Source organism: Sphingomonas trueperi (assembly GCF_040545965.1).
Lineage (GTDB): Bacteria > Pseudomonadota > Alphaproteobacteria > Sphingomonadales > Sphingomonadaceae > Sphingomonas > Sphingomonas trueperi_C.
The window spans coordinates 169,199-226,090 of sequence record NZ_JBEPMV010000006.1; the positions used below are offsets into that span (position 1 = coordinate 169,199).

At 68.8% G+C, this 56,892-nt stretch carries 48 protein-coding genes, 1 tRNA gene and 1 pseudogene (2 of these 50 only partly in view); 25 read left to right on the plus strand and 25 right to left on the minus strand.

The genetic code is table 11. The annotated features are described in order from the left end of the window. The 3 genes from addB to trxA all read left to right on the plus strand — a co-directional run. A protein-coding gene (gene addB / locus ABIC35_RS17410) for a double-strand break repair protein AddB (protein WP_121076642.1) crosses the window boundary here: on the plus strand, positions 1–704 show its end. It extends 2,236 nt beyond the left edge of the window; only the last 704 of its 2,940 coding nucleotides appear in the window; its start codon lies beyond the left edge, outside the window; its stop codon occupies positions 702–704. Positions 705–806: 102 nt separating this feature from the next. After that, positions 807–4,211 carry a double-strand break repair helicase AddA gene (gene addA / locus ABIC35_RS17415; RefSeq protein ID WP_121076644.1) on the plus strand — a complete coding sequence of 1,135 codons (3,405 nt, stop codon included), beginning with the start codon at positions 807–809 and terminating at the stop codon, positions 4,209–4,211. Positions 4,212–4,295: 84 nt separating this feature from the next. Continuing rightward, on the plus strand, positions 4,296–4,616 hold the full coding sequence (trxA, locus tag ABIC35_RS17420; protein WP_121076646.1) for a thioredoxin TrxA: 321 nt from the start codon (positions 4,296–4,298) through the stop codon (positions 4,614–4,616). Positions 4,617–4,664: 48 nt separating this feature from the next. Here trxA and ABIC35_RS17425 read toward each other — a convergent pair whose 3' ends face one another. Together ABIC35_RS17425 and argJ are read right to left on the minus strand one after the other, a co-directional pair. Then, entirely contained in the window at positions 4,665–5,459 is a 795-nt protein-coding gene (locus ABIC35_RS17425) for an inositol monophosphatase family protein (RefSeq protein WP_121076648.1), read from the minus strand. 5 nt (positions 5,460–5,464) lie between these two features. Next, positions 5,465–6,691, minus strand: coding sequence for a bifunctional glutamate N-acetyltransferase/amino-acid acetyltransferase ArgJ (argJ, locus tag ABIC35_RS17430; RefSeq protein ID WP_121076650.1), 1,227 nt, complete (start codon positions 6,689–6,691; stop codon positions 5,465–5,467). Between the two features lie 56 nt (positions 6,692–6,747). Between argJ and ABIC35_RS17435 the strand changes: the two genes are divergently transcribed. The 3 genes from ABIC35_RS17435 to secA all read left to right on the plus strand — a co-directional run bounded on the left by ABIC35_RS17435 (position 6,748) and on the right by secA (position 10,634). Next, a complete protein-coding gene (locus ABIC35_RS17435; protein ID WP_183049369.1) occupies positions 6,748–7,410 on the plus strand; it encodes a TonB family protein in 663 nt (220 codons plus the stop codon). A 93-nt stretch (positions 7,411–7,503) separates the two neighbouring features. Beyond that, positions 7,504–7,764: a hypothetical protein gene (locus ABIC35_RS17440; RefSeq protein ID WP_121076654.1), complete on the plus strand. Its 261-nt coding sequence runs from the start codon at positions 7,504–7,506 to the stop codon at positions 7,762–7,764. Positions 7,765–7,889: 125 nt separating this feature from the next. Then, a complete protein-coding gene (gene secA / locus ABIC35_RS17445; RefSeq protein WP_121076656.1) occupies positions 7,890–10,634 on the plus strand; it encodes a preprotein translocase subunit SecA in 2,745 nt (914 codons plus the stop codon). A 99-nt stretch (positions 10,635–10,733) separates the two neighbouring features. On the opposite strand, the gene ABIC35_RS17450 is transcribed toward secA, so the two are convergent. The 3 genes from ABIC35_RS17450 to ABIC35_RS17460 form a co-directional block, all read right to left on the minus strand. Beyond that, the gene (locus ABIC35_RS17450) at positions 10,734–11,333 is read right to left on the minus strand and encodes a CC0125/CC1285 family lipoprotein (RefSeq protein ID WP_121076658.1); all 600 of its coding nucleotides are present in this window, start codon (positions 11,331–11,333) and stop codon (positions 10,734–10,736) included. Between the two features lie 132 nt (positions 11,334–11,465). Then, positions 11,466–11,981, minus strand: a complete 516-nt coding sequence (locus ABIC35_RS17455; protein WP_121076660.1) for a phosphoribosyltransferase — start codon at positions 11,979–11,981, stop codon at positions 11,466–11,468. Beyond that, a complete protein-coding gene (locus tag ABIC35_RS17460) occupies positions 11,981–12,997 on the minus strand; it encodes an adenosine deaminase (RefSeq protein WP_121076662.1) in 1,017 nt (338 codons plus the stop codon). Before ABIC35_RS17460 ends, ABIC35_RS17455 begins: the two co-directional genes overlap by 1 nt. Before the next feature lie 92 nt (positions 12,998–13,089). Here ABIC35_RS17460 and ABIC35_RS17465 point away from each other — a divergent pair, with 92 nt between their 5' ends. Then, positions 13,090–13,362, plus strand: coding sequence for a hypothetical protein (locus ABIC35_RS17465; protein ID WP_121076664.1), 273 nt, complete (start codon positions 13,090–13,092; stop codon positions 13,360–13,362). Between the two features lie 55 nt (positions 13,363–13,417). Here the strand turns inward: ABIC35_RS17465 and ABIC35_RS17470 are convergent. The 3 genes from ABIC35_RS17470 to moaA form a co-directional block, all read right to left on the minus strand. Continuing rightward, positions 13,418–13,492: transfer RNA gene (locus ABIC35_RS17470), tRNA-Asn, on the minus strand. A gap of 84 nt (positions 13,493–13,576) precedes the next feature. Continuing rightward, the gene (locus tag ABIC35_RS17475; protein WP_121076666.1) at positions 13,577–14,353 is read right to left on the minus strand and encodes an NAD kinase; all 777 of its coding nucleotides are present in this window, start codon (positions 14,351–14,353) and stop codon (positions 13,577–13,579) included. Then, entirely contained in the window at positions 14,350–15,366 is a 1,017-nt protein-coding gene (gene moaA, locus ABIC35_RS17480; protein WP_121076668.1) for a GTP 3',8-cyclase MoaA, read from the minus strand. Before moaA ends, ABIC35_RS17475 begins: the two co-directional genes overlap by 4 nt. A gap of 81 nt (positions 15,367–15,447) precedes the next feature. On the opposite strand from moaA, the gene ABIC35_RS17485 reads away from it, so the two are divergent. Continuing rightward, complete coding sequence (locus tag ABIC35_RS17485; protein ID WP_121076670.1) at positions 15,448–17,433, plus strand: putative bifunctional diguanylate cyclase/phosphodiesterase; 1,986 nt, start codon at positions 15,448–15,450, stop codon at positions 17,431–17,433. Positions 17,434–17,448: 15 nt separating this feature from the next. Here the strand turns inward: ABIC35_RS17485 and ABIC35_RS17490 are convergent, their stop codons facing one another. Beyond that, positions 17,449–18,915 (minus strand): methyl-accepting chemotaxis protein, encoded by a 1,467-nt coding sequence (locus ABIC35_RS17490; protein ID WP_121076672.1) that lies wholly within the window; start codon positions 18,913–18,915, stop codon positions 17,449–17,451. A 268-nt stretch (positions 18,916–19,183) separates the two neighbouring features. Between ABIC35_RS17490 and ABIC35_RS17495 the strand changes: the two genes are divergently transcribed. Continuing rightward, complete coding sequence (locus ABIC35_RS17495) at positions 19,184–19,588, plus strand: YybH family protein (RefSeq protein WP_354278534.1); 405 nt, start codon at positions 19,184–19,186, stop codon at positions 19,586–19,588. 6 nt (positions 19,589–19,594) lie between these two features. Here the strand turns inward: ABIC35_RS17495 and mfd are convergent, their stop codons facing one another. Then, positions 19,595–23,068, minus strand: a complete 3,474-nt coding sequence (gene mfd / locus ABIC35_RS17500) for a transcription-repair coupling factor (protein WP_121076674.1) — start codon at positions 23,066–23,068, stop codon at positions 19,595–19,597. Positions 23,069–23,247: 179 nt separating this feature from the next. Then, positions 23,248–23,514, minus strand: a complete 267-nt coding sequence (locus tag ABIC35_RS17505; RefSeq protein WP_121079333.1) for a succinate dehydrogenase assembly factor 2 — start codon at positions 23,512–23,514, stop codon at positions 23,248–23,250. Between the two features lie 191 nt (positions 23,515–23,705). Between ABIC35_RS17505 and ABIC35_RS17510 the strand changes: the two genes are divergently transcribed. Together ABIC35_RS17510 and recG are read left to right on the plus strand one after the other, a co-directional pair. Next, entirely contained in the window at positions 23,706–23,948 is a 243-nt protein-coding gene (locus ABIC35_RS17510) for a hypothetical protein (protein ID WP_121076676.1), read from the plus strand. A gap of 71 nt (positions 23,949–24,019) precedes the next feature. Next, positions 24,020–26,083: an ATP-dependent DNA helicase RecG gene (gene recG / locus ABIC35_RS17515; RefSeq protein WP_121076678.1), complete on the plus strand. Its 2,064-nt coding sequence runs from the start codon at positions 24,020–24,022 to the stop codon at positions 26,081–26,083. Here the strand turns inward: recG and ABIC35_RS17520 are convergent, their stop codons facing one another. From ABIC35_RS17520 to ABIC35_RS17530, 3 genes are all read right to left on the minus strand, one after another. Continuing rightward, entirely contained in the window at positions 26,084–26,404 is a 321-nt protein-coding gene (locus tag ABIC35_RS17520) for a PilZ domain-containing protein (RefSeq protein WP_121076680.1), read from the minus strand. Between the two features lie 85 nt (positions 26,405–26,489). After that, entirely contained in the window at positions 26,490–27,719 is a 1,230-nt protein-coding gene (tyrS, locus tag ABIC35_RS17525; RefSeq protein WP_121079335.1) for a tyrosine--tRNA ligase, read from the minus strand. A gap of 49 nt (positions 27,720–27,768) precedes the next feature. Next, positions 27,769–28,530 (minus strand): MgtC/SapB family protein, encoded by a 762-nt coding sequence (locus ABIC35_RS17530; protein WP_354278535.1) that lies wholly within the window; start codon positions 28,528–28,530, stop codon positions 27,769–27,771. Positions 28,531–28,601: 71 nt separating this feature from the next. On the opposite strand from ABIC35_RS17530, the gene ABIC35_RS17535 reads away from it, so the two are divergent. Genes ABIC35_RS17535 through ABIC35_RS17560 form a run of 6 tightly spaced genes read left to right on the plus strand, consistent with a single transcriptional unit; the run spans position 28,602 to position 34,871 of the window. Next, on the plus strand, positions 28,602–29,378 hold the full coding sequence (locus ABIC35_RS17535) for a hypothetical protein (protein ID WP_121076682.1): 777 nt from the start codon (positions 28,602–28,604) through the stop codon (positions 29,376–29,378). Between the two features lie 43 nt (positions 29,379–29,421). Beyond that, positions 29,422–29,946 carry a DOMON-like domain-containing protein gene (locus tag ABIC35_RS17540; protein ID WP_121076684.1) on the plus strand — a complete coding sequence of 175 codons (525 nt, stop codon included), beginning with the start codon at positions 29,422–29,424 and terminating at the stop codon, positions 29,944–29,946. Between the two features lies 1 nt (position 29,947). Continuing rightward, positions 29,948–31,144, plus strand: coding sequence for an exo-beta-N-acetylmuramidase NamZ family protein (locus tag ABIC35_RS17545; protein ID WP_121076686.1), 1,197 nt, complete (start codon positions 29,948–29,950; stop codon positions 31,142–31,144). 11 nt (positions 31,145–31,155) lie between these two features. Next, the gene (locus ABIC35_RS17550; protein WP_121079339.1) at positions 31,156–32,349 is read left to right on the plus strand and encodes a hypothetical protein; all 1,194 of its coding nucleotides are present in this window, start codon (positions 31,156–31,158) and stop codon (positions 32,347–32,349) included. 36 nt (positions 32,350–32,385) lie between these two features. Further along, a complete protein-coding gene (locus ABIC35_RS17555) occupies positions 32,386–33,450 on the plus strand; it encodes a DUF2336 domain-containing protein (RefSeq protein WP_121076688.1) in 1,065 nt (354 codons plus the stop codon). Beyond that, entirely contained in the window at positions 33,447–34,871 is a 1,425-nt protein-coding gene (locus ABIC35_RS17560) for a PAS domain-containing sensor histidine kinase (RefSeq protein ID WP_121079341.1), read from the plus strand. The genes ABIC35_RS17555 and ABIC35_RS17560 overlap by 4 nt, the downstream gene beginning before the upstream one ends. Before the next feature lie 4 nt (positions 34,872–34,875). Here ABIC35_RS17560 and ABIC35_RS17565 read toward each other — a convergent pair whose 3' ends face one another. Next, a complete protein-coding gene (locus ABIC35_RS17565; protein ID WP_121076690.1) occupies positions 34,876–35,169 on the minus strand; it encodes a hypothetical protein in 294 nt (97 codons plus the stop codon). A 420-nt stretch (positions 35,170–35,589) separates the two neighbouring features. On the opposite strand from ABIC35_RS17565, the gene ABIC35_RS17570 reads away from it, so the two are divergent. Further along, complete coding sequence (locus ABIC35_RS17570; RefSeq protein ID WP_121076691.1) at positions 35,590–35,964, plus strand: hypothetical protein; 375 nt, start codon at positions 35,590–35,592, stop codon at positions 35,962–35,964. Positions 35,965–35,988: 24 nt separating this feature from the next. Here the strand turns inward: ABIC35_RS17570 and ABIC35_RS17575 are convergent, their stop codons facing one another. Continuing rightward, positions 35,989–36,315 carry a hypothetical protein gene (locus tag ABIC35_RS17575; protein WP_121076693.1) on the minus strand — a complete coding sequence of 109 codons (327 nt, stop codon included), beginning with the start codon at positions 36,313–36,315 and terminating at the stop codon, positions 35,989–35,991. Positions 36,316–36,338: 23 nt separating this feature from the next. Then, a complete protein-coding gene (locus tag ABIC35_RS17580; protein ID WP_436286788.1) occupies positions 36,339–37,928 on the minus strand; it encodes a L,D-transpeptidase family protein in 1,590 nt (529 codons plus the stop codon). On the opposite strand from ABIC35_RS17580, the pseudogene ABIC35_RS17585 reads away from it, so the two are divergent. The 5 genes and pseudogenes from ABIC35_RS17585 to ABIC35_RS17605 all read left to right on the plus strand — a co-directional run. Next, positions 37,927–38,610 (plus strand): annotated as a pseudogene (locus ABIC35_RS17585) (hypothetical protein); the annotation flags it as partial. The gene ABIC35_RS17580 and the pseudogene ABIC35_RS17585 overlap by 2 nt on opposite strands. 73 nt (positions 38,611–38,683) lie before the next feature. Beyond that, positions 38,684–39,511, plus strand: a complete 828-nt coding sequence (locus ABIC35_RS17590; RefSeq protein ID WP_354278536.1) for a hypothetical protein — start codon at positions 38,684–38,686, stop codon at positions 39,509–39,511. 85 nt (positions 39,512–39,596) lie between these two features. Next, on the plus strand, positions 39,597–40,322 hold the full coding sequence (locus ABIC35_RS17595; RefSeq protein WP_121076695.1) for a GDSL-type esterase/lipase family protein: 726 nt from the start codon (positions 39,597–39,599) through the stop codon (positions 40,320–40,322). Then, positions 40,319–42,271, plus strand: a complete 1,953-nt coding sequence (locus ABIC35_RS17600) for a glycoside hydrolase family 97 protein (RefSeq protein WP_121076698.1) — start codon at positions 40,319–40,321, stop codon at positions 42,269–42,271. The genes ABIC35_RS17595 and ABIC35_RS17600 overlap by 4 nt, the downstream gene beginning before the upstream one ends. Before the next feature lie 160 nt (positions 42,272–42,431). Continuing rightward, a complete protein-coding gene (locus tag ABIC35_RS17605) occupies positions 42,432–44,285 on the plus strand; it encodes an ABC transporter ATP-binding protein (RefSeq protein ID WP_121079345.1) in 1,854 nt (617 codons plus the stop codon). A 26-nt stretch (positions 44,286–44,311) separates the two neighbouring features. Here the strand turns inward: ABIC35_RS17605 and ABIC35_RS17610 are convergent, their stop codons facing one another. Then, a complete protein-coding gene (locus tag ABIC35_RS17610) occupies positions 44,312–45,271 on the minus strand; it encodes a hypothetical protein (RefSeq protein ID WP_147425869.1) in 960 nt (319 codons plus the stop codon). 157 nt (positions 45,272–45,428) lie between these two features. Further along, positions 45,429–46,712: a citrate synthase gene (locus tag ABIC35_RS17615; protein ID WP_093295578.1), complete on the minus strand. Its 1,284-nt coding sequence runs from the start codon at positions 46,710–46,712 to the stop codon at positions 45,429–45,431. Positions 46,713–47,345: 633 nt separating this feature from the next. Here ABIC35_RS17615 and ABIC35_RS17620 point away from each other — a divergent pair. Further along, positions 47,346–49,523, plus strand: coding sequence for a ComEC/Rec2 family competence protein (locus ABIC35_RS17620; protein ID WP_121076702.1), 2,178 nt, complete (start codon positions 47,346–47,348; stop codon positions 49,521–49,523). Then, complete coding sequence (gene bla / locus ABIC35_RS17625) at positions 49,520–50,380, plus strand: subclass B3 metallo-beta-lactamase (RefSeq protein ID WP_121076704.1); 861 nt, start codon at positions 49,520–49,522, stop codon at positions 50,378–50,380. The genes ABIC35_RS17620 and bla overlap by 4 nt, the downstream gene beginning before the upstream one ends. 488 nt (positions 50,381–50,868) lie before the next feature. Here bla and ABIC35_RS17630 read toward each other — a convergent pair whose 3' ends face one another. The 6 genes from ABIC35_RS17630 to ABIC35_RS17655 form a co-directional block, all read right to left on the minus strand. Next, a complete protein-coding gene (locus tag ABIC35_RS17630) occupies positions 50,869–51,837 on the minus strand; it encodes a hypothetical protein (RefSeq protein WP_147425870.1) in 969 nt (322 codons plus the stop codon). A 157-nt stretch (positions 51,838–51,994) separates the two neighbouring features. Further along, positions 51,995–52,672, minus strand: coding sequence for a transcriptional repressor LexA (lexA, locus tag ABIC35_RS17635; protein WP_093295572.1), 678 nt, complete (start codon positions 52,670–52,672; stop codon positions 51,995–51,997). A 58-nt stretch (positions 52,673–52,730) separates the two neighbouring features. Then, positions 52,731–53,912: a molybdopterin molybdotransferase MoeA gene (locus ABIC35_RS17640; protein WP_121076708.1), complete on the minus strand. Its 1,182-nt coding sequence runs from the start codon at positions 53,910–53,912 to the stop codon at positions 52,731–52,733. Positions 53,913–53,953: 41 nt separating this feature from the next. Continuing rightward, the gene (locus tag ABIC35_RS17645; RefSeq protein WP_354278537.1) at positions 53,954–54,895 is read right to left on the minus strand and encodes a PilZ domain-containing protein; all 942 of its coding nucleotides are present in this window, start codon (positions 54,893–54,895) and stop codon (positions 53,954–53,956) included. Between the two features lie 91 nt (positions 54,896–54,986). After that, positions 54,987–56,402, minus strand: coding sequence for a succinylglutamate-semialdehyde dehydrogenase (gene astD, locus ABIC35_RS17650; protein ID WP_121076712.1), 1,416 nt, complete (start codon positions 56,400–56,402; stop codon positions 54,987–54,989). Between the two features lie 61 nt (positions 56,403–56,463). Continuing rightward, positions 56,464–56,892 carry the final stretch of a protein adenylyltransferase SelO family protein gene (locus ABIC35_RS17655; protein WP_121076714.1) on the minus strand. 921 nt of this gene lie beyond the right edge of the window, so only the last 429 of its 1,350 coding nucleotides appear in the window; its start codon lies beyond the right edge, outside the window; it ends in the stop codon at positions 56,464–56,466.

Sequence of the window (56,892 nt, forward strand, 5' to 3'; positions counted from 1 at the left end):
CGAGCGCCGCGTGGCGGGGGACGGCGGTGCACGACGTGCTGCAGCGCTGGTTCGAGGAGGATGACTGCCGACCGGACCTGCTCCGCGCCCGCGCCGAGGCGATGCTGGCGGACACGCGTACGCACCCGCTGATCCGCGCGCTGTGGCAGCCGCGTCTGATCGAGGCGATCGACTGGATCGCCGGCGAGCTGGTCGAGCAGGGGCTGAAGGGCCGCACGGTGCTGGCGGTGGAGCGGGACGGGTCGATCGACTTTGCGGGCGTGACGCTGCGCGGCAAGTTCGACCGGGTCGACCGGCTGGAGGGCGGCGCGCTGGCGATCGTCGACTACAAGACCGGCCAGCCGCCGAGCACGCGGGCCGTGAAGGCCGGATTCAGCCTGCAGCTCGGGCTGCTGGGGCTGATCGCCGAGCGGGGCGGGTTCGAGGGTATCGAGGGCGCCGCGCGGGCGTTCGAATATTGGTCGCTGGCGCGCAATCCGAGGAGCGGCGGCTTCGGCTATGTCGACTCGCCGGTCGATCCGAAGAAGCGCGAGCCGGTGCCGGCGGAGGATTTCGTCAGTATCGCCGCCGAGCATTTCGCCGCGGCGGCGGGTGAGTGGCTGACCGGCGAGCGCCCGTTCACCGCCAAGCTGGTGCCGGAATATGCCCCCTATGCGGAATATGACCAGCTTATGCGCCGGGATGAATGGTATGGGCGTGAGTAAGTTTCGTGCTCCTGCGAACGCAGGAGCCCAGGGCCACAGGGGATTCCCTCGCGACTCCTGGGCCCCTGCTTTCGCAGGGGCACGGCCAGGAAGGATGCGCCCATGAGCCGCAGCCCCGCCAAGCTCCACCCGCTCAAGGGCAACCAGAAGCGGGCCAGCGATCCGACGCGGCATATCTGGCTGTCGGCCTCGGCAGGGACCGGCAAGACGCAGGTGCTCGCCGCGCGGGTGTGGCGGCTGCTGCTCGCGGGCACGGATCCCTCGGCGATCCTGTGCCTCACCTTCACCAAGGCCGGCGCGGCCGAGATGTCCGAGCGGATTACCGGGCGGCTGGCCCATTGGGTGCGCGCGAAGGACGAGGAACTCGCCGCCGATCTCGCCGCGCTGGGCGAGAGCATCGGTCCCGACAGCCGGGCCGTCGCGCGGACGCTGTTCGCCAAGGTACTCGATGCGCCGGGCGGGGGCATCCGCATCCAGACGATCCACAGCTTCTGCCAGTCGCTGCTTTCCGCCTTCCCGATCGAGGCGGGGCTAGTGCCCGGCTTCCGACCGCTGGAGGCGCGCGAGGAGGCGGTGCTGGCGCGCGAGACGCTCGCCGAAATGCTCGTCGAGGCGCGGCGCGAAGGCCGCGAGGGCGTGATCGACGCGATCGGCGCGCTGTCCTTGCGGCTCGGCGAGGGCGGGGCGGAAGGGTTCCTGCAGGAATGCGCGCGCGCCGGCGAGGCGCTGGAGGGGCTGCCTATCGGCATCCAGCCCTGGCTGCGCCGTGCGTTCGACCTGCCCGCGGGCGACATCGCCGAATCGCTCGCAACAAGCTGCAGCGACGATGGCTTTGACCTGCAAACGCTACGCAATATCGCATCGGCTAATGCTGCCTGGGGCACCGCCCGCGGCCTGGAACGGGCGGACGTGATCGCCGCCTGGCTGGCGCGCTCGCCGGAACAACGCGCCGAGACGCTCGACCAGCTCCACCTCGTCTGGGCCACCGCCAAGGGCGATCCGCGCAGCTTCGCGAAGGCGCAGGCGCCGCAGGACCCCGACTATGCCGAAGCGGCGATGCGGCTGCACGGGCGCTGCGGCGAACTGCTCGCGATGCGGGTGCGTGCCGCCTATGTCGACCTGCTTGCGCGCGGGTTGGAAGCCGGCCGCGAATACGCCCGCGCCTATACCGCCGCCAAGCGCCGGCTGGGCGCGGTCGACTTCGACGATCTGATCGGCCGCACCATCGCGCTGCTTCGCCAGGAGGGCATGGGCGCATGGGTGCGCTTCAAGCTCGACCAGGTGACCGAGCATGTGCTGATCGACGAGGCGCAGGACACCAATCCCCGACAATGGGCGATCGTCTCGGCGATGGCCGACGAGTTCTTCGCCGGCGAAGGCGCGCGCGGCGACCGGCTGCGCACGCTGTTCACCGTGGGCGACTACAAGCAGGCGATCTTCGGCTTCCAGGGCACCGACCCGATCTTCTTCCAGGCGGCTTTCGAACGGTTCAAGCAGCTGGCGAACTTCCGCGCGGACTATGAGGTCGAGGTGCGGGAGCTGGAATCGCTCTCGCTCACCCACAGCTTCCGCTCCACCCGCCCGGTGCTGGAGTTCGTCGACACCGCGCTGGGCCTGCTGCCCGAACCCGGCATGGGCCCGATGAGCGACAGCGAGCCGCACGCCAGCGAAGTGCCGGGTCCCGGCACGGTGACTTTGTGGCCGCCGGTGATCGAGGGCGGCAGCGAGGCCGACGAGGAAGAGTGGATCGGCGACGCCACTCGCGCGCTCGCCGCCCGCATCGCCCGCCAGATCAAGGGCTGGGTGGGCAGCCTGCCGCTGGCGAGCAAGGGGCGGATGCTTGCTCCCGGCGACGTGATGGTGCTGGTGAAGCGGCGCGGCGAGCTCGCCTCGCTGATCGTCGCGCGGCTCTATGCCGAGGGGGTGCCGGTTGCGGGCGTCGACCGGCTGCGCTTGAACGCGCCGCTGGCGGTGCAGGATCTGCTCGCCGCGATCCGCTTCGCGCTCCAGCCGGAGGATGATCTGTCGCTGGCATCGCTGCTGGTCTCGCCGCTGATCGGCTGGAGCCAGGAGGAACTGATGGCGGCGGCGGTGCGCGAGCGCGGCGGGCTGTGGCGGCACCTGCGCGAACGCCAGCCGGCGGAGAAGCTGGCGCCGCTCTACGATTTGCTGCGCCGCGCCGACCTCGCCACGCCCTATCGCTTCCTCGAGGAGATCCTGTCCGGGCCGATGCAGGGGCGGCGCAAGCTGCTGTTGCGGCTGGGCGAGGAGGCGCGCGATCCGATCGAGGAACTGCTCAACGCCGCGCTGACCTTCGAGACGCGGGCGACGCCGTCGCTCCAGCGCTTCCTCGACTGGTTCGATCGCGGCGATGTCGAGATCGTCCGCGATGCCGCCCAGCCCCAGCCCGCGGTGCGGGTGATGACGGCGCATGGATCGAAGGGCCTGCAGGCGCCGCTGGTGATCCTGGCGGATGCGACGGTGGATCCCACGCGCAGTCCGCGCAGTACCCTCAAATGGACGCCCGACCAGGAGCAGGAGAAATTCCCGATCTTCCGCCCGCGCAGCGCCGAGCGCGACGGGGCGCTGGCCGAAGCGCTGGCCGAGGCGGATGCGCGCGAACTGCAGGAGCATTGGCGGCTGTTCTACGTCGCCGCCACCCGCGCCGAGGAGCGGCTGGTGATCGCCGGCGCGCTCGGTTCCCAGGCCAAGGGCGAGCCGCCCAAGGCGAGCTGGTATGCCGCCAGCGCCGCCGCGCTCGATGCGTTGGGCGTGCCGCTGGACGAGGCCGGGGTGCGGGAGTTCCACGGCGTCGTCCCGCAGGCGCCGGTGCGTCCCGTCGCTCCACCGGTGGTCGTGGAAGCCGCGCCCGCGCCGGTGCTGCCCGACTGGCTCCACGCCCCCGCGCCGCAGGAAGCGCGCCCGCCGCGCCCGCTCGCGCCCTCGTCGCTGGGCGACGACCGCGTGTCGGATCCGCCGCCGGGCCCCGCGATGCGCGCCGCCGCCGAGCGCGGCCGCTTGCTCCACGCGCTGTTTGAGCGGTTGCCCGGCGTCGCTCCGGAGGCGCGGCGGTCTGCCGCGGATCGATGGCTGGCGGGGGCAGGGGGGCTCGCCGATGCGGCCGAGCGCACGGCACTGATCGATGCGGCCCTCGCAGTTACCGAAGACCCGCGCTTCGCCGAGCTGTTCGGGCCCGATGCGCTGGGCGAGGCGCCGATCGCCGCGGTGGTGGCGGACGGGGTGGTCGTCTCGGGCACGGTCGACCGGCTGGTGGTGACGCCCGAGCGGGTACGGGTGGTCGACTTCAAGACCGGCCGCCGCGCGCCGGCGTCGCTCGCCGACGTGCCGCCCTACCATCTCCGCCAGATGGCCGCTTATGTCGCCGCCCTACGGGTGATCTTTCCCGATCGCGCGGTGGAGGCCGCCCTCCTGTATTCCGCCGGTCCGGTGCTCTACGCATTGCCCGAGGCCCTTCTCGCCGAGCACAAGCCGGGCTACGCGGGGTAGGAGCAAAGCTTGGGCTCCTCCGCTTGAGCAACGCCCCCGGCGATCATAGATAGCCGACCAACACGAAGTTCAGGAGATACCGACATGGCCACTGTGGCGACCACCGACGCCAATTTCGAAACCGACGTGCTGCAGGCAGACAAGCCCGTCCTCGTCGATTTCTGGGCAGAATGGTGCGGCCCGTGCCGCATGATCGCCCCGGCGCTCGAAGAGCTCGCCGAGGAGCTGGCGGACAAGGTGCAGATCGTGAAGATCAACATCGACGACAATCCCGATGCCCCGACCAAGTATGGCGTGCGCGGCATTCCGACGATGATCCTGTTCAAGAATGGCCAGCAGGCCGCTACCCAGGTCGGCGCGCTCCCCAAGAGCGGCATCAAGCAGTGGATCGAACGCGAGATCTGATCGCGTATCGCCAGGCTCCCCGTCCGATCGCGGGTGGGGAGCGCTGGTTTAGTCGAACAGCAATTCCGTCGCGCGCTTGCCAAGGTCCGGCGTCGATGCCGCGACGATGCCGATGCCCTCGTCGCCGATCCGATAGGGGCTGCCGTCCCAGCGGCCGACATAGCCGCCGGCTTCGGTGAGAAACAGCACGCCCGGCGCGTGATCCCACACCAGCGTCCGCCGAAAGATGGCGATGTTGTTCTGTCCCAGCACCAGTCGGGGATAATTTTCGGCGGCACAGCGGGGCAGCGGCACCAGCTCGAATGCCGATCCGAAACGCGCGGCGCGGGCGGCGTGTTCTTCCTCGGACTGCCCAACCTTTGAGACCGCCGCCAGTGGACTGGCTGCCCCGCTTGCGCGGGCACGGACCGGTGCATCGCCGATGAACGCGCCGCCGCCCAGCGCGGCATGGCACATGCGATCGGCAACCGGATCGTAGAGCCAGCCCGCCTGCGTCACGCCGTTTTCGACCAGCGCGATCATTATCCCGAAGGGCGCTTGCCCAGCGGCGAAGTTGGCGGTGCCATCGATCGGATCGATGATCCAGGCACGCGCGGCGGTCGCCTGGTCCATCAGCGCCGGATCGGCCGCGCACGCTTCCTCGCCGACGATCACCGCATCGCCATCGATCGCCGCCAGCCCCTCGGTAAGTCGTTCCTCGGCCTCGCGATCGGCGATGGTGACCAATTCCCCGGGGGTCTTCTCCAGCACCTCCTCGGCTGCGAGATTACGGAAGCGGGGCATCACCACCGCCTCGGCCACGGTGCGCATCAGCGCGGAGACGGCGGCATGGTGGCGATGCATGCGCGTCAGCTCCGGTAGTCGGCGTTGATCGAGATATAGCCGTGGGTGAGGTCGCAGGTCCAAACCGTCGCGCGACCCTCGCCGAGGCCGAGATCGACGCCGATCTCGATTTCCTGGCCCTTGAGATGCGCGGCGACCGGCGCCTCGTCATAGCCTTCCACCGCAAGGCCGTCGCGCGCGACCTGGGTGGTGCCGAAGCGGATGGACAGCTTGTCGCGCTCGGCGGGCTCGCCGGCCTTGCCGACCGCCATCACCACCCGGCCCCAATTGGCGTCTTCACCAGCAATTGCGGTCTTCACGAGCGGCGAGTTGGCGATCGACATGGCGATGCGGTGCGCGCTGCGGTCGCTCTCGGCGCCCTCGACGGTAATTTCGATCAGCTTCTGCGCACCTTCGCCGTCGCGGACGACGAGTAGGGCGAGCTGGCGGCAGAGATCGGCAAGTGCGGCACGGAAGGCGTCGGCGCCGGCTTCCTCGTCACTGGTCAGCGGCGCATTGCCCGCCTTGCCCGTGGCGAAGGCGAGAACGGTGTCGCTGGTCGAGGTGTCGCCATCCACCGTGATGCACGAGAAGCTGGCGCCGTTAGCATCGCTCAACGCGTGCTGGAGGAACGCCGGGTCCACCGCCGCATCGGTGAAGATGAAGCCGAGCATCGTCGCCATGTCCGGCGCGATCATGCCCGATCCCTTGATGATGCCGGCCAGCGTCACCGTCCGGCCGTCGACCACCGCCGTCGTCACCGCGCCCTTGGCGAAGGTGTCGGTGGTCATGATTGTCGCGGCGGCGTCTTCCCAGCGGCAGACTTCGGCGGTGTAGGCGGCGTCGAGCCCGGCCTCGGCCTTGTCGATCGGTAGCGGCACGCCAATCACGCCGGTGGAGGCGACGAACACGTCGGAGGGATCGCAGCCGAGATGCTGCGCGGTGCGGGCAGCAATCGCCTCTACCGCGGCGCGGCCGCGATTGCCGGTGAAAGCGTTCGAGTTACCGGCATTCACCACCAGCGCCCGTGCCTTGCCGAGCACCAGCGCCTTGCGGCACCATTCCACCTCGGGCGAGGGGCATTTGCTGCTGGTCAGCACGCCCGCGACGCTGGTGCCTTCATCGAGCGTGACGAAGGTGAGGTCGCAGCGATCCCAGTTCTTGTACCGGGCGCGGGCGACGCGCGGCGTCACGCCGGGGATCGCGGGCAAAGCGGGGAAGGGCAGCGCGAGCGGGGAGGTGCTGGTGGACATGGAACCGCCTGTGATTAGGATGCGCGCGTGCTTCGTGCATGGGGGGAGAAAGATCAATGTTTTTGGTGATGGCGCTGCTGGCGGCGCAGGTGCAGGTTGGCGGGAAGGGCCCGAAGGCGCCGACACCGTTGATGAACCCCAGCAGTTGGATAACCGACGATGATTATCCACCGTCTGCTAAACGGCAGCGCCATGAAGGCACCGTTGAGTTCCGGCTTAAGGTCGGTCCGGACGGCGTCCCCGTCGATTGCACCGTTACCCAATCTTCGAGTTTTGATGAATTGGACGAGCGGGCATGTAGCCTGCTCGTTCGCCGCGCGCGATTCTGGCCCGCACGCGATGCTGCAGGCAATGCGATGGCCTTCACTTACACGAACCGCTTCACGTGGCGCTTGGGCAACGCGCCACCCCATCGCAACGGGGTTAATGGCGGCGTAGGCGCGGGAGCAACGGTTCCGCCCGGTGCATTACAGCTGACCGTTGCGAGGCTGCCATCGGACTATCGGCAGCCGTTGAGAGCGGCGGTATCGTTCGGGGTCGACCAACGCGTGATCGATTGCCGCATTCTGGAATCGAGCGGGAACAGCGCAATCGATCGTGCGGCCTGCGGGCAATTGCGGACGCTCGCCACCGCGCCGTCGCCGAACGCCGGAGCAGCGGCCGCCACGACTGCGGAGTACATCGTCTCATTCCGCACCGATGCGCCCGCCAAGCCCTAGCTTTTGATTAGACGAACCGTGCGTCGATCCCTATGTGTCGTGCGTTGCCGCCCTTCGGTTGCGACATCATCACCGTGTACCACAGGGTTTCGCTTGGAACTGCTGCTGCTTCTCACTGCGCTTTTCGCGAGCCTGACCGGCGTGTCGGGCGAGCGTGGGCTGCGCCCGATCCAGGGCGTGGCCGTGGTGCGCGTGGCGGAAGCGGCGCAGGCGGCGGTCGCCCCGTCGCGCCATATCGTTGCGGCTGCGGCGGCGCTTCCTGCGCTGGTGCGGCTCGTCACGATCCCGGTGTTCCACGTCGCCGCCGCCCCGCGGCCGACGCTTCGCCTCGCCTTCGAGCAGCGGCGCGAATAGCCTTTCCGGCCCGCGCGTTCGGGCCCTTCTTCCTTTCGTCGCCGCGCGCTTGCGCGGTGCGCCCGTGATGGCTCCGCCGTGTCGGCAGTCGTCGCGCATCCCATTCAAACAGGTCAGGAATTCGCATGTTCGGCGGTATTGCCAAGTCGCTTTTCGGTTCGTCCAACGATCGCTACGTCAAGTCGCTCAACCCGATCCTCCAGAAGATCGCCAGCTTCGAGCCGGCGCTCCAGGCGATGAGCGACGACACGCTGGCCGCGCAGACCATCAAGTTCCGCGAGCAGCTGGCCAATGGCGCCAAGCTCGACGACCTGCTGCCCGAGGCCTTCGCCACGGTGCGCGAGGCGGCTCGCCGGGTGATCGGCCAGCGCCATTATGACGTGCAGATGATCGGCGGTATCGTGCTCCACCGCGGCGAGATCGCCGAGATGCGCACCGGCGAGGGCAAGACGCTGGTGGCGACGCTCGCCACCTACCTCAACGCGCTGCCGGGCGACGGCGTCCACGTCATCACCGTCAACGACTACCTCGCCCGCCGCGACGCCGAATGGATGGCGCAGGTCTATGGCTTCCTCGGCCTCACCACCGGCGTGATCGTGCCGAACCTCTCCGACCAGCAGCGCCGCGACGCGTACGCCTCGGACATCACCTACGGCACGAACAACGAGTTCGGCTTCGACTATCTGCGCGACAACATGAAGTACGATCGCGCAAGCATGGTGCAGCGGCCCTTCGCCTACGCGATCGTCGACGAGGTCGACTCGATCCTGATCGACGAGGCGCGTACCCCGCTGATCATCTCGGGCCCGACCGACGACCGCTCCGAGCTCTACATGAAGGTCGATGCGGTGGTGAAGCAGCTCGATGCTTCGACCTACGAGAAGGACGAGAAGCAGCGCACGATCGTGCTGACCGAGGAAGGCACCGAGACGGTCGAGCGGCTGCTCGAGGAGGCCGGCGTGCTGGTCGGCGCCAATCTCTACGATTTCGAGAACACCCAGGTGGTGCACCACCTGAACCAGGCGCTCCGTGCGAACGTGATGTTCAAGCGCGACACCGATTACATCGTCAAGGATGGCAAGATCGTCATCATCGACGAGTTCACCGGGCGCATGATGGACGGCCGCCGCTGGTCGGACGGCCTGCACCAGGCGGTGGAAGCCAAGGAAGGCGTCAACATCGAGCCGGAGAACCAGACGCTCGCCTCGATCACCTTCCAGAACTACTTCCGCATGTACCCGAAGCTCGGCGGTATGACCGGCACCGCTTCGACCGAGGCGGCCGAGTTCTACGACATCTACAAGATGAACGTCGTCACCATCCCGACCAACCTGCCGGTGCAGCGCGTCGACGAGGAAGACACCTTCTACAAGTCGACCGAGGACAAGTTCGCCGGCATCGCCAAGACGATCAAGGCGCATGCCGAGCGCGGCCAGCCGGTGCTGGTCGGCACCGTCTCGATCGAGAAGTCGGAACTGCTCTCCGAGTTTCTCCACCGCGAGGGCGTGAAGCACGAGGTGCTCAACGCGCGCTTCCACGAGAGCGAAGCGCATATCGTGGCGCAGGCGGGCCGCCTGGGCATGGTCACCGTGTCGACCAACATGGCCGGCCGCGGTACCGACATCCAGCTCGGCGGTAACGTCGAGTTCCGCGTCGCCGACGAGCTGCGCGACATGCCCGACGGCCCCGAGCGCGACGCCGCGATCGAGCGGATCAAGGCCGAGGTCGCCGAGGAGAAGGAAAAGGTGAAGGCCGCGGGCGGGCTGTTCGTGCTCGGCACCGAGCGCCATGAAAGCCGCCGCATCGACAACCAGCTGCGCGGCCGCTCGGGCCGTCAGGGCGACCCGGGCCTCAGCCGTTTCTACCTCAGCCTCGACGACGATCTGCTGCGCATCTTCGGCTCGAACACGCTGTTCTCGCGGATGATGCGCTCCAGCCTGGAGGACGGCGAGGCGATGCCGCCGTCGCGCTGGCTGAGCAAGGCGATCGAAACCGCGCAGCGCAAGGTCGAGGCACGCAACTATGACGTGCGCAAGCAGGTCGTCGAGTACGACGACGTGATGAACGACCAGCGCAAGGTCATCTACGAGCAGCGCGCCGACATCATGGATGCCGACACGGTCGGCCATGTCGTCGAGGACATGCGCCACGAGACGGTGAATGCGATCGTCGGCGAGGCCTGCCCGCCGAACAGCTACCCCGAGCAGTGGAATGTCGAGGGGCTCAAGGAGCGCCTTGCCGACACGCTCAACCTCGATCTGCCGGTCGACCAGTGGGTCAAGGACGAGGAAGCGATCGATCCGGAGATGCTGGAAGAGCGCATCCGCGAAGCCGCCGACGCCGCGATCGCTGAGAAGGCCGCGGACTTGGAGCCGGAGACCTGGACCTCGATCGAGAAGTCGATCCTGCTCCAGAACCTGGACCATCACTGGAAGGAGCATCTCGCGATGCTCGACGCCCTGCGCCAGGTCGTCCACCTGCGCGCCTATGCGCAGAAGACGCCGATTAACGAATACAAGCACGAGGCGTTTTCGATGTTCCAACGGATGCTCGACACGATCCGCGAGGACGTGACGCGCACCATGGCCTTCGCCCAGTTCCGCATGGCGCCGCCGCCGGAACTGCCCGAGCTGCCGGCGTTCCTGACCACGCACATCGACCCGCTGACCGGCATGGACAACACCAATGATTGGAACGGCGGCTCGGCCGGGCTGGTCACCACCCGCCTGCCACCGCTCGGCATCCCGCAGCCGGCGGGTGACGATTATGGCACCGATCCGTCGCAATGGGAGGGCGTGGTCAGCCGCAACGCGCCGTGCCCGTGCGGTTCGGGGCTGAAGTACAAGCACTGCCACGGCCAAGTGGCGTAAGCACCTGCGTTCCCCTCCCGCACGCGGGAGGGGAACACAAAGAAAAGGGCGGCGCCGGTGGTCCCGGCGCCGCCCTTTCTGTTTCTGCGCTGTCCGCGATCAGCGGGTCTGCGGCATCTGGATCTTCGGGCCCAGCCGTTCCTTCACCTCGCGCGCATCGAAGGCGCGGATGTTGTCGGCGGGCTTGGGGCCCTTGCCCATCACGATCTCGGCCATCGCCTCGTAGCGATCGACGGTGCGGATATCGACATTGCGGTCGAAGAAGGGGTCGCCCCAGAAGGGGTCCCAGCTGCGCCAGCCCCAGCGCGGGCTGTAATAGCGCCAGTACGGGCTCCAATAGCCCCAGGGACCGCCAAAGCCGGCGCCGCCGACGCCCGGCGTCGCATAGGTCTGGGTCTTCTTTTCCGTGTCGCGATTGGCGAGCAGGAAATAGTCATAGCCGCTCTGCAGCGTCAGCTCGGCCGCGCGATAGAGCAGGTAGCGCTCGACGGTCTCGCGCGAGGTCAGGCTGTTGCCCGAAAAGCTCACCCGGAAGCGATTATCCTCGATCTGCTCGTCCGAATAGCCGTTGCGCACCGAGCCGTTCGCCGAAGCGGGCTGGTACGGCGTGGCGGTCATGCACGATGCGAGCGAGAGGCTGCCCGCGACCATCAGGCCGAGTGCTGCCAGCCGCCGGCCCTTCTGTGATGAAATTGGCATTGGTCCTCCGACACTTCCAAACAGTAAACGTCGCCGTATGCCCCTCGAACGCGCGAGCCGGCGAAACTCTCCCGCGCGTTCACGCGGTGAGACGTGGCACAGCTGCGATTGACGGTTGCTGAACGGCGGATGTCAAGCCAGCCGATCGGGTACCTCGCGCGCATCGGCATCGATGCTGGTCTGCGGCGCCATCGCTTCCCAGGGGAAGACGAACCAGTCCTTCTGCACCGCACGGTCGATCGTCTCGGCGCGATACTCCACCCGTTGCGACGAGCGGACATTGTCGAGCAGCACGGCGAAGCGCACCTGCTCGGCAACTGCCCCCTCGGCGGCCAGTGCGGCGCGGAGTTCGCCGATCGTCTTGCCGCTGTCGTTGATGTCCTCGACGAAGAGCAGCCGCTCACCGTCGCGGCTGCGCTTGGCGAGCACCGCGACCAGTTCCTCGGCGAACTGGGCGATATGGGTCGAATAGTCGATCGAGACGAGCGGCAGCCCGATCCGGTGCGAGAGATACACTGCAGGCGTCAGCCCGCCGCGCCCGACGCCGACGAGCAGGGTGGGGGACCAGTCCGTCACGGCGCCTGCAATCGCATGGACGCCGGCGACGAGCTGGTCATGGGTGAAGTGGGTGAAGACGATGTTGCCCATCACGCCGCCTCCGCCATCCAGGCGTCGATCGCCGCCAGGTGCGTCGCCACCGCTTCGTCGGGCAGGAACGAGCCGAGGAAGCTGTTGCGGGCGAGGGTGGCGAGCTGCTGCTTGGTGAGACCTCGACCCCGGGCGACGGCGCGGTAGTTCTCGCCGACATAGCCGCCGAAATAGGCGGGGTCGTCCGAGTTCACCGTGGCGCGCAGGCCGAGTTCGAGCATCCGGTCGATCGGATGCGCCTCGATCGTCTCGACGTTGCACAGCTTGACGTTGGACAGCGGACAGACGGTGAGCGTCATGCCCGACCGCGCCAGCCGGGCGACCAGCGCGGGGTCGTCGAGGCTGCGATTGCCATGGTCGAGCCGGTCGACCTGGAGCAGGTCCAGCGCCTCATGGACATAGGCGGCCGGGCCTTCCTCGCCGGCATGGGCGACGCGCTTCAGGCCCTTCTCGGCGGCGGCGGCGAACACGCGGGCGAACTTGGACGGCGGATGGCCGAGCTCGGACGAGTCCAGCCCCACGCCGGCGATGCGGTCGAGCCACGGTTCGGCCTCAGCCAGCGTCTTGAAGGCATCTTCCTCGTCGAGATGGCGCAGGAAGCAGAGGATCAGCTGCGAGGTGATGCCGAAGCGCGCCTCGGCCTCCGCCATGCCGGCGAGCAGCCCCTCGACCACGGTACGCATCGCGATGCCGCGATGCGTATGGGTCTGCGGGTCGAAGAAGATCTCGGCATGGCGGACGCCGTCGGCAGCGGAGCGCTCGAAATAGGCCAGCGCGAGGTCGCGGAAATCGGCCTCGGTGCGCAGCACGTCGGCGCCGGCATAATAGATGTCGAGAAAATCCTGCAGGTTCGAGAACTGATAGGCGGCGCGCACCGCCTCGACGCTGTCATAGGGAATCGCCACGCCGTTGCGCCGGGCGAATTCGAACATCTGCTCGGGCTCGAGGCTGCCTTCGATGTGGAGATGGAGTTCGGCCTTGGGCAGACCGGCGATGAAAGCGTCCAAATTTTCCATCGCCTCACCATCGCAGTCGCCTTGGTGAGTCGCAAGCGCAACGCCCGGCGCGTAAGATGCGTTCGGTGCATCTGTCGGGAGGAAGATCGGCCATGATCACTGCGGCGGAGGCAATGGATGCGGCACTTCGGTTCGCGCAGCCGCCGTACGACGAAGCCAATGTGGTGCAGGTCGACGTCGTGCCGGTGAGAATTGGCGATGTCGCGGTGTGGAAGGTGACGGTTGAAGAAGTGCCGGTCGGGCCCGACGCCTGGATGGAGATCCATTGGCCGCCGGTTTCCTATTTTGTCGATGTGGCGAACGGCCACGTCATCGGCTTCGCGACGGAGCGGGCACGATGCTGCGCTAAGGCGGCGTACGCTTAAGGAATTTGCTCTGGAGATGTGGGGACCGGTCGTAACCGGTCCCGACAAGAGCAGATGGCTCCCCGAGTAGGATTCGAACCTACGACCATTCGATTAACAGTCGAATGCTCTACCGCTGAGCTATCGGGGACCACTCTGGTCAACCCCTCGGCGGTGGGTCACCGCGTCGGGAGGCGCGCCTTTAGCACCGGGTTTTCGGAACGCGCAAGGGGTTTTATGCAATAAATTGTTCCATCGTTATTCGATCGTCCAATGCGTGCTCCGGATCGAACAGCAGCGTGAGGTCGCGCATGCGGTCGATCTCGACATGGACGCTGCAAACTTCCCGAATCTCCCGCTGATCGGCCACCGCGCTCACCGGGCGCTTGTCGGCCTCCAGCACGCGGATATCGATGCGGGTCTTCTCGGGCAGGATCGCGCCGCGCCAGCGGCGAGGGCGGAAGGGGCTGATCGGGGTGAGCGCGAGCAGCGCCGAGCCGAGCGGCAGAATCGGGCCCTGGGCCGAAAAGTTGTACGCCGTCGATCCCGCGGGCGTCGCGACGAGGATGCCGTCGCAGACCAGCTCGGGGATGACGATTCGGCCGTTGATGGTGACTTCCAGTTTGGCGGTCTGCCGCGTCTCGCGCAGCAGCGAGGCTTCGTTGATCGCGGGAAGCACGCAGGTCTCGCCCTCTACCGTCGTCGCGGTCATCGCCAGCGGGGCGACGCGAAAGGGGCGGGCGCGCTCGAGCCGCTCGGTGAGCCCGTTCAGCCCCCAGTCGTTCATCAGGAAGCCCACCGTGCCCAGGTTCATCCCGAACACCGGCAGCAGCCGCCGCCGCTCCAGCATCGCGTGGAGCGTCTGCAGCATGAAGCCGTCGCCGCCGAGTGCGACCACTTCCTCTGCCTCGTCGACGGGCACCCAGTCATAGGCCTGGCGGAGCTCCTCCGCTGCGGTCTGGGCCGGAGCGGTGGGCGAGGCGAGCAATGCGCGCGGCTTCCCCACGCTCATCCGCCGGTGACGCTCATGTGGCGCGAGACCGCCGGCGCGGCGCCGGCTTCGATGCGGAAATCATGCCGTTCGGGCTTGGCGGCGAGCGCACGGTCAATCGCCGCATCCACCGCCTCCAGCCCGCCCGCGCGAATCGCTGCCTTCAGGTCCACCGAATCCTCATGCCCCAGGCACATGTGCAACCGACCGTCGGTCGAGAGCCGAACGCGGTTGCAGCTTGCGCAGAAATTGTTGGTGAGCGGCGAGATCAGCCCCAGCCGGCTGTCCGTACCCCCCACGCGCCAGTAGCGCGCCGGGCCGCCGCTGTCGTATGAATCGGCGACGAGGTCGAACTGCGTCTTCAGCCGCGCCAGCACCTCGGGCAGCGGCAGGAAGCGATCGGCGCGATCCTCGTCGATCACGCCCATCGGCATCGTCTCGATCAGCGATAGGTCCATGCCATTCGCCGCGACCCAGGCGAGCATCGGCGCGATCTCGTCCTCGTTGAGGCCGCGCAGCGCGACCATGTTGATCTTCACCCGCAGCCCAGCGTCTCGCGCCGCCGCGATGCCGCCCAGCACCTGGTCCACGTCGCCATGGCGGGTGATGTAGTGGAAGGTCTCGGGATCGCGGCTGTCGAGGCTGACGTTGAGGCGGCGGACGCCCGCGGCGGCGAGTTGCGGCGCATATTGCGCCAGCCGCGTCGCGTTGGTGGTGAGCGTGAGCTCCTTGAGCCCGTCGCCGATCCGCGCGCCGAGTTGCTCCACCAACGTCATCATGTTGCGCCGGACCAGCGGCTCGCCGCCGGTCAGCCGGATCTTGGTGACGCCGCGATCGACGAAACGCCCGGCGATCGCCGCCAGCTCCTCCAGGCTCAGCACCGCCTCGCGCGGCAGGAAGGTCATATGCTCCGCCATGCAATAGCGGCAGCGCAGATCGCAGCGATCGGTGACGGAAATACGCAGATAGCGGATCGCACGGTTGTGGCGATCGACCAGCGTGGGCGGCGTCGCGAGGGCGGGTGCGCTGGCCATAGACGCCGGAAGTAAGGCGTTGAACCGCGCCGTACAAGGCTTGGATAGCCGAGCGCGCAACGAGCCGCTATCGAGGTCGGCATGGAAGAAGGGTTCACGATCGTCCAGGGCACCGCGCCTGCCCCCGAGGTGCCGGTATTCGTACTCTCGTTCCGCCAGCGCGACGAAGTCGCCGCCGCTGCCGCGGGCGGGGGCTGGCGGGTCGTTGCGGCGCGGCGCAGCGAAGGGCTGGAAACGCGCTTCCTGGCGAGCGGCGCCTCGGTCGCGGTGATCGATGCGCGTGGGGCGATGACCGAGGGGCTCGATGCCGCGCGCCTGCTCGGGCCGACGATCAAGGCGTACGGCGCGGCGCTGCTCATCCTCGTCTCGCAGAGCGATACCGTGCACATGGGCCGTTTCTACGATGCCGGCGCGACGCATTTCCTCGGCAGCCCGATGTCCTCCGCCGCGATCGCCCACGCCATCCGGTTCGCGGAGCGCTATGTCGAGCGGCTTTCGGGCTGGGCAGGGCAGGGGACGAGCACGTCCAACCCGCTCGGCTGGCGATTCGACCCGACGGCCGGCTCGATCGAACTGACCCCGGCGCTTGCCCAATTGCTCGACCTGCCCGAAGCGCCGGGGCCGCGCGCGCTGTTCGGCCGGCTGGCACTGTCCGACCGGCGGCTCGCCTGGGCGGCGCTGCGGCGGCTGCGCGAGGCAGGCTCGACCGCCTTTGCGCACGACCTGCCCGGCAAGGGCCGGGTGGTGCAGCATCTCCAGTACGACGCGGAGACCGGCCAGATCGATGCGCTGGTCGAGCCGCTGGGGCTGACCCCCGATGCCGGCGCGGCGGTGCGCGACGTGCTGACCGGTGCCCGGGATGCACCCAGCGCGCGGCGCTGGATCGATCGCGCGATGGAGAAGGGCGATCGAGTCGGCCTGGTGCTGGTCGGCCTCACCCGCTTCGACACGATCAACACCGCCTATGGCCGCCCGGCCGGGGACGAACTACTGCGGAGCGTGTCGCGACGCGTCGCCGAGGCGGCGCGCGAGACGCTGGGCGCCGACGTGGTGGTCGCGCGGATCGGCGGATCGGATTTCCTCGCGGCGGCGGTTGACCCGGGCACGCCGGCGCTTCGCACCGCGGCGCGGAAGATCGAGGAGGCGCTGGCGCGGCCCTTCGTGGCGGCGGGCGAGCTGGTCCATCTCGGCGCCAAGGTGGTGGTGACCGAAAGCGTTGCGGGCGACGGTGCCGCCAGCCTGTTGCGGCGGGCGAGCGAGACGCTGCTTGGCGAAGGCGCGGCGCGGCCGGGCAGCGGCCCGTCGATCGAGTCGCTGATTGGTGACCTTCGTCGCGGGATCGAGCGCGGCGAGATCGGTGTGCTGTTCCAGCCGCAGGTCGCGGTCGCCACCGGGCAGATCACCGGCGTCGAGGCGCTCGCGCGCTGGCAGCATCCGCAGCACGGCGAGATCGGCGCCGAGCCGCTGTTCGCCGCGGCCGAGCGCGCCGGGCTGTGCAGCGTGCTCAGCGAGCATGTCCAGCGCCGGGCGCTGACCATCGCTGCGCACTGGCCGCGCTCGCTGAGCAATCTGCGGCTGTCGATCAACGTCACGGCGGGCGATGTCGGGCGGCCCGGCTTCGGCGAGAGCCTGCTGCGTTGGGTGGATGCCACTGGCTTCCCGCGTCAGCGGCTGACGCTGGAGATCACCGAAAGCGGCATCATGGCGGATCTGAGCGAGGCGGCTGCGCTGCTCTCGGGCCTGCGCACGGCGGGGTGCCGGGTGGCGATCGACGATTTCGGCACCGGCTATTCGAGCCTCGCCTATCTGAAGGCGCTGCCGCTCGACTATCTCAAGATCGACAAGAAGCTGTCCAACGAGATCACTGGATCGCCGCGCGACCGGATCGTGGTGCGCGGGGTGATCGACATGGCGCGGTCGCTGGGGCTGGCCGTGGTGGCCGAGGGCGTCGAAACCGAGGCGGCGCTCGACCTGCTCGCCAAGGAAGGCTGCCAGTATTTCCAGGGCTTCCTGTGCTCGCCGCCGATCGACGTGCCGGCGCTCGCCGCGCTGGTGCGCGACTGGTGAGCGCCGGCGCGGCCGTCAGAGGTCGGGGCGGGTAAGCGCAGGCACGGCCGCAGGTGGCAGCGGACGATAGCCACCGAAGCGCGATCCGGCCTTTTCGGTGCGGAACTGGGAGGCGAGGTTGGCGAGATCGCTGACTTCGTTCGCCAGATTCTGCGCGGCGGCCGAAGTCTGCTCTACCATCGCCGCATTCTGTTGGGTGGCGCGGTCCATCGCCCCGACGGCGTTGGAGATTTCGCTGATCGCGGTCGACTGGGCGCCGTTGTCGGTGGCCATGCTGCCGAGCAGGTCGTGAACCTGGCTGACATCGCCCGAGATGTTGGCAAGCGCGCCGTCGACCTTCTGCACCGCGTCCACCGCGGTGACGATCTCGGCCTGGGTCATGGTGAGCTGCTCGCGGGCACGGCCGGCCTCTTCCTCGGCGCGCATGGCCAGCGCGGAGACGAGATCGGCGACGACCGCGAAGCCGCGGCCTGCCTCGCCCGCACGGCCGGCTTCCACCGCCGCGTTCATGGCAAGGACTCGCGTCTGGAAGGCGATCTTGTCGAGGCCTTCGATGACGCTGTCGGTACCCTTGGCGGCTTCGGACACGCGGCCCATCGCCTGCGAGGCTTCGTCCGCGATCGAACGGCCCTGGCCTACGGTGGAGAGTGCCTGGTCGGCACGCGCAACGGTGTGGCGCGCCGCCTCGGCGGTGGAGCGGAAGCGCGCGTCCATCTGCGAGACGGCGGCGGTGGTCTCCTCCAGGCTCGCGGCATTGCCCTGGGTGCGGCGCGACAGGTCCTCGGCCGCCTGCGAAATCTCGTTGATGCCCGAGCGGATGCGCATCGTGCCGTCGCTGACCGAAGCGATCATCTCGCGGATGCGATCGAGCGTCTTGTTGTAGCTCTTCTCGAGCGCGGCGAAGCTCGACGGCAGGCCGCTGAGCTCGTTGGTGAGGTCGCCCTCCGCCAGTGCGGTCAGCGCGTTCTCGAAGGCGGTGACTGCCGCCTCGCGCTCGGCCTGGGCTTCCTCGAAATAGATCGACAGCGACACTTCCATGTCCAGCAGCGCGGCTTTGACGAGCGCGATCGTCGCCTTTTCGGTGCTGGGGCCGCGGAACAGGCGCAGCAGGCGCTTGAACGGATTGTTGAAGCGGTGGACGCCGGCGATCAGGCCCTGCAGCACGATCGCATAGCTGCCGACATACCAGCGCGGCTCCAGGCCGATGCGGGCATGGGTGGCGCCGATGCGGCGGGCGCTGGCGTGATAGTCCGCGTTGAACTCGCCGGCGGCGATCCGTGCCCAGTGCTTTTGCTGCGCCGCCTTGGCGCGGTCCATATGCGCTCGGTCGCGGAAGAAGCGCGACGTTTCCGGCGTGGCGGCGGCGCGGGCGTAGAAGCGGTCGAGCGCGTCGCCCAGCGTCGCCTCGACCCATGGCTGGGTGGCGCGCAGCGTGTTGCGCTGGGCCTCGTCCATTTCCATGAAGCTGAGCCGCGACGTCATCTGCTCGGGCACGGTTGCATCCTTTCCTGACCTGCCAAGGTGGCTGCCGGGCATGCGGCAAGCCAATCTTAAGCATCATAGTATGTACCAAGGGACAGGTGGCGCGGCTAAGTAGAATACCGGTGGGTACTCGCGTTCGGGGTGGTCAGGAACAGATGTTTTTGGTCGCGACCGCGCCTGCTTAGGATGGTGGAAGTGGTCACGGCATACGTGCGATGACGACGACTCTCTGCACGACAGCAAGTTTCATGAATGAAAGGGGGCAACGGTGCTGCTGGCATTTCTACTGATCGGTGCCGAGCCGGAAACAAGTGCGGTCGATCGCGCAATGGCGCAGAGCGTCGCCGGCTGGAACGCGGGCGATATTGATCGCTTCATGGCAGTCTATTCGGACGATCCGACGACCAGTTTTGTCGCCGGCGAGGGGCTGGTGCGGGGCAAGGCGGCGATGAAGATCCGCTACCAGGCCAAGTACGACTTCGCCGATCCCGCCAAGCGCGGCACGCTCACGATCGAGCGGCTCGACTATCGCCCGCTCGGCCGCGACTATGCGCTGTACATCGGCCGCTATACCTTACGCTATCCGGACGGCCACAGCGCTTCCGGCCCCACCAGCGTCGTGCTGCACCACGAGGCCGGCGGGTGGAAGATCGTCGCCGATCACAGCAGCTGAGCCGGCTCAGCCCGCGGCGCGTGCCAGCCCGCGCGAGAGCTGCAGCGCGCCGTGCAGCCGCGCCGCCGGGTTCGCCCAGGCGCGGTTGATCACCAGCTTCATGTCCGGCCGCAGCCGCGCGGTCTCGCCCAGCTTCTCGACATAGGCGATCAGCGCCGCCGGGTTCGGGAAATGGTCGTTATGGAACGACACAAGCGCACCCTTGGGCCCGAGGTCCAGCTTGGCGATGCACGCCTTCTTGGCGTTGAGCTTGGTCTCGATCAGCCGCAGCAGATTGTCGGTCGGCTCGGGCAGCTTGCCGAAGCGATCGATCAGCTCGGCGGCGAAGCTCTCGATGCCGTCGGTATCCTCGATCTCGTTGAGGCGGCGGTAGAGCCCCATGCGCAGGTCGAGATCGGGGACATAGTCCTCGGGGATCATGATCGGCGCGTCGACGGTGATCTGCGGCGACAGGTCCTTGGGGCGGCTGTCGTCGCGGATGCCGCCGGCCTTGGCGTCCATGATCGCCTCTTCCAGCATCGACTGGTAGAGTTCGTAGCCGACTTCCTTGATGTGCCCCGACTGCTCGTCGCCGAGCAGGTTGCCTGCGCCGCGAATGTCGAGATCGTGGCTGGCCAGCTGGAAGCCCGCGCCCAGGCTCTCCAGGTCGGACAGCACCTTGAGCCGCTTTTCCGCCGCCTCGGTCATCTGCCGCTGAGGCGGGGTGGTCATATAGGCATAGGCGCGCGTCTTGGCCCGGCCGACCCGGCCGCGCAGCTGGTAGAGCTGGGCGAGGCCGAACTTGTCGGCGCGGTTGATGATCAGCGTGTTGGCGCTCGGGATGTCGAGCCCGCTCTCGACGATGGTGGTCGAGACCAGCACCTCGAACTTGCGGTCATAGAAGGCGGAGATCCGCTCCTCCACTTCGGTGGGGGACATCTGGCCGTGCGCGACGACATAGCGCACCTCGGGCACCTCGGTGCGGAGGAACTCCTCGATCTCGGGCAGGTCGGCGATGCGCGGGGTGACGAAATAGCTCTGCCCGCCGCGATAATGTTCGCGCAGCAGCGCCTCTCGCAGCACGACCGGGTCCCAGGGCATCACATAGGTGCGCACCGCGAGGCGATCGACCGGCGGGGTCTGGATCACCGAAAGCTCGCGCAGTCCGCTCATCGCCATCTGCAGCGTGCGCGGGATCGGCGTGGCAGTGAGGGTGAGGACATGGACGTCGGTCTTGAGCGCCTTCAGCCGCTCCTTGTGGGTCACCCCGAAGCGCTGCTCCTCGTCGACGATGACGAGGCCGAGCCGCTTGAAGTCGATATTCTTGGCCAGCACCGCATGGGTGCCGACGACGATGTCGATGGTGCCGGCGGCGAGCCCGTCCTTCACCTTCTTGGTCTCGCCCGCGGTCACGAGGCGCGAGAGGCGGCCGATCTCGAGAGGGAAGCCCTCGAAGCGCGTCTTGAAGTTGTTGTAGTGCTGGCGGGCGAGCAGAGTGGTGGGGCACACGACCGCCACCTGCATGCCGGCCATCGCCGCGACGAAAGCGGCGCGCAGCGCGACCTCGGTCTTGCCGAAGCCGACATCGCCGACGACGAGCCGGTCCATCGGCCGCCCGGCCGCGAGGTCGCCGAGCACGTCGCCGATCGCGCGATCCTGGTCGTCGGTCTCCTCGAACGGGAAGCGGTCGACAAACGCCGGGTAGCCGCCATGATCGGGCTCAGCGATCTCGGCGCCGCGGGTGGCGCGCAGGGCCGCCGTGGCGATCAGCTCGCCTGCGATCTCGCGGATCCGCTCCTTCATCCGCGCCTTGCGGCGCTGCCAGGCCTCGCCGCCGAGACGGTCGAGCGTCGCACCTTCCTCGCCCGAGCCGTAGCGGCTCAGTACCTCGAGATTTTCCACCGGCACGTAGAGCTTGTCGCCGCCGGCATATTCGAGGGCGACGCAATCGTGCGGTGCCTTCTGCACCGGGATCTGGGTCAGCCCCTCGTAGCGGCCGATGCCATGGTCGAGATGGACGACGAGATCGCCGGGCGAGAGCGTCGCCAGTTCCTGGAGGAACGCGTCGGTATTCTTGCGGCGCTTGGCGCGGCGGACGAGGCGGTCGCCGAGCATGTCCTGCTCGGTGAGCACCGCGACGTCGGGCGTGGTGAAGCCATGGTCGAGTGGCAGCACGAGCAGCGCCACCTGCAGCCCGCTGCCGTTCGGGTTGGCGACGCCGAGCGCGGGCTGCCAGCCGTCAACCGGCACCGCGCCGGTGAGCCCATGATCCTCCAGCAACCCCTTCAGCCGCTCGCGCGCGCCGATCGAGTAGCTGGCGAGCACCGGCTTCTTGCCCTGGCCCCGCACCGCCTTGAGGTGCGCGACCACCGCTTCGTAGACGTTGCTGGCTGCGGCGCGCTCGGGCGCGAAGTCGCGCGGCCCGTCGACGCCGAACTCGACGACGCGGTCCGACTCGGGCTCGTGGAACGGCGTCGCCAGGTGCATCGGCTGGGCATCGACCTGCGCCTGCCATTCCTTGGCGAGCAGATAGAGGTCGCCGGCCTTGAGCGGGCGATAGCTGCCCGGATCGGCCGACTGCGCCTTGATGCGGTTTTCCTGATAGTCCTTGATCGCCTCGAAGCGCTGCTCGGCGGCGGCCGGCGCGCCGCTGTCGCGGACGATCACGCTATGATCGGGCAGGTGGTCGAACAGCGTCTCCAGCCGTTCCTCGAACAGCGGCAGCCAATGCTCCATCCCGGCGAGGCGGCGGCCCTCGCTGATCGCCTGGTAGAGCGGGTCGCCGGTCGCGGTCGCGCCGAAGCGATCGCGATAGCCGCTGCGGAAGCGCTTGATGCTCTCCTCGTCGAGCAGCGCCTCGCTGGCGGGGAGCAGGGTGAAGCCATCGACCCGGCCGGTGGTGCGCTGGTCCTGCGGATCGAAGGTGCGGACGCTCTCGATCTCGTCGCCGAAGAAATCGAGCCGCAGCGCCTGTTCGGCGCCGCTCGGGAAGAGGTCGACCAGGCCGCCGCGCACGGCGAACTCGCCATGATCGTTGACCGTCTCGACGCGGACATAGCCGTTCGCCTGGAGCAGCGATGCGAGCTTATCGAGCCCGATGCGCTCGCCGGGGGCGAGTCGCGCGACCAGCTGGCGGATGCGGAACGGGGTGAGCGTTCGCTGGGTGGCGGCGTTGACCGTGGTGACAAGCAGGCGCGGCTTCTCGCTCTTGCCCTGGAGCGCATGCAGCGTGGCCAGCCGCTCCGCCATCACCCGCAAAGTCGGGCTGGCGCGGTCATAGGGGAGGCAGTCCCACGCCGGGTAGCTGAGCACCTCCAGCTCGGGTGCGAAGAAGGTCGCGGTGCTCGCCACCGCGCGCATGCCCGCCTCGTCGGCGGCGACGAACACCGCCATCCGGCTGGCGCGGGCGACATCGGCCAGCATCCAGGGCAGGAAGCCGCTCGGCACGCCGGCGAGCGTCAGCGGGTGCTTGGCGGAAAGGATCGTCTTCAGGTCGGGCATGGGGTCTCGCGTAGCAAAGTCGCTTTCACCTCACCCTTCCCACCGCCTTTGGCGGCGGGCCCCTTCCCTCTCCCTTGGAAGGGAGAGGGAGTTGGGCGGCATTCCCTCTCCCTTCCAAGGGAGAGGGAGGGAGGCGCTTAGCGCCGGAAGGATGAGGGTGATGGATCAAATCACCGCAGTTACTCGGAAATAGGCACGTAATTCAGCGTCTTCAGCGCATCGAGGATGGTCCCCCGGTAGCGCTCCGGGGCGGTGTCGGTTCCCATCGCCCAGGCCATGATGTCGACGTCCTGTTCTTCCAGCAGCGTCTCGAACAGCGCGATCTCCGCGTCGGACCAGCCTTCGCCATGCTGGTCGAAGAAACCGCCGATCAGCAGATCGGCTTCCTTGGTGCCGCGGTGCCAGCTGCGGAAGCGGAGGCGCTTTAGGCGAGTTTCTCGGTCCATGAGGGGCTTTCCCAACGGCAGGCGGACGGCTGCACGCCAGGGCGCGGCCGACACGCGGTTGATCACGAGCCCGGCAGATAGGGATGCCGCCGTCGAAAGGCCAGCGTGGTCTTACGGGTAGAAATGTGGAAGGCTTGTTAACCGAGGGCAGCTAGGGTCATCTTCTCTTTGGGGTATAAGGCTAGGGTACGATGACGGACACTTTGACCAACAAGCTGCGCTTCGTGATGCTGAAGTCGATCAACGGCGAGCCGATGATCGTCAACATTGCGTCGGTGCGCACGGTCACCACGATCAACATGGCGGGTGAGGATGTCGGCGTCATTTCGTTCGGCAAGGATCATGAAGTGGTGATCGGTTCGTCGGTGCCGGAAGTCGTGAAGGCGATCGAAGCCGCGCTCGCCAGCCACAGCCCGATCTTCCTCAACGCCTGATCCACGGCAGAGGCGCTGCGGCCGGCGCAGCGCCATTTGTCAGCCGCGCCGCCGCACGATAGGGCGGCGCGATGCGTCCCGAGCTTCTCAACCCATTGTTTGCCGAAGTCACTGCGCTGAAGGGCATCGGTCCGGCGCTGGCCAAGCCGATGGAGAAGCTGGGGCTGGCGCGGGTGGTGGACGTCGCCTTCCACCTGCCGACCGGATTCGTCGATCGAATCCCGCGCGACGAACTCGACATGGCCGATTCGGGCAAGGTGATCGCAATCACGCTCACGCCTGTGCAATATCGCTTCGGCGGCGGACCGCGCTCGCCCGCGCGGGTGCAGGCGGTCGACGCCAAGGGCAATCACGTTTCCCTCGTCTATTTCGGCGGCAGTTCGGGCTGGGCCAAGAAGCTGCTGCCGCTCAACGAGCCGCGCTGGGTCTCGGGCAAGCTCGAACATTATGGCCAGGACCTGCAGATGGTCCATCCGGACCATGTCCTGCCGCTCGACCAGGTCGAGAGCGTCGGCGGGCGCGAGGCGATCTATCCCTGTTCGGAAGGCATCACCTCCAAGCGGATCGCGGCGCTGGCCGCGCAGGCGATCGAGCGCGCGCCCGAGCTTCCCGAGTGGATCGAACCGAGCCTCAAGGCCCAGAAGGGCTGGCCCGACTGGCGCGAGGCGATCGCGCGCATCCATGCCGATCCGGCCGACGCCAAGGCGCGCGAGCGTCTCGCCTATGACGAGGTCTTCGCCAACCAGCTGGCGCTGCTGCTGGTCCGCGGGGAGGCGCGGGCGAAGCGCGGGCGTGCGCTCGCCGCCGACGGGCGGCTGCGCGACAAGCTGAAGCTGCCCTATGCCCCCACCGGCGCGCAGAGCCGCACCATCGCCGAGATCGAAGGCGACATGGCGCAGACTCAGCCGATGCTGCGGATGCTGCAGGGCGATGTCGGCTCGGGCAAGACGCTGGTCGCCACGATGGCGCTGCTGATCGCGGCGGAGGCGGGCGCGCAGGGTGCGCTGCTCGCGCCCACCGAGATCCTCGCCCGCCAGCATTACGAGACGCTCAGCCGCACGCTCGGGCCGATCGGCGTCAACGTCGCGATCCTCACCGGCCGCGACAAGGGCAAGGCGCGCGAGGCGACGCTGATGGGGCTGGCTGCGGGCGACATCGACATCCTGATCGGCACCCATGCGATCTTCCAGGAAGGCGTGACCTATCGCGACCTGGGGCTGGTGGTGGTCGACGAACAGCACCGCTTCGGCGTCGCCCAGCGAATGATGCTCCAGGCCAAGGCCGAGCGCCCGCCGCACCTGCTGGTGATGACCGCCACGCCGATCCCGCGCACGCTGACGCTTGCTCAATATGGCGAGATGGACGTCAGCCGGCTCGACGAGATGCCGCCGGGCCGCCAGCCGATCGAGACCAGCGTGATCTCCGAGGAGCGGCTGGGCGAGGTGGTCGGCGGGCTCGGACGGCATCTGGCGAACGGCGGGCAGGCCTATTGGGTGTGCCCGCTGGTCGAGGAGAGCGAGAAGAGTGACCTCGCCGCCGCCGAGGCGCGCGCGGCCGAGCTGCAGGCACATTTCGGCGGCAAGGTCGGGCTGATCCATGGCCGGATGAAGGGGCCGGAGAAGGACGCGGTGATGGCGCGCTTCTCGGCGGGCGAGCTCGGCGTGCTGGTCGCGACGACGGTGATCGAGGTTGGCGTCGATGTGCCCAATGCGACGCTGATCGTGATCGAGCATGCCGATCGCTTCGGCCTGGCCCAGCTCCACCAGCTGCGCGGCCGGGTCGGGCGGGGCGGGGGGCGTTCGGTCTGCGTGCTGTTCCGCGGCAACCATCTGAGCGAAACCGCGCGCGCGCGGCTGGCGCTGATGCGCGAGAGCAATGACGGCTTCCGTATCGCCGAGGAGGATCTGCGGCTGCGCGGCGCGGGCGAACTGCTCGGCACGCGCCAGTCGGGTGACATGCAGTTTCGGCTGGCGGAACCGGACATGCTCGGCGCGCTGCTGCCGGCCGCCAATGGCGATGCGCGGCTGCTGGTCGATCGCGACGGCGGCTTGAAGGGCGAGCGGGGGCAGGCGGCGCGGGTGGCGCTGTACCTGTTCGAGCGCGATGCGGCGGTGGGGCTGCTCCGCGCCGGTTGATCAGCGGGCGCGCATCGCCGTTACGAGCGGCACATAGTCCGGGTCGGCGATCGGCTGGAGGAACTGGCAGCCGATCCGGCCGCCCAGCGCCCAGCGCACCTCCGCGCCGGTCTCGCCGAGGATGGGCAGCTGGATGCGGAGCAGGTCGCCGGGCTCGAAGGGGGCCTCACAGCGTGCCATCAGCCCTTGCGGCGAGACGTTGACGACCAGGAAGGCAGCGGCGCGCGCGTCGGGGCCCACCGCACGGGTGCGATGCTCGACTTCGTCGCGATGCACCAGACGGTCGTCGATAGTCGCCAGCTTGGCACCCGTTACGCTCACACGCCCCTCTCCACACACTGGAGGACCGCGAACACGGTAACCTGGATCAGTGAACAGGTGCCGAACGAAGCCGGTAAACGCGGCGTTAGCCCTGCGGCGTCAGCAACCCGTGATGCTTCTTGCCGGCCGAGAGCCGGACCTCGCCGGAGACCGCTATTGTCGCCGCCTCGTCGTCGATCTTCTCGCCTTCGACGCGCGCGCCGCCGCCCTTGATCAGCCGCCGCGCTTCGCCCTTCGACGCGCAGAAGCCCAAGCCGACCAGCGCGTCGACCACGCTGATGCTGCCGCCGCTCACTGCCAGCGTCGGCAACGCACCGCCGGCGGCCCCTTCCTCGAAGGTCTTGCGCGCGGTCTCGGCGGCTTCCTCGGCGGCGGCGCGGCCGCGGCACATCGCGGTCGCTTCGTTGGCGAGGATCTTCTTCGCCTCGTTGATCTCGGCGCCTTCCAGCGCCTCCAGCCGGGCGATCTCGTCGAGCGGCAGGTCGGTGAACAGCCGCAGGAAGCGGCCGACATCGCGATCGTCGGTGTTCCGCCAGAACTGCCAATAGTCATAATGCGGCAGCTGATCCGGGTTGAGCCACACGGCGCCCGACATGGTCTTGCCCATCTTGCCGCCGTCCGCGGTGGTGATCAGCGGGGTGGTGACGCCGTAGACCTCGGTGCCGTCGACGCGGCGCGACAGCTCGATGCCGTTGACGATATTGCCCCACTGGTCCGATCCGCCCATCTGCAGGCGGCAGCCCGAACGGCGCGACAGCTCCAGAAAGTCATAGCCCTGGAGGATCATGTAGTTGAACTCAAGGAAGCTCAGCGACTGTTCGCGATCGAGCCGCAGCTTTACCGAATCGAAGCTCAGCATCCGGTTGATCGAGAAATGCCGGCCGATGTCGCGCAGGAACGGGATATATTCGAGCTTGTCCAGCCAGTCGGCATTGTCGACCATCACCGCGTCGGTGGGGCCGTCGCCGAAGGTGAGGAAGTTCTCGAACACGGTCTTGATCGAGGCGATGTTGCTGCTGATCGTGTCGAGCGTCAGCATCTTGCGGGCTTCGTCCTTGAAGCTCGGGTCACCGATCTTGCCGGTGCCGCCGCCCATCAGCACGATCGGCTTGTGGCCCGCCTGCTGGAGGCGGCGGAGCAGCATGATCTGCACCAGGCTGCCGACATGGAGCGACGGCGCGGTGGGATCGAAGCCGATATAGCCGGGCACGATCTGCTTGGCGGCGAGCGCGTCGAGGCCCTCGGCGTCGGTCACCTGGTGGATATACCCGCGCGAGGCGAGCAGGCGGAGCAGATCGGAGCTGTATTCGGTCATGATGGCAGCGCGCATAGCCAAAGCGGGCGCCCACGTCATCCCCGGCCGCTCAGTCCTGCGTCTGCAGCTCCCAGCTGGCGTGCTGGACGTCGTGGCGCTTGTCCAGATGGGCGATGATGCTGTCGAGCTCCGCATCCAGCGCGGCGGTGGAGACGAGGCGGGCGCGCAGCTCGATCCGGTCGTCGGGGCGCTCGATCGTCTCGATCTCGGCGACCGGATAGCGCATCAGTTCCAGGTGATCGGTCAGCAGGTCGCGCAGCCGGTCGACCTCGGCAGGGACCGTGGTGAGGGTGACGAAATAGGTCGCCTCCACCTGTCCGCCCGCGAGCGGCACCCGGTTGATCGCGTTGACCACCGGCCGCAGCAGCGTGTTGCCGGCGATGACGAACACCGCGAGCGTCGCCGCCTCGGCCGCCATGTCGCTGCCCGCACAGGCCCCCACCGCCGCCGAGCACCACAAGGTCGCCGCAGTGTTGAGCCCGCGGACGTTCATGCCCTCCTTCATGATCACGCCCGCGCCGAGAAAGCCGATGCCGGAGACGACATAGGAGATCACCCGCACCGCCTCGAGATCGCCGGCGATGCGCTGGGCCAGATCGACGAACGCCGCCGAGCCGAGCGCGACCAGCGCATTGGTGCGCAGTCCCGAGGTGCGCTGGCGGAACTGCCGCTCCGCCCCGATCGCGGCGCCGAGGATCAGCGCCAGCGCGTAGCTGAGCAGCGTGTCGCAATAGGCGGCGAGGTGGAAGGTGTGGAGGAACTTCTTGGCTGCGGCTCTAGGACGGTTTCGTTGCGCTACGATGGCGCCCAAGCGGACCGCGACAAGTGCGTTGCGGGCGCGGCATGAAAGGCATAGTTTCGGCATACTGGGGGGTACGTTATATGATCACGTCTAACCTGCTGCCGTTCCTCTTCCTCGGCGCGGCCGATTGCCATCCGGTGTCCGGTGCCGATCGCCTTTGGGCGCCGACCACGCGATATGTCGTCGTCGGCGAGGTGCATGGGACCAACGAGACGCCGGACGCGCTCGCCAACCTTGCCTGCCTGGCAGCCGAGAGCGGACGGCCGGTCACCGTCGCATTGGAATATGATGCGGACACCCAGCCCGTGATCGATGCCTGGCTGCAATCGGATGGGTCCGCGGCGGCCCGCACGGCACTGCTCGCCATGCCGTTCTGGCATCGCGATTTTCAGGATGGCCGAAGCAGCGTCGCATTTCTGCGGCTGTTCGAGCAACTGCGCCGGCTGAAGCAGGCTGGCCGGATCCAGGCTGTGGTCGCTTCGGACGCGCCCGACGTCGCCGACGGCAAGAGCCGCGATGCCGGGATGGCGGAGGCGTGGCAGCATGCGATGCCCGCGCCGAACAGCCTGGTGCTCGCGCTGGTCGGGAACCTGCATGCGATGCGCCAGAAGCGCGAAGGGTTCGACCTCGTGCCCGCTGCGTCCTTTTTGCCCCGCGACCAGACCGTCACGATCAACGCGGTTGGTGACGGCGGCGAGGTGTGGACCTGCCAGCAGGACGGGTGCGGCAAGCACGGCTCCGGCGCGACGCTCGGCGTGCCGGAAGGGATGGTGACCGTGTCCGATCCCGCCGAGTCGTGGGACGTGCAATATAACCTGGGCCGCCCGACTACCGCTTCCGTCCCGGCGGTTCCCTAGCGAGGCGGCTGACACCGGCGGTGTTCCCGCGCTAGGCTGGGCCATGGACGTTCTGTTGCTGCCCCATCCGACGACACCGCCGCGCTCTATCGTGTCCGTTGCCTGCACCCTGCGGCGCGACGGTGCCGCGCTGGACCTGCGCTATGCGATCGCAGGTGCGCCGGGCGCGCTGCTGCTCGCTCCGGGCGCGGAGCAGGAGCGCACCGACGGGTTGTGGCGAACGACCTGCATGGAGCTCTTCGTCGGGGGCGCAGACGAGGCGTATCGCGAGTATAATTTCTCGCCGTCCGGCGCATGGGCGGCCTATGCCTTCGCGGCGCGGCGGACGGGAATGGCGGCGCTTCCAATGGGCACGCCGCCGCGAATAGACGCTCGCCAGGGCGAGGGTGCGACGCTCGTCTCCGTCCAGCTGCCGGACGTCGGCTCCGGTCCGCTCCGCCTCGGCATCACCGCGGTGATCGAGGAGACGGACGGTACCAAATCCTATTGGGCGCTGCGCCATGGCGGGGATGCGCCGGATTTCCACGATCCCGATTGCTTTGTCGCCCAACTGCCGCCAGCAGACTGACATGCTTTTCGGAATCGATCGTGTCCTCGCCGACCCTGATCTTCGCGCGCCCCTGCAGGGCAAGCGCGTGGCGCTGCTCGCCCATCCTGCCTCGGTCACGGCGGATTTGACTCACAGCCTCGACGCGCTGGTGGCAGCGGGCGTGAACATCTCGGCGGTGTTCGGCCCCCAGCACGGCGTGCGCGGCGACCTGCAGGACAATATGATGGAGTCCCCGGACTTCACCGATCCGCAGTACGGCGTCCCGGTGTTCAGCCTGTACGGCGAGGTCCGCCGGCCGACCGACGCGTCGATGGACACGTTCGACGTGATGCTGGTCGACCTGCAGGATGTCGGCTGCCGCATCTACACCTTCGTGACGACGCTGCTCTATGTGCTCGAAGCGGCCGCCAGGCACGGCAAGACGGTGTGGGTGCTCGATCGCCCCAATCCCGCCGGCCGCCCGGTCGAGGGGCTGACGCTGCTGCCGGGCTGGGAAAGCTTCGTCGGCGCCGGGCCGATGCCGATGCGCCACGGCATGACGCTGGGCGAGCTCGGCCACTGGTTCATCGCGCATTACGGCCTCGACGTGGAGTATTGCGTGATCGCGATGCAGGGCTGGCAGCCGGACGCTGCACCCGGCTTCGGCTGGTCCGCCGAGCGCCCCTGGATCAACCCGAGCCCCAATGCCGCCAACGTCAACATGGCGCGGGCCTATGCCGGCACGGTGATGCTCGAAGGGACGACGCTCTCCGAGGGACGCGGCACCACGCGCCCGCTGGAACTGTTCGGCGCACCCGACATCGATGCGCGGGCGGTGATCGCCGAGATGCAGCGCCTCGCCCCGGAATGGCTCGCCGGCTGCACCCTGCGCGACATGTGGTTCCAGCCGACCTTCCACAAGCATGTCGGCCAGCTCTGCGCGGGGGTGTTCCTCCACGCCGAGGGACCCACCTATGACCATCAGGTCTTCCGCCCGTGGCGGGTGCAGGCGCTGGCGTTCAAGGCGATCCGCGCGCTCTACCCGGCGTATGATCTCTGGCGCGATTTCCCGTACGAGTATGTGTTCGACAAGCTGGCGATCGACGTGATCAACGGCGGCCCGGGCCTGCGGGAATGGGTCGACGATGCCGCCGCCACCCCGGCCGATCTCGACGCGCGGACCCTGCCCGACGAGGCGGCCTGGATCGCGGCACGCCAGCCGCACCTGCTCTACTGATGGAGGGCTCGATGGTGGCACCCGAACGCGCGCTCTGCGGCCTGATCTTCGCGGTGGAGGAGGCGCAGGATCGCCCCGGCACGCTGGTCGCCAGCCTGCCGTTCGGCGGCATGACGCTGCTCGAATATCAGATCCGCCTGCTCGCCGGCGTCGGCGCCGAACAGGTGCTGGTCGCGGTCGGCAAGGTAACGCCGCAGTTTCTCGGCGCGATCGAGCGGGCGGGGCGCGGGCGGCTCAAGGTCGACATCGTTCGCTCGGCCGAGGAAGCCGCCGAGAAGGTGCTGCGCGACGCCGATGTGCTGGTGCTGGCTGATGGTCTCGTCACCATCGATCCGGTGATGGAGCGGATGGCTGCCGAACCCCATGCCGCGCTGCTGGTGACCGACGATTCCGAATCCCCCGCCGCGATCGAGCGGCTCGACATGCGGCATTGCTGGGCCGGAATCGCGCGGATCGAGACGCGGCACCTCGCGCACATCGCCAACATGCCGGAGGATTACGACTTCCAGTCGGCCCTGCTGCGGGTCGCGGCACAATCGGGCGCGCTGCAGGTGCCGCTGGCGCCCGGCTGGGCGCGCGCCGGCCATGCCGTGGAGCGGAGCGGCGAGGGGCTCGCGGCCCGCAACGACGCGGTGCTGGTGGCGCTTAGCGACCGCCGCACGCTCTGGGCCGATCGCTGGGTGTTCAGCCGCGCCGCCCGGCTCGTGCTGCCGCAGATGATGGCGCGCAACATCCCCGACTGGGCACCGCTCGCGCTCGGCGGGGTGGTGTCGGTCGCATCGCTGCTCACCGTGCTGGCGGGTTGGGAAGGAATCGGCGCGCTGGTGGCGCTGCTCGCGACGCTGGCCTTCGCGACCGCCGCCTCGCACGCGGCGCTGCGGGGCGAGGAACCGCGCGCGCGGCAGATCGAAGTCGCGATCCTCGGCCTGTTCGTGCTGCTGCTGGCAGCGGGCGGCTGGCGCGAGTTCCGCGCGATCGGCAATGCGACCCCGCTGCTGCTCGCCGCGGGTGGCGTCGGGCTGCAGCTGCTCGCCGAGCGCGTGCCGGTGCCACGTCGGCGCTGGTGGGCGAATGCGGCCGCGCAGATGCTCGTCTTCACCCCCTTCGCGCTGGTCGGCCATGCGACATTGGGGCTGGCGGCGGTGACGGTCTATGCCTTCGCGACGCTGACCGGGGCGATCGAAAGCCTGCGCGGCAAGTCTTAGCCTCCGATTAAGCTCGCGCCGCTATGTACCTGATACATGGCGCAGGGCGCTCCCGAACCGCGTGGTGGCCCGGCCATCGACGCCCAGGATCTGCTGGCGCGCGCAGCGGCAGCGGCGGCGCACGAGCGCGCGCTGGGCGAAGCGACCGCCCGCGACCTCGCCATCCCCGAAAGCCTGCGGCTCGACGAGCGGACCCGCACCGCGATGCTGATCGCGCTCGAACAGATTATCGGCGCCATCGAAGCCGGCCTGCGCCGCGCGGTAGTGCCGGAGGGCTTTCCCGGCATCGGCCCGACGCTGCCGCTGCTCCACGCCGCCGGGCTGGCCGCGGACCGGGCGCTCGTCGACGAGCTGCTCGCCCGCATCCGCATCGACCAGCTCGCGGCGGGCCTGCCCCACCGCGCGGCCGAGCATCCGGCGCGCCCCAGCCTGCTCGGCCGCCTTGCCGAACACCCGGCGCCCGAACTGTCGGACGCCGCCCGGGCGCTGCTGCTCGCCGAGAGCCGGGCGCGGAGTCCTGAAGCGGGACGTTGGAGGTTGCCGTTAACCTTGCACCACCGGCTGCTTTGGTGGGTTGCATCCGCGATGCGCGAGCAAGCGGGATCTTTGGCGGGCGTGGCACTGGACGAGGCGCTCTGCGCCGCGGTCGCGGCCGAATGCGCGCTGGCCGAGTGCTGTGCCGAGGAACAGGTGGAGGCGGTGGCGCTCCGCCTCGCCGCCGCGATCGCCCCCGAGCCGCGCGAACGCGCCCGCGTGCTGCTGGAGGCCCTGCGCGACCGGCATCTGGCGTTGTTCCTCGCAGTGCTGGCGCAAGCGGCGGGCATCGCCTTTGCCGATGCGCGCGCGCTGCTGCTCGATCCCGGTGCCGAGCGGCTGGTGCTGGTGCTGCATGCGCTCGATCTGCCGCGCGAGGCCATCGCCGAACTCTGCTTTCTGCTGAGCGACGCCGATCCGCGTCGAGACCTCGCCGCGCTGGCGGATGCGATCGACATGCTGGCGGTGCTCGACGTCGCCAAGGCGCGCGAACTGCTCGCCGAACTGCGGCTGCCGCCCGACTATCGCGCGGCCCGTGCCGCGCTGTGTGGGGTCCGCGCGCGGTGATCGCGATCCCGTCGCTCGATCCGGTGGTGCCGCTGGCGGTGGCGCGGCTGGATGCCAGCGGGCGGCTGATCGATGCCGAGCCCCGGCTGCGCGCGCTCAACGATCGCGCCGGCGGGGGGATCGGGGAGCCTCTTGCCTTGCCGGGCGTAGCCGCGATCGCGCAGCTTGCCCATCGGCTCGGCATCGCCATCTCCCGCAGCGTCGTCGCGGCGGACGGCGAGGAGGAGATCGACCTCTGGGTCCGCGCCGGGCCGGATCGCGGGGGCGTGCGGCTGGAGGTCAGCGGCTGGCGGACGCGCCCGGCCTGGCGCCCGGCCGGCGATCCCGCGCGCGACGGCGATTTCCTCAGCGCCGCGGGCGACTGGCTGTGGGAGACCGACGGCGCGCTGCGGTTGACCTTCCTCTCGCCCGAGGCGGGGCAGCGCCACGGCTTCGACATCCGCGACATGCTCGGCCAGCCGCTTACCCGGCTGTTTGCCTTGGCGCAGGACGATGCCGGGCAGTTGCCGATTCTCTCGGCGGTCTCCGCCCAGGCACGGTTCGACGGCCAGCGGGCCGAGCTGCGCGGGACCGGGCACATGGTGCGGCTCGCCGCAACGCCCCGGCATGATCCGCTGGGCCGTTTCGCCGGGTTCATCGGCGCGGCGCGGGTGCTGGACGGCGAGGGCGCCGATTTGCCGCGGCCCGTCCCGCCGGTCGCCGGGAGCGGTTTCCCGCGCGCCTTAGGCAAGCGGTTGGAGCGGGCGCTGCGCGGGCCGCTGGCGCGGATCATCGCCAATGCCGATGCGATCGGCGCGCAGGGGGAGGGGCCGATCCGCGGGGATTATGCGGGCTATGCCGGGGATATCGCCAGCGCTGGGCGGCACCTGCTGGCGCTGGTAGAGGACCTGGTCGACCTGCAGGCGATCGAGCGCGAGGACTTCGCGACGATGCGGTCGACGATCGACCTGGCCGATGTGTCGCGCCGCGCGGCCGGGCTGTTGGCAATGCGGGCGGGCGAGGCGGGCGTCCGCATCGATCGCCCCGGACCCGATGCGGTGCTGCGGGTGCGCGGCGAGTTCCGCCGGGCGCTGCAGGTGCTGGTCAATCTGATCGGCAATGCACTGCGCTACAGCCCGCGCGGCGCGGCGGTGTGGATCCGGCTCGAAAGCGAGGGCGGGATGGGCTGCGTGATCGTTGCCGATCAGGGCAAGGGCATCGCGCTCGACGACCAGGCACGCATCTTCGAGAAGTTCGCCCGGGTCGATCCTTCCGAGCCGGGCGGCAGTGGGCTTGGACTTTACATCGCGCGGCGGCTCGCCCGGGCAATGGGCGGCGATTTGATCGTCGACAGCGCGCCCAGCATGGGCGCGCGCTTCGTGCTGATGCTGCCGCTGGTCGAAGATCCGGAGCGCCCGCCTCCTCCTGCGGGCGCTCCCTGAGCCGTCAGCGGCGGCGGCAGACTTCGACCCGGCGGCCATGGTGCCATTCGTCGAAGCAGACGGTGCGGCTGCGATAGCCATAGCCGCCGCGGTCCCAACCCGGACGCCCGCGATCCCAGCCATAGTGACGGCCGCGATCCCAGCCGCGATGGCGCTCCCAGCGGTCGTGGCGATCATGGCGATCCCAGCGGCGCTCATGATGGTCGCGGTAGCGCCAGTCCTGCGCCTGGGCGGCAGTGGCGCCGGCCAGACCGGTGGCGACGAAGCCAGCGGCGGCGATCCATTGAACCAGTTTCATCGGGGTGTCCTTTCTCGTTTCGATGCAGAAGGACTAAGCGAGTCGAGGCGTCCCAAGCCTGAACTGGTTTGTAGGCGGCGGTTCATCTTCGCATCATACCCGACGCGTCGCTGCGGTGCGGCAATTCGGCAACAGCGGGTTACCTCTGTAAATTGCAGTACTGTGCAGTACGATTTTAGCTTGACCTTACGGCGCGCAGGCGTAGAGGGGTGCGCATAACGAAACGACCCGCGCGCCACATGGACAGCGTGGGTTCAGGGAGCCGGCATATACCGGTAGTTCTCGCGGCGGAACGATGGGGGGATCCCCGGCAATTTCGGCACGGGGTCAAGGTGGAACATATTGTGCGGAAAGGCCGGCGAGGCCTGTTGGTCTCGCCTGGGGAAGGCCTGCATCCGCCGCGTATAGGGAGTGCAGGCGATGGCGTATCTCGATCTTTCCGGCTTCGACCGTCAGCCTGTCACGACGCAGGCTGCTGCCGCGCTGACCCCACTGGAATGGCAGGTCGTCGCGATCGCCCAGCGCGATCGGCTGTCCTCGCTGCAGACGCCGAGCCGCTGGTCGCGTTTCCTCGCCATCTTCTTCGGCGGTGACCGGGCGAGCCCGCGGCTGGCCGATTCGAAGCTTGAGGCGCTGCGCCGCATCGCCGTGCTCGCCTGGCACAAGGGCTATGCCCTGCCGAAGCAGGAAATCGCTGCCTTCCACGCCTCGGGCTATTCGCTCGAGCATCTCGAGCTGCTGCTCGCCCGGGTGAGCCAGGGCCGTTCGGCCCTCAACGAGGGGCGCGCCCGCTAAGCGCGGACGCGCCATTTTCCCCGCTTATTGCTGCTTCTTTTCCTGGTTCTCGCTGTCGGCGTTGCGATCGATGCGCGATGTCATGCCGGTGGCGGCTGCGTCCGACTCGGTCTGCTCGCGGTCGCTGAACGGCGCGGGCTTCTCGGTCGGGGTCGCTTCGGGGACCGGCGCGGCGTTGACCGGCTCGGCGGCGGCGGGCTCCTGGGTCGAGACGTTCACATCGGCCGGGGTCTCCGGCACGGTGATCTCGGTGACGTTGGCGTCGGGCGCGCTCGGGGCCTCGTCCTTGCTCCCGCAAGCGGCGAGGGTGAGGCCGGCGCCGGCCAGGATCGCGAAAGTGCGCAGCTTCATCAGGTTTTCCTTGGCGTTCGGGTTCAGGAGGCGGTGGCGACGCTGACCGCCGCACGCGATTCGATCTTTTCGGCGAGCAGCTTGTCCCAGCTATAGGGATCGTCGCGGAAGTTCATCGTGCCGTCGCCGCTCGCGAACGCGGTCCAGTAGAGCAGATAGACCGCGACCTGGTCGGCATCGGCAAGGCGGACCCGCACCGTCTTGGTGCCTTCCAGCTGCGCGGCGATCGCGTCGGGTTGCCAGTTCGGATCGTTCTTCAGCAGCAGCTCGGCGAGCGGACCGGGCTTTTCCAGGCGGACGCAGCCATGGCTGTCCAGCCGGCTATAGCTGTTGAAGCCCGACTGGACCGGCGTGTCGTGCAGGTACACGGCATAGGGATTGTCGAAGTCGAACTTGTAGCGGCCGAGCGCGCTGCGCGGACCCGATTCCTGCTGCAGGCGGCGATCCGGCCCGGTGCCGATCACGCGGTAGCCATGCGCCTTCAGATAGCCCTCGCCCTTGGGCCACAGCTCCTTCGCCGCGATGCCGCTCGGCACGTTCCAGGGCGGGTTGAGCACGATCGAGTGGATTCGCGACTGGAGCATCGGCGTCTCGTTGCCCGGGCGCCCGGTGACCGCCTTCATCGAGGCGATCGGGCTGTCGCCGTCGAACACGGTCATCACCGCGGCGGCGATGTTCACCTGGATGCGCTTCGCCGGCAGAGTCTGCGGCAGCCAGCGCCAGCGCTCCATGTTCGCCATGATCTGGCGAACGCGCGCCTCGACCGGGACGTTGAGCGCGGCAAGCGTGCCGGTGGAGACGACGCCGGTCGGGCGCAGGCCGTAGCGGCGCTGGGCGCGGAGTACGGCGTCCTGCAGGTCCTGGTCGAACACGTCGCCGCTGGTGGAAACCTGCTTGTCCTCCACCGCGAGCCGCTTGCGCAGCGCCTTCACCCGCGCGCCGCTGGCGCCCTTGCCGAGATCGGGCCCGGGCGCGAGCTTGGGCCAGCCGCCCGAGGTGAGGATCGCGCGATAGGCCACGAGACCCTTTTCCAGCCCGTCATAGCCGGCATAAGGCGGCGGCAGCGAGCGGATCCAGGCGGCGAGGCGATCGCGCTTCACTGCATCGGCAAAGCCGGGGGCGGGGTCGAATGGGGCGGGGCGCAGGCCCCAATCGTTGATGAAGTCGCTCGAATCGAGCCGACCCGAATGGACCGCACGGGCATAATCCAGCGCGGCGCGGGCCATGCCGTCGCTGTCATTGGGCAGGGTGACCGTGCTCGTCATGCGCCGCAGGCCCTGCGACAGGCCGGCATCGGTGAGCAGCTGGCGCAGTTCCGCGATCTGCTTGGTGCTCAGCGTCGGCAGCGGCGTCGCCGCGACCAGCGGCGCGGGGGCCAGCGGAGTCGGCTGCACCTGGGGCGGCGCGAGGGCAGGGCGCGGCGTCTGCACCGCCGGGGTCTGGCCCTGCGGCGCGCGCGGGGTCTGCGCCTGTGGTGCGCGCGTCGGCGCCGGTCGCGGTGTCTGCGCGCGCGCCGGGGCTTGGCTCTGCACCTGGCTCACGGGTGTAGGGGACGGCTGCGCCACGGGACTGGGGCTCGGCTTGGGCTTCGGAATAAGCCGGAACTGGGCCATGGCCGGAGAGGCGATCGCGCTCGCCAGCGCCACTATTGCTACCCCCTTCGTCAGCACCAACTTCGTTCCCACCGGCTTCTTCACTTCGTCCACGCGCAATACTCCACTCGCCGCGTCGTTTATCAACGCATCGGCCTATAGGCGATGCCCGTACGAACATGCGAGAAGGAAAACCCATCCCCCGCTCAGCTTGACTTTTGCCAACGTTGTCGGGAAGCGTCGCGCCCACACGCCACCAGGGCAGGAGAGGGATCGCTTGGCCACCGCACGTTCGACGCACACCACGCTGGCATTCGCCGCGGTAACAACGCTGTTCTTCGCCTGGGGGTTCATCACCTCGCTGGTCGATCCGCTCGTCGCGGCGGTGAAGGGCATCTTCACGCTCACCAATCTGCAGGCGCAGGCGAGCGCCTTCGCCTTCTTCTTCGCCTATTTCGTGGTCTCGCTGCCGGCGGCCGCGCTGGTCTCGCGCCTCAAGGCGGTGCCGTCGATCCTGCTGGCACTGTGCACGATGGCAGTCGCCTGCCTCATCATGCTGACCGCAGCCAACCTCGCCAATTACTGGCTGGTGCTGCTCGGCCTGTTCGTGCTGGCGAGCGGCATCACCGTGCTCCAGGTCGCCGCCAACCCGCTGGCGGCGGCGCTCGGCGATCCGCAGCGCAGCCATTTCCGGCTGGTGCTGAGCCAGACCTTCAACTCCTTCGGCACCTTCCTCGGCCCGCTGCTCGGCGCACACCTGTTCCTCAAGGGCGTCGGTGAAGTCGGGCGCCGTCGTCGATCCAGCGGTTCGCGCCGAGGCGCTGGCGGGCATCGACATCGCCTATCTGTGGATCTGCGGGCTGATCCTCGCGCTCGCGGTGTTCTTCTTTCTCAGCCGCCGCGTCGTCAGCGATGCCGCGCCCGCGCACAAGGGCACTTCGGGCCTGTTCGACGCCTTCTCGTCGCGCTGGGCGCTGTTCGGCGCGCTCGGCATCTTCCTCTATGTCGGCGCCGAAGTGTCGATCGGCACGCAGATGGCGCTGTTCCTCAACGACAACAGCATCTGGGGCCAGTCCGATGCGCCGTTCGGGGTGCCGATCCTCGGCACGCTGATGGGCAGCGACGGCGTTCACGGCGTTTCGCTGCAGGAGGCCGGCAAGGCCGTCGCCTTCTACTGGGGCGGGGCAATGGTCGGCCGCGCGCTCGGCTCGCTGCTGCTCACCCGCGTCCGCGCCGACAAGCTGCTCGCGCTGTTCACCGTGATCGCGGCGGCGATGTGCCTCTATGTCGTCGGGGTCGGCGGCGTCACCGCGGGCTTCGTCGCGCTGTCGATCGGCCTGTTCAACTCGATCATGTTCCCCGTGATCTTCACGCTCACCCTTGAGCGTTCGGGCGCCAGCGAGGAGGCGACCTCGGGCCTGCTCTGCACCGCGATCGTCGGCGGCGCGCTGCTGCCGCTGCTGGTCGGCAAGGTGGCGGATCTGCACGGCTATGCCTTCGCGCTGATCGTGCCGGCGCTCTGCTACGTGGTGCTGTGCGGCTTCGCGATCGCCGCGGGCCGCGCCAAGCCGGTGCGCGCCGGCGGCGGCGCTTCGCTGCACTGATCTGAAGGCCGAGCGGGGTTTGACGCTCCTTGAGCGTTGCGCCACGCTCGGCCGACCACGCCAAGCCTTCCCCAGGAGAGTCGAGATGTCCGTTCGCCGCCGTTCGCTGCTCGCCGGCGCGCTCGCGCTGCCGTTCGTCGCCCGCGCCCAGGCGCAGACGCAGGAAAGCTACGAGCAGCGCAAGGAGCGCCTGTTGCACGAGGACTTCCCCGAACTCAGCCGCTACGCCGCCGACAATGCCCGCATCCTCGCGAGCGGCGAGAAGGTCAGCATCGTCTTCATGGGCGATTCGATCACCGAGGGCTGGAAGAGCAAGCGGCCGGGCTTCTTTACGCCCGGCCGCGTGGGACGGGGCATCAGCGGGCAGACCACGCCGCAAATGGTGCTGCGGATGATGGCCGACGTCGTCCACCTCAAGCCGCGCTTCGTCCACATCATGGCGGGCACCAACGACATCGCCGGCAATACCGGCAAGATGACGCGCGCACAGAGCTACGACAATTTCCGCATGATGACGCAGATCGCCAAGGCGAATGGCATCGGCGTGATCCTCGCCTCGGTGCCGCCGTCGGACCATTTCCCCTGGCGTCCAGGGCTAGAGGTGCTCGGCCCGATTCGCGAGATGAACGCGTGGCTGCGGGACTATGCCAAGGCCGAGCGGCTGACCTGGGTGGATTACACCCCCGTGCTGGCCGATGCGAAGGGCGCGATGAAGCCCGGCCTCGCCTCGGACGGCGTCCACCCCACCGAAGCGGGCTATGACGCGATGGCGACGGTGATCGAGCCGATCCTGAAGGCCCGCCACGCGTGAAGCACCTGCTCGGCTCGGCGGCGCTGCTGATCGCGGCTCCGGCCGCCGGGCAGACGCTGGAGCTGGTCTCCCCCGACGGCGCCAACCGCGTGGTGGTGGCGCTCGATCGGCAGGGCGTGCCCAACTACACGGTGCAGCGGCGCGGCGCGTTGGTGCTGGCACCCGCGCCGATCGCGCTGGACCTCGATCGCGACATGCTCGGCTGGGGCATGGCCGTCACCGGCAGCGAGGCGAGCAGCGCCGATACGCGCTACAAGATCGTCCTCGGCAAGGCGGCCGAGGGGCGCGATCGCTACAACCAGCGCATCATCCACCTGCAGGAGCGCGGCGGCGCCAAGCGGCGGATGGACCTAATCCTGCGCGCCTATGACGACGGCATCGCCTTCCGCATGCTGGTGCCGGTGCAGCCGGCGACCGCGGCGGCGGTGGTGCGCTACGAACGCACCGGCTTCTATTTCCCACAGCCCTGGAAATGCTGGGGCTTCAATGTCGGGCGTTTCGGTTCCAGCCACGAGGGCGAGTTCGATCCCGTCGACACCACGCGCCTCCGCGACCACAATCTGTTCGACGTGCCCTTTGCCTGCGAGACGGGGAAGGGCGCCTTCGCCATTGCCGAGGCCGACCTGATCGACTTCGCCGCCATGTACCTCACCGGCCGCGGCGATGGCGGGCCGGGGCTGCAGGTGAAGCTCTCCCCCTCGCTCGACGACCCGCGCATCGCGGTACACACCCGCATCGGTAGCCCGATCGTGACGCCGTGGCGGGTGGTGATGCTCGCCGACCGGCTCGGCGCGCTGCAGGAATCGACGCTGCTCACCAACCTCTCCAGCCCGAGCCGGATCGAGGACCCCAGCTGGATCCAGCCGGGGCTGACCAGCTGGGACTGGTGGAGCGGCCCCTCCATCGCCAAGCTCCCCGGCCAGCGCACCACGACGGCGGTGGCCAAGGCGTTCATCGATTTCGCCGCGGCGAACGGCATGCCCTATACGATGATCGACGAGGGCTGGTATGCCGGCGCCGGCGGCGGCGGGGTGCGGCGGCCGGGCGTCGACATCACCAAATGGGCCGACGCGATCAACCTCCAGGAAGTCGCCGACTATGCCCGCGCGAAGAAGGTGCGGCTGTGGCTCTGGGCACACTGGCAGGCGCTCGACGAGCAGATGGAGGATGCGCTCGCACTCTACGAGAAGCTCGGCGTCGCCGGCATCAAGATCGACTTCATGGAACGCGACGACCAGTGGATGGTCAACTGGTACCAGAAGCTGCTGGGCGCGGCGGCGCGGCACCATCTGATGGTCGACCTGCACGGCGCCTTCGCGCCGCGCGGCCTCATCCGCACCTGGCCCAATTTCGTCACCCAGGAAGGCGTGATGGGCGCCGAGTACAACAAGTGGAGCACGCGGGCGACCGCGGGCAACGACGTGATGCTCGCCTATACCCGCGGGCTGCTCGGGCCGATGGACTATACCCCCGGCGGCTTCCGCAACGTCGCGCCGGCCGATTTCCGCATGCGCGGCGACCTGCCGATGGTGCAGTCGACGCGGGCGCACGGGCTGGCGATGTATGTCGTCTTCCTCTCGCCGTTGCAGGCGGTGGCGGACAGCCCGGACACCTATGCGGCCAGCCCCGCCGGGTTCGACTTTATCCGGCAGGTGCCGACGAGCTGGGACGAGACGCGGTTCCTCGCCGGGGAGACGGACGCGTACATCGTTCTCGCCCGCCGCAAGGGGAAGACCTGGTATCTCGGCGCGATGAATGACGAGAAGCCGCGAACGGTCTCCGTGCCGCTCGATTTCCTCGGCGGACACGGTGCCGAGGCGCGGATCTGGAGCGACGGAGCGGCGCCCGACGCGGTGCAGGTGGAGACGAGGCGCGTGTCGCGGGAAACGCCGCTGACGCTCAATCTCGCGGCCACGGGCGGCGCAGTGGCGGTGCTTCAAGAGCGCTGATTCGGGCAAGGTCTGCCCAGATTCTGCCGCATTTCGTCGCCGCTATTTCACCGCTCACCCGCAGTTGTCGCAAAGTTCACCCAAGGTTCAGGGCTCGATGGGTCTTTTCGGTCGCATGATTGTTGCAATGCAGCGCCCGGAAACCCCGAAGGGGAACGACATGCCGTTTTTGAAGAGCCCGGCTAGGTTCCTGCTCCACTATGTCACGCGACGGCCGCTGGCCTTCGCGCTGCTTGCGCTGCTCGTGGTGGGCGGCGCCTCCAGCGCGGTGGGTGTGCAGTACGCGATGAAGCTGCTGATCGATTCGATGACGGTCGCGGCGCCGTCACACACGGCCGTGTACTTCGCGCTCGCGGCATTTGTCGGCCTGGTGGCGCTCGAGAACGGGCTGGTTCGCGGCGCGGCGATGTTGTTGTGCAACATCACCGTGGCGAGCGGCGTGCGCATCCGGCTCGACATGTTCCACTATCTGACCGGCCACCATATCGGCTTCTTCCAGAACCAGCGCGGCGGATCACTGGGGCACCGCGTCGGCGCGCTGACCGGCTCGTTCCAGGCGCTGACCCACCGCATCCTGATGGAGATCACGCCCCCGCTGATTGCGTTCGGCGGCGCGCTGCTGATCTTCCTCGCGATCGACTGGCGCATGGCAGTGGCGATCACCGGCATCTTCGTCGCTGCGAGCACCGGCCTGGTCTTCCTCGGCATGCGCGGCGACAAATACCACAAGGCCTTTGCCCGCGCGGCCAGCGAGAGCGGCGGCGAGCTGGTCGACCTGGTCGGCAACATCGCCGCGATCAAGTCGTTCGGCGCCCGCCGGCGCGAGTCCGAGCGGCTCGCCGGCTTCTTCCAGACCGAGGCGGCGGCGCAGAAGCGCGGCTGGATGTTCGTCGAGCGGATCCGCGTGCTGCATGACGTCGCGCTGGTCATCCTGGTCGGCGGCGCGCTGGTCTGGGCGGTCGAGCGCTGGATCGCGGGCGGCATCACCGCGGGCGACGTCGTCGTCGTCAGCGCGATGACCTTCCGCATGCTCAACGGCTCGCGCGATCTCGCCATGGCGCTGATCGATACCAGCCAGCAGTTCAGCTATCTGCGCGAGACGCTGGAGATCGTCGGCGCCCCCCATGCGCTGGAAGACGCGCCCGACGCGGTGCCGCTGCAGGCGACCGACGGCGAGGTGCGGATCGAGGGCCTTACCTTCGGCCACCACCCCGGCCGCCCGGTGCTGCACGATCTCTCGCTGGAGGTCGCGCCCGGCCAGAAGATCGGCATCGTCGGCCCCTCGGGTGCCGGCAAGTCGACGATCCTCCAGCTCGTCCAGCGCCTGCACGATCCGCAGGCTGGCCGGGTGCTGATCGACGGTCAGCCGATCGACCAGGTTACGCAGGATAGCCTGCACCAGGCGGTCGCCGTGGTGCCGCAGGAAGTGCTGCTGTTCCACCGCTCGATCCTCGAGAATATCCGCTTCGCCCGCCCCGACGCCACCGATGCGGAGGTTCGCGCGGCGGCCGAGGCCGCGCATTGCGCGGGCTTCATCGCGCTGCTGCCCAAGGGCTATGACACGATCGTCGGCGAACGCGGCACCAACCTGTCGGGCGGTCAGCGCCAGCGGATCGGCATCGCCCGCGCGTTCCTGAGCAAGGCGCCGATCGTGCTGCTCGACGAGGCGACGTCCGCGCTCGACACGGGTTCGGAGATCGAGGTGCAGCAGGCGCTCGACGCGCTGATGGCGCATCGCACCGTGCTGGCGGTGGCGCATCGCCTGTCCACCGTGGTTGGCTTCGATCGCGTCATCGTGGTCGAACACGGCCAGATCGTTGAGGACGGCGCACCGCTCAAGCTGCTGCGTGCGGGCGGAGCATTCCAGCGGCTCTGGGCGCTGCAGGCCGAGGGGCTGGATGCCCCGGTCGAGCGCCGCGAATTCCCGCGCTTCGTCGCCGGTACCGCGCTGCGGATGTTCGGCCTCGGCGCCCGTCCGCCGCTGCGGGTGGTGGAGCGGCAGGCGGCGGGCTGAAGCCCGCCCCTTCCGCCCACCAGGCGTCAAAACTCCAGGATGCCCGGAGCGAAGCGAGCACGATAGTCGACGCCGCGAAGCCATCCGTTGGACTGCGGTGCGGAAATGCGCATCCCGGGATATACCGGCGAGCCGGGTTCCAGCAGAACCGCCCGCTTGCCCTTGAAGGTGTAGAGCGGGGCGTTCTGGAGCCGGTAGCGGCAGATCGGATCGCTCCGCAGCATTGCTTCACCGTGGAGCACGCGGCGCATCGACGGGGAGAGCCGCTCCTCGGGCACCTCGACGAAGCGGGGCCGCGCCAGCCAGGCATCGCCGCCGTCCTGCAGCTGGATGCCATAGCTGATCTGCGCCGCCATGCAGGGGATGGGGCCGATCAGGAACCGCACTCGCTTCCAGGCAAAGTCGCCGGAGATGGGGACCTGCTTGAAGCCACCCGCGACGATGTCCCGGCCGAGATTGGCGTCGTCGATCGGGCGCGGGTCCTCGGCACCCGCGGCGATCCACATGTCGACTCGCCCTGCTTTCCGGGCGGCGACATCGGCGGTAAGGATCATATATCTGCCCCAATAGGGGCTGGCGTCGAAGCCGCGCCGCAACTGGGCGACGCCGCCGCCGAACCGGTTCCGCGCGCCGATGCAGACCTTCTCGCCATCCTCGGGCACGCGAAACACGAAGTCCTTCAGCCGCATGCCGGCCCGTTGCCAGAGCGCTGGGTGGGCGGTCGGGAAATGGTCCGGCACCAGCGTATAGCGTTGCGTGGCGGCATCGCGCCAGACCAGCTGTCGGCCGCGCAGTCCCGTATTCGCGGTCAGGTCGGCAGCGTCCTGCGGATCGTCGGTGCGCGGCCAGCAGCGCGGTACCGCGCCGGTGACGACGATTTCGTCTTCGGCGATGTCCGGCGGCGTCATGGTCTGGCGCGTCTGCGGTGGTTGCAGCGTGGATGCGCCAAGGAGGGGGACGACAAGCAGCAGTGCCAAGCGGATCATCGGTGGCCCTCCGTCACGCCCGGGCGTGGTCGTGGCACGATGCGCGCGGGACGTGCGACTGTCCAGCCGGGCGCGCACCAAAGAAAAACGGCGCCCCGCGGGGTGCGGAACGCCGTTTTCTTCAAGCCATGTCCGGGGCGAACACCGAAAGCGGCGCTCAGCGCTGGCTTACGGGCACGTAGTCGCGCTGCGTCGGGCCGGTGTAGAGCTGGCGCGGACGGCCGATCTTCTGCTCGGGATCCGAGATCATCTCGTTCCACTGCGCCACCCAGCCGACGGTGCGGGCCAGGGCGAACAGCGCGGTGAACATCGTGGTCGGGAAGCCGATCGCCGACAGGATCACGCCCGAATAGAAGTCGACGTTCGGGAACAGCTTCTTCTCGACGAAATAGTCGTCCTTGAGCGCCATTTCCTCGAGCTGCAGCGCCACTTCGAACACGGGGTCCGAAACGTTGAGCGACGCGAACACTTCGCGCACAGTCTTCTGCATGACCGTAGCGCGCGGATCGTAGTTCTTGTACACGCGGTGGCCGAAGCCCATCAGGCGGAACGGATCGTTCTTGTCCTTCGCACGGGCGATGAACTCGGGGATACGCTCCGGACGGCCGATCTCGTGCAGCATGTTGAGCGCCGCTTCGTTGGCGCCGCCATGCGCCGGGCCCCACAGGCAGGCGATGCCGGCCGCAATGCAGGCGAACGGGTTGGCGCCCGACGAACCGGCGAGGCGCACGGTCGAGGTCGAGGCGTTCTGCTCGTGATCGGCATGGAGGATGAAGATGCGGTCGAGCGCCTTCTCCACCACGGGGTTCACTTCATATTCCTCGGCCGGAACGCCGAAGGTCATGCGCAGGAAGTTGCCGGTGTAGCTCAGGTCGTTCTTCGGATAGAGGAACGGCTGGCCGACGCTGTACTTGTACGCCATCGCGGCGATCGTCGGCATCTTGGCGATCAGGCGGTGCGACGCGATCATGCGCTGCGTCGGATCGGTGATGTCGGTCGAGTCGTGGTAGAAGGCCGAGAGCGCGCCGACGACGCCGCACATCACCGCCATCGGGTGCGCGTCACGACGGAAGCCGCGATAGAAGGTCGCCAGCTGCTCGTGCAGCATGGTGTGGCGGGTAATCGTGCTCTCGAACTTGGTCAGCTCGTCCTGCGTCGGCAGCTCGCCGTTGAGCAGCAGGTACGAGACTTCCATGAAGCTCGAATTCTCGGCCAGCTGGCCGATCGGGTAGCCGCGGTGGAGCAGCACGCCTTCGTCGCCATCGATGAAGGTCAGGCCCGACTCGCAGCTCGCGGTCGAGGTGAAACCCGGATCGTAGGTGAAGGCGCCGGTCTGCGCGTAGAGCTTGCGGATGTCGACGACGTCCGGGCCGGTGCTGCCCTTGAGGACGGGATATTCTACGTCTTTCCCCGCAATCTGCAGTTTGGCGGTATCGCTCATGTAGTCGTCCTTTCCTTCGACCCGTTTTCAGGCGGGCGTACGCATCTGATCTGCGAAGCGGGAGGCCTTCGGTTCCCGGCGTCGCTTGGGCGCCTAGATAGCCGGAGAAGGTCGGCGGCCGGTTAACACCGCACGCAGCGGCTTCCCCAGGTTGCCGGCTTCCCGCCCGCTTCGTCCGCGACGGTGCGTACCGCCGCTTCGAGTGCCTCCGTATCCCACGTTACCAATCCGTCAAGCGCGGGATGCAACCGAGGAGCGCGGGGGCGCGGCTCGCCCTTAGCAGAGCGCTTGCCGCTTCGTCCAATGTACGTGGGCGCATGCGAAAAAGAAGGGCCGGAGGGCGCCCGCGACACTGGAAAATCCGAACAGAACCTCGATTTGGGGCTATGCTGCGGTGCAAATTACCGACGGAGAGTCGACGTTGGATCGGTCCAATATCGGCACCATGCACGCGACGCGGTGCCAGACGTTCAGCGATTAGCGGGAGAAAACCACCGCGGTTCTCTCGTCCTGAAGATTTGTGCCCATTCGGTGCGTTGTTGAAGCTACTCTGCGCGGCGCAGCAATTTGCCTGCGCGATGCGCTGCTTTCTTCTGTTGCGCACCTGTGCACATACCCGCAGTCTTCCGCGCCATGACCAGTCCCGCCGCTGCGGCCCCGATCCCGGGGGTGTCGAGCCTTCGCTCGGGAGGCTGGTGGCGATTCCCCAAGCTACCTTCCAGCGTATGGGGGGGGCTCGAACGCTGGCTGGAGGCCGAGCGGGGCCAGTTGCCGCTGTGGGTGCCAATTGCCTTCGGTGCCGGGATCAGCTGCTGGTTCCTGCTTGCCGGGCCACGACAATGGACCGGCCTCATCGTCGCCGCACTGGGGGTGGCGGGTCTCGGCGCCGTGCTTCCGGGCCGAAGCGGTCGGACGTTGCTGGTGGGCGGATTGCTGATGGCTGCGGGCTGCGGCGCGATTTGGTGGCGGGCGGAGCATCTGGCCGCGCCCGTGCTGGCGCGGCCGCAGGTCGCGCAGTTCGACGCCGCCGTGCTGCGCATCGAGTCGCGCCCGGCGCGGGGGCTGGTGCGGCTGGTGCTCGCGCCAGTGCAGCGTGCCGACCTGCCGCCGCGGCTGCGGGTGAATGTCGACGCGGCGGCGGTGCCGCCCGGGCTAGCGGCGGGCGCGCTGGTGGCATTGCGGGCGCGGCTGGTCCCGCCACCGGGGCCATCGGTGCCCGGCGCCTATGATTTCCGGCGGGTCGCCTGGTTCGACGGGATCGGCGCCACCGGCAAGGCGCTCGACCCGGTGACGCTCCGCCACGCGCCGCCCCAGGCCGGGCAGGACCTGCGCGCTGCCCTGTCGGCGCATATCGAGTCGCGGCTGCCGGGCAGTGCCGGCGGCATCGCCAGCGCGCTCGCCACCGGCGACGAGGGCGCGATCTCCGAGGATGACAGCGAGGCGATGCGCCGTGCCGGCCTCGCGCACCTGCTGTCGGTCAGCGGGCTCCACGTCACCGCGGTCACCGGTGCGGCGATGCTGGTGGTGCTGCGCCTGCTCGCGCTGAGCCCGTGGCTGGCGCTGCGCGTGCGGCTGCCGCTGGTCGCGGCGGGGGCGGGGGCGCTGGCGGCGATCGGCTATACCTGGCTCACCGGCGGGCAGGTGCCGACGATCCGCTCCTGCGTCGCCGCGCTGCTCGTGCTGGTGGCGCTCAGCCTGGGGCGCGAGGCACTGACGCTGCGGCTGGTGGCAGCGGGCGCGATGGTGGTGCTCCTCCTCTGGCCCGAGTCGCTCGCGGGCCCCAGCTTCCAGCTGAGCTTCACCGCGGTCGCCGCGATCGTCGCGCTGCACGAGAGCCCGCACATGCGCCGCTGGTTCGAGGCGCGCGAGGAGGGGCCGGCACGGCGGATTGCGCGCGAGGCGGGATCCCTGCTGCTCACCGGCATTCTGGTTGAGCTGGCGCTGATGCCGATCGGGCTGTTCCATTTCCACAAAGGTGGCATCTACGGCGCGGTCGCCAACATCGCCGCGATCCCGCTCACCACCTTCGTGGTGATGCCGCTGGAGGCGCTGGCGTTGCTGGGCGACCTGATCGGGGTGGGGGCGCCCTTCTGGTGGCTTACCGGCCAGGCAATGGCGCTGCTGCTGTGGATCGCGCACCGCGTGGCGAGCGCGCCCGGATCGGTCGCGGCGCTGCCGGTGATGCCGGCGGGGGCCTTCGCGTGCATGGTCGTCGGCGGACTGTGGCTCGGCCTGTGGCGGACGCGGGTGCGGATCGCCGGGCTCATCCCGCTGATGGTGGGGGCGCTGTGGGCGCTGGCGACACCCGGGCCAGACCTGCTGGTCACCGGCGACGGGCGCCACGTCGCGCTGCGCATGGCGGACGGCAGTCTTGCGCTGCTGCGGGATCGTGCGGGCGACTTCACCCGGCAGGTGCTGGGCGAGAATGGCGGGGTCGAGGCCGATGCGCTGGCTGCACTCGCCGAGCGGCCCGATGCGCGGTGCAGCCCCGACCTCTGCGTGGCGGAGGTGGTGCAGGGAGGGCGCCGCTGGCGGGTGGCGGCGACCCGCAGCGTCTACCCGGTCGCATGGCGCGAGCTGGTCGCGGTCTGCGCGTCGAGCGACATCGTGGTGAGCGAACGGCGGCTGCCGCGCGCCTGCCATCCCCGCTGGCTGCGGCTCGATCGGCGTGTGCTCGATGCCACCGGCGGGGTCGCGCTGGGGTTCGCGCACGGGACGGTCCGCACCGTGCACACGGCGACGCACCAGCCATGGGTTGACCCGCCCACCGTCCAGCCCCCATTCAGCGCCGCGAAGGGAGATCGACGATGATCCGGATTCTGCTTGCGGCCTCGGCACTTGGCCTCGCATCCCCCGCGCTGGCGCAGAGCACCGACTGGGCCAAGATCCGCGCCGAATGGAACCAGCCCATGGCGCCGTTCCGGATCCTCGGCAACGTCCACTATGTCGGCACCGCGGGGATCTCGGCCTATCTGATCACCAGCCCGCAGGGGCACATCCTGATCGACGGGGGCATGCCCGAAAGCGCGCCGCTGATCGCCGCGAACATCGAGAAGCTGGGCTTCAAGCTCAGCGACGTGAAGATCCTGCTGATCAACCACGCGCATTGGGACCATGAGGGCGGCCTGGCCGAGCTCAAGCGCCGCACCGGCGCCCGGCTGCTGGCGAGCGCGGCCGACACCCCGGCGCTGGAAGCGGGCAAGTCCGACTATCGCCCGGACATCAGCATCGCCGCGCCGCCGGTGAAGGTCGACGGCCAGCTGAAAGACGGCGAGGAGATCCGGCTCGGCACCAACACGCTGGTCGCGCATCTGACGCCGGGGCACAGCAAGGGCTGCACCAGCTTCACGATGCAGGTTCCCTCGGGCGGCGACAGCCTGACGGTACTGTTCGCCTGTAGCCTCAGCGTCGCCGACCAGCCGCTGACGCCGGGCCATGGCTATGACGCCGCCCCCGCCGATTTCCGCGCCACCTTCGCCAAGCTGCGTGCGACCCAGGCGGACGTGTTCCTCAGCTTCCATGCCGAGCAGTTCGACCTCGCCGCCAAGCGCGCCAAGCAACTGGCCGGTGATGCCGAGGCGTTCGTCGATCCCGGCGAACTAGCGCGCCGGGTGGATGCGGCGCAGAAGGCATTCGAGGCGGCGGTGAAGGATCAGCGGGCGGGCTAGGCGCGCGGGAAGGCAGGACGCTAGGCTTTCGTCGGCAGCGTCCCAGGTCTGGAACGGCGGCAGCGCTCCTGCGCACCCGCCGATGGACCAAATCGGATCGCGGCGCCGGTCGACACGCAGCGCCGTTGGGCGGCTCCAGGCCGATGAAGGCTAGCCGCCGGCGGTGTGGCGGATCCGAGAGAGCAAGTTGACAGCAAGCTTGTAGCGGCAGGGCGCGGCATAGCTTCACGCCGCAGCGCCCTTAGAGGGTGTTCGGCATGCACCCATGCTTCCCCCACCGATACGCTGGCGGCGCGTCGCGCAACTGCGACCGTGCGCGACGTGACGTCATGCGGGAACGGGCGTGCAGCCGCAGGGCACCCTGCGGCCTTCGATGCCGCTCGTCGGATCGGCCAGAGCAGGACATTGCCATGCTCGCACTTTCGCATCGCCAGGGCACTGGCTGGCGACGGGATGGAAATGCGAGGCCGCCAGCTGCGCGTTCAGCCCTAGGGCGCCTGCTTGGACGTCTGCGCAACTTCTGCCGCCTTGGCCCTGACGATGCTCCGCGTGATCCGCCCCTGCGTGACGCCTGCGAATTCGGTGTCGCGCTGGTAATAGAGACCGCGCAGGTACCCGCGGTCGAATGTCGTCATTTCCGCGGGCGCCTCGGCGATGCCGTCATCGAACAGGGACAGGATGGTCTCCGGGCTGGCCGCGCGCGGCGGATGCACCCCGCCGAGCGCCCGCATCGCGACATAATCCCCGATCTGGTTGGGCGCCTTGCCGACAAGGGCTGCGCGCTCGATCAACACGATGGCGGCGAGCGTGTCGCGGCGAATAGTCGGCGCTATTCGCGTTGCGATCGGTATGTTCACAATGCCGTCGGTTCCGACCGGCTGTCCGTCGGCGCCGCGAATTTCGTTGTTGCTCCATGCCCGTACAGGCCCGCGCTCGCGAACAATGTCCCGGATCTCGCTGGGGGAGCGATCCCCGAAGACCCACCATTTGCGCCGGACCAGCGCTGCCACCTGATCGCCCACACCGTCGACGAACAGCACATACACATTTGGCTTGCAGCGATCACCGGCAAGCCTGAGCCCGGCCAGTTCTGCATCCAGCGCCAGCCGATAGCCAATAGCTTCAAGGGTCTGCCTCGGAAGCCCGGCGGTTCCGAAGCAGACCGAAGCGTTGAAGCGTGGCAGCGGGCCGTCCGCCAAATACGGCGTGATCGCGCGCGACAGCGACTTGATTGCCTGCGTGGGAGGGAGCGGCCGGCCGGTGACGATGATCGGTTCGGCGGAAGGCCCTGCAGCCTGCCCGGCAACGGTACCGGTGGCGGGAACGCTCTGTCGCGGGGCGAGTACCTGCCCGGCGGCGGCTGCCGGCTGCGCGGGGGCGCTCTGTTGTGCGGCAGCGGTACCGGCAACAAGGGTTTCCGCTGCCATTGCAATGATCAGCCAACGAACCGCATGCACCGCACCGTCTCCCCAGCAATTTCGCAGAATATACCAGCAGTTGCAGCAACTCTGAACAAATTTGCGTCGATGGCAAGATGCGGATAGCTTCGACCGAAGTCGGGCCAGGAAAGGGGACGGCAATGCGGCCTCCGCCCCTTCCCGCAGGCTCCCCTGATCAGTAGCGGCGCAACAACCCCGCCAACCGGCCCTGCACGCGCACCTGATCGGGGCGGTAGCGCTGCGGCGTATAGTCGCGATTGGCCGGATCGAGCCGGACCATCGCGCCTTCCTTGCGGAAATACTTCAAGGTCGCCTCGGCATCGTCGATCAGCGCAACGACGATTTCGCCGTCGCGTGCGGTCTCGGTGCGGCGGATCAGCGCATAGTCGCCGTCGAGGATGCCGGCCTCGACCATCGAGTCGCCGGCGACTTCGAGCGCATAATGCTCGCCCGCGCCGAGCAGCGCGGCGGGCACCGGCAGCATGGTCGAGCCTTCGAGCGCCTCGATCGGGGTGCCGGCGGCGATGCGGCCGTGCAGCGGGATCTCCACCACGTCGTTTGCCGGGGTGGGGAGCGACGCCGGGGCAGCGGTGGTGCTCGCCGGCTTGGGCGCCTTGGCGGCCGGCTTGCGCTCGCCGCGTTCGGGCATGCGCAGCACTTCCAGCGCGCGGGCGCGGTTGGGCAGGCGGCGGATGAACTCGCGTTCCTCCAGCGCGCTGATCAGGCGGTGCACGCCCGATTTCGACTTGAGATCGAGCGCCTCCTTCATTTCCTCGAACGAGGGCGATACGCCCGTCTCGGCAAGACGGTCGGAAATGAAGCAGATCAGCTCGTGCTGCTTGCGCGTGAGCATCCAATCCTCCGGGGTCCAGAACAGACTGGGAACGTTTATGCAATGTTCCGAGGCGCTGTCAAGCGATGTCGAGGATTTCCACCGAGTCGGAGCTATTTGCGGCTGGCGCATGCGGTGCGCGCACGATCAGACAGGTGCTGCGCGCCAGCGTTCGGAGCATCGAGCTGTCCTGGATCGCCGAGGCATGGACGCGCCCGTCGATCAGCGCGGCGCGCATGTAATCGGTGCGCGGGCCATTGGCCGGCAGCGGCTCGCCGAGGATCGCCGTGCGCCCTTGCGGGAATGGGTCGGCGGCGCCGGAACGATGCGCAATCAAGGGCTTGGCGAAGAGCAGCGCGGTGACGAACACCGACACCGGATTGCCCGGCAAGCCCAGCACGACCATGTCGCCGCGCGCGCCGGCCATCATCGGCTTGCCCGGGCGGAGCGCGATCCGCCAGAAGTCGATCGTCGCGCCGGCGGCTTCCAGTGCGGGGCGGACGAGGTCGTGATCGCCCACCGATGCGCCGCCGCTGGTGATCAGCAGATCGGCCTCGACGGTGGCGAAGGCATTGGTGAGGGCCCCCAGATCATCGGGCAGGATGCCGAGATCGACGATCTCGACCGGCAGATCGGCGAGCTGGGCGGCGAGCATGGTGCGGTTCGATTCGGGCAACTGGGCGGGGCCGACCGGCGTACCCGGCGCCACCAGTTCGTCGCCGGTCGCGGCGATCGCGACGCGGACCGTGCGGCGGACGGGCAGCGCCGCATGGCCGCCGATCGCCGCCAGCGCGATGCGGGCGGGGGTGAGCCGCTCGCCCGCCGCGATCAATGCGTCGCCTTGCGTGAAGTCGAGCCCCCGGCGGCGGGTGTTGCGACCGAGAGTGGGCGGGCCTTCGCCAGCGAGACTTAGCCGATCGCCGTCGCGCGCGGCCTCTTCCTGGATGAGCACGGTGTCCGCGCCCGCGGGCATCGGCGCGCCGGTGAAGATCCGCACCGCTTCTCCGGGCGCAACCGTGCCCGCGAAGCCTGAGCCGGCCGCGCTCTCGCCGATCACGGTCCAAGGTCCGGGCAGGTCGGCGAAGCGGATCGCATAGCCGTCCATCGCGGAGAGGTCGGTTTCGGGCTGGGTGCGGCGCGCGACCACCGGCTCGGCGGCCCAGCGGCCGACGGCGTCCGCGAGCGGTACCGTCTCGACGGGGGTGGGGCCGGCAAGCGCGAGCAGCCGCGCCTGGGCCTCGGCGATGGGAACAAGTGCCATGCCGCTCGATTGGGCGCGGGCGCGCGGCGATGCAAGCGGCTTCAGCCGGTGCGGCGGCTCGCGGTGAGCAGGCGCAGGTCGCTGTCGCGCAGCGGCATGCGGAATTCGGCGAGCGTCCTCCCATTGCGCGCTCGCACCACCCGTGCCGGGCCGCCGCCGATCTCGGGCAGCGCTACCCAGAGCGAACTGCCCGGGGCAAAGGCCTGGCGCGCCTCGAACTCGACCTGCTGGGCGGTGAGCGCGTGGATCCGGCAATTCCACCACCCCACGCCCTCGCGTACCCGCCCGGGCAGGTCGAGGCGGAGCGCCAACTTGTCCTGCAGCAGCCCGTCGGCATCGCTCCCGCCGGCCTGGGGCGCAGGCGCCTGCTGGATGCCGCGCAGCCAGGGGAACAGCGTCTGCCAGCCCAATTCCTCGGTGAAGACGATCCCGGCGGTTTCGCCCGCGATCCAGCGGACAATGCCCTCCAGTGGACGCAGCCCGTCGAAGGTCAGCTGCACCGCCTCGTCGACGGCAAGCCCGCGCGCCTCGACGCCGACGCCGCCCTGCGAAATGTCGCGGGTGCGCAACTGCTCGACCTCACCGCCGCGATGCATGCCGACGGTGTGGCGAAGCTCGATGCGCGGCAAGCGGCGGCGCTCGGCTGTGGCGCGTGCGAGGTTGCGCGCGACCATGCCCAGCACGTCCACCGGCGCGTCGAAGGCGAGCCCCGCCTCGTTACCGTCGGACCAGAGCGTGCGGCCGATCAGCGGCTCGGCGGACCCGAGGTGCAGCCGGATCGGCATTGCCTCGGCAAGCTCCCGCTCGACCCGCAGCCGGGCGCCGGCCCGGCCGATCCAGTGGATGCCGCAGTCGATCAGTTCGCCGCCCCAGGCGAGTTGGCCTGCATCGAGCCCGTCCGCCGCCGCGGCGCTGGGCGCGCGCGGTGCGGGCAGGTCGTGCGTCAGGCTGAAGATCGTCGCGGACGTGCGCCCCGAATCCATGCTGTCGTTCCGTCCCAAGGAGGACAGCATGCACGTCGGGCCCTGAAACCGCCGTTAAGCGGCAGGGTTGCGAAAAGCCTAACGCAGGGGCTCAGGCGTCGCGCAGACCCACGCCCATCGCCGCGCGCGCCTGCTCGGATTCCGAGGAGACGACCGGATAGGCGCAATAGTCCGCCGCATAATAGGCGCTGGGCCGATGGTTGCCCGACCAGCCGACGCCGCCGAACGGCGCGGCCGAGGAGGCGCCGTTGGTTGGCTTGTTCCAGTTGACGATGCCCGCGCGGATGTTCGCCCAGAACTGGTCGTAGAGCCGCGGATCCTGGCTCACCAGGCTGGCGGAGAGGCCGTAGCGCGTGTCGTTCGCCTCGGCGATCGCGTCCTCGAAGCTCGTCTTGCGGAACACCTGGAGGATCGGGCCGAACAGCTCGACGTCCACCTTCTCCCGCGCCTCGGTCATGTCGACCACGCCGGGGGTGAGGAAGGGGCGGTTCTCGATCAGCCGCTCCATGTGGCGCAGCGGGCGGCCGCCCATGGTGGAGAGCGTGAGAAAGCTCTCGGTCAGCATGTCGGCGGTATTGTTGTCGATCACCGGGCCCATGAAGGGCTGGGGATCGGCGTGCGGCTCGCCGATGATCAGGCGGCCGATCAGCTTGTTGAGCTCCGCCATCAGCGGCTCGAACAATTTCTCGTCGACGATCAGCCGGCGCGCGGCGGTGCAGCGCTGGCCGGCGGTGGTGAAGGCGGACTGCACCACCAGCACCGCCGCCGAATAGAGGTCCGGCGTATTCCACACGAGGATCGGGTTGTTGCCGCCCATCTCCAGCGCGAGGATCTTCTCCGGCCGCGCGGCGAACTGGCGGTTGAGCGCGATGCCCGTGTTGGCCGAGCCGGTGAACAGCAGCCCGTCGATGTCCGGGTGGCTGGCCAGCGCCTTGCCCTGGTCCGGCCCGCCGATCAGCAGGCGGATACAGCCTTCGGGAATGCCCGCGGCATGGAAGCACTCGACCAAGAAGGCGCCGCTGGCGGGCGTCTTTTCCGAGGGCTTGAACACCACCGCATTGCCGGCGAGCAGGGCGGGGACGATGTGGCCGTTCGGCAGATGCGCCGGGAAATTATAGGGGCCGAGCACCGCGAGCACGCCGTGCGGCTTGTGGCGCAGCGCGAGGCGGGTGTTCATCGGCGCTTCGATCCGGCGCTGGCCGGTCCGCTCCGAATAACTGGTGACCGAGATGTCCACCTTGGCGATCACCGTCTCGACCTCGGTGCGCGCTTCCCACAGCGGCTTGCCGGTCTCGCGGGCGAGCAGGTCGGTGAAGGCGTCGGCGCGCTGGCGGACGACATTGGCGAAGCGGCGCAGCGCCTCGATCCGCACGGCGAGCGGCCGCGCCGCCCAGGCGGCCCAGCTGGCGCGGGCGATGGCAACTTCGGTGTCCGCGTCCCCGATCGGGTGGCGCCAGAGCACGGCGCCGGTGGCGGGTTCGGTCGAAAGGAGTTCCTGGTCCGGCATGGGCCTTCTGTATTTCTGGTTCGTTGCCCCTGTTACGATCGCTTTGCCCGATTTCGCGGCGCTAGGCCAGAGCCTCGCCCATCACCCGGATCGCCGCCACCTTGGCAGTGAGCGGCGCCCAGTCGTCGCGCTCGGCGATGGCGGACCAGAGTGATTCGACCTCGTCGATCAGCATCGAACAGGGCTCGCCGCGCCAATAGCCATGGTCGCGGGGCTTGCGCGGGCGATAGTCGGCGAGGCGGCTGCGAACCTCGGTGAAGTCGGCGCCGTAGCTTGCGGGAAGGGTGCCGCCGAACGCGTCGAAATAGAAACGGTGGAGCAGCGTGCCGGTCTGGTTGAGCGCCACCTCCACCGCTTCGGTCAGCGCCCGGTCGCTGGCTTCATCACGCGGCTGGACGCCGAGGCGCCAGAGTACCGCGTTGGCCTCCGCGCGGTGATAGGCGGGGGCAAAACCCTCCAGTGCGGCGATCAGCGGCGCTTCCTCGGCGAT

What these genes read in the sequence shown, in the direction of transcription:
- ABIC35_RS17565 (WP_121076690.1), bottom strand. Translation starts at nt 35,169, where the DNA reads ATGAAACTGGTTCAATGGATCGCCGCCGCTGGCTTCGTCGCCACCGGT.
- trxA (WP_121076646.1), top strand. Translation starts at nt 4,296, where the DNA reads ATGGCCACTGTGGCGACCACCGACGCCAATTTCGAAACCGACGTGCTG.
- ABIC35_RS17550 (WP_121079339.1), top strand. Translation starts at nt 31,156, where the DNA reads ATGGTGGCACCCGAACGCGCGCTCTGCGGCCTGATCTTCGCGGTGGAG.
- secA (WP_121076656.1), top strand. Translation starts at nt 7,890, where the DNA reads ATGTTCGGCGGTATTGCCAAGTCGCTTTTCGGTTCGTCCAACGATCGC.
- ABIC35_RS17455 (WP_121076660.1), bottom strand. Translation starts at nt 11,981, where the DNA reads ATGGGCAACATCGTCTTCACCCACTTCACCCATGACCAGCTCGTCGCC.
- ABIC35_RS17605 (WP_121079345.1), top strand. Translation starts at nt 42,432, where the DNA reads ATGCCGTTTTTGAAGAGCCCGGCTAGGTTCCTGCTCCACTATGTCACG.
- ABIC35_RS17475 (WP_121076666.1), bottom strand. Translation starts at nt 14,353, where the DNA reads ATGAGCGTGGGGAAGCCGCGCGCATTGCTCGCCTCGCCCACCGCTCCG.
- ABIC35_RS17555 (WP_121076688.1), top strand. Translation starts at nt 32,386, where the DNA reads ATGGCGCAGGGCGCTCCCGAACCGCGTGGTGGCCCGGCCATCGACGCC.
- ABIC35_RS17510 (WP_121076676.1), top strand. Translation starts at nt 23,706, where the DNA reads ATGACGGACACTTTGACCAACAAGCTGCGCTTCGTGATGCTGAAGTCG.
- ABIC35_RS17595 (WP_121076695.1), top strand. Translation starts at nt 39,597, where the DNA reads ATGTCCGTTCGCCGCCGTTCGCTGCTCGCCGGCGCGCTCGCGCTGCCG.
- moaA (WP_121076668.1), bottom strand. Translation starts at nt 15,366, where the DNA reads ATGGCCAGCGCACCCGCCCTCGCGACGCCGCCCACGCTGGTCGATCGC.
- ABIC35_RS17620 (WP_121076702.1), top strand. Translation starts at nt 47,346, where the DNA reads ATGACCAGTCCCGCCGCTGCGGCCCCGATCCCGGGGGTGTCGAGCCTT.
- ABIC35_RS17640 (WP_121076708.1), bottom strand. Translation starts at nt 53,912, where the DNA reads ATGGCACTTGTTCCCATCGCCGAGGCCCAGGCGCGGCTGCTCGCGCTT.
- ABIC35_RS17465 (WP_121076664.1), top strand. Translation starts at nt 13,090, where the DNA reads ATGATCACTGCGGCGGAGGCAATGGATGCGGCACTTCGGTTCGCGCAG.
- ABIC35_RS17450 (WP_121076658.1), bottom strand. Translation starts at nt 11,333, where the DNA reads ATGCCAATTTCATCACAGAAGGGCCGGCGGCTGGCAGCACTCGGCCTG.
- astD (WP_121076712.1), bottom strand. Translation starts at nt 56,402, where the DNA reads ATGCCGGACCAGGAACTCCTTTCGACCGAACCCGCCACCGGCGCCGTG.
- ABIC35_RS17435 (WP_183049369.1), top strand. Translation starts at nt 6,748, where the DNA reads ATGTTTTTGGTGATGGCGCTGCTGGCGGCGCAGGTGCAGGTTGGCGGG.
- ABIC35_RS17540 (WP_121076684.1), top strand. Translation starts at nt 29,422, where the DNA reads ATGGACGTTCTGTTGCTGCCCCATCCGACGACACCGCCGCGCTCTATC.
- ABIC35_RS17545 (WP_121076686.1), top strand. Translation starts at nt 29,948, where the DNA reads ATGCTTTTCGGAATCGATCGTGTCCTCGCCGACCCTGATCTTCGCGCG.
- ABIC35_RS17460 (WP_121076662.1), bottom strand. Translation starts at nt 12,997, where the DNA reads ATGGAAAATTTGGACGCTTTCATCGCCGGTCTGCCCAAGGCCGAACTC.
- ABIC35_RS17575 (WP_121076693.1), bottom strand. Translation starts at nt 36,315, where the DNA reads ATGAAGCTGCGCACTTTCGCGATCCTGGCCGGCGCCGGCCTCACCCTC.
- ABIC35_RS17490 (WP_121076672.1), bottom strand. Translation starts at nt 18,915, where the DNA reads ATGACGTCGCGGCTCAGCTTCATGGAAATGGACGAGGCCCAGCGCAAC.
- ABIC35_RS17535 (WP_121076682.1), top strand. Translation starts at nt 28,602, where the DNA reads ATGATCACGTCTAACCTGCTGCCGTTCCTCTTCCTCGGCGCGGCCGAT.
- ABIC35_RS17610 (WP_147425869.1), bottom strand. Translation starts at nt 45,271, where the DNA reads ATGATCCGCTTGGCACTGCTGCTTGTCGTCCCCCTCCTTGGCGCATCC.
- recG (WP_121076678.1), top strand. Translation starts at nt 24,020, where the DNA reads ATGCGTCCCGAGCTTCTCAACCCATTGTTTGCCGAAGTCACTGCGCTG.
- ABIC35_RS17485 (WP_121076670.1), top strand. Translation starts at nt 15,448, where the DNA reads ATGGAAGAAGGGTTCACGATCGTCCAGGGCACCGCGCCTGCCCCCGAG.
- ABIC35_RS17615 (WP_093295578.1), bottom strand. Translation starts at nt 46,712, where the DNA reads ATGAGCGATACCGCCAAACTGCAGATTGCGGGGAAAGACGTAGAATAT.
- bla (WP_121076704.1), top strand. Translation starts at nt 49,520, where the DNA reads ATGATCCGGATTCTGCTTGCGGCCTCGGCACTTGGCCTCGCATCCCCC.
- ABIC35_RS17505 (WP_121079333.1), bottom strand. Translation starts at nt 23,514, where the DNA reads ATGGACCGAGAAACTCGCCTAAAGCGCCTCCGCTTCCGCAGCTGGCAC.
- ABIC35_RS17570 (WP_121076691.1), top strand. Translation starts at nt 35,590, where the DNA reads ATGGCGTATCTCGATCTTTCCGGCTTCGACCGTCAGCCTGTCACGACG.
- tyrS (WP_121079335.1), bottom strand. Translation starts at nt 27,719, where the DNA reads ATGACCGAATACAGCTCCGATCTGCTCCGCCTGCTCGCCTCGCGCGGG.
- lexA (WP_093295572.1), bottom strand. Translation starts at nt 52,672, where the DNA reads ATGCTCACGCGCAAGCAGCACGAGCTGATCTGCTTCATTTCCGACCGT.
- ABIC35_RS17425 (WP_121076648.1), bottom strand. Translation starts at nt 5,459, where the DNA reads ATGCATCGCCACCATGCCGCCGTCTCCGCGCTGATGCGCACCGTGGCC.
- ABIC35_RS17645 (WP_354278537.1), bottom strand. Translation starts at nt 54,895, where the DNA reads ATGGATTCGGGGCGCACGTCCGCGACGATCTTCAGCCTGACGCACGAC.
- ABIC35_RS17580 (WP_436286788.1), bottom strand. Translation starts at nt 37,928, where the DNA reads ATGGCCCAGTTCCGGCTTATTCCGAAGCCCAAGCCGAGCCCCAGTCCC.
- mfd (WP_121076674.1), bottom strand. Translation starts at nt 23,068, where the DNA reads ATGCCCGACCTGAAGACGATCCTTTCCGCCAAGCACCCGCTGACGCTC.
- addA (WP_121076644.1), top strand. Translation starts at nt 807, where the DNA reads ATGAGCCGCAGCCCCGCCAAGCTCCACCCGCTCAAGGGCAACCAGAAG.
- argJ (WP_121076650.1), bottom strand. Translation starts at nt 6,691, where the DNA reads ATGTCCACCAGCACCTCCCCGCTCGCGCTGCCCTTCCCCGCTTTGCCC.